The 54,869-nt window shown below is 59.7% G+C and carries 60 protein-coding genes (1 of these 60 only partly in view); 30 read left to right on the top strand and 30 right to left on the bottom strand.

Annotated elements, in window-relative coordinates:
- Window positions 1–97: 97 nt before the first annotated feature.
- Window positions 98–1,180, bottom strand: coding sequence for a flagellin FliC (locus AC2CGQ_RS04990; RefSeq protein WP_021504080.1), 1,083 nt, complete (start codon window positions 1,178–1,180; stop codon window positions 98–100).
- A 281-nt stretch (window positions 1,181–1,461) separates the two neighbouring features.
- Here AC2CGQ_RS04990 and fliD point away from each other — a divergent pair, with 281 nt between their 5' ends.
- The 4 genes from fliD to AC2CGQ_RS04970 all read left to right on the top strand — a co-directional run bounded on the left by fliD (window position 1,462) and on the right by AC2CGQ_RS04970 (window position 4,836).
- The gene (gene fliD / locus AC2CGQ_RS04985; protein WP_015378237.1) at window positions 1,462–2,862 is read left to right on the top strand and encodes a flagellar filament capping protein FliD; all 1,401 of its coding nucleotides are present in this window, start codon (window positions 1,462–1,464) and stop codon (window positions 2,860–2,862) included.
- A 26-nt stretch (window positions 2,863–2,888) separates the two neighbouring features.
- Window positions 2,889–3,299, top strand: coding sequence for a flagellar export chaperone FliS (fliS, locus tag AC2CGQ_RS04980; RefSeq protein WP_004934758.1), 411 nt, complete (start codon window positions 2,889–2,891; stop codon window positions 3,297–3,299).
- Entirely contained in the window at window positions 3,299–3,667 is a 369-nt protein-coding gene (gene fliT / locus AC2CGQ_RS04975) for a flagella biosynthesis regulatory protein FliT (RefSeq protein ID WP_004934765.1), read from the top strand. Before fliS ends, fliT begins: the two co-directional genes overlap by 1 nt.
- A gap of 308 nt (window positions 3,668–3,975) precedes the next feature.
- Window positions 3,976–4,836, top strand: coding sequence for a helix-turn-helix transcriptional regulator (locus tag AC2CGQ_RS04970; RefSeq protein WP_015378238.1), 861 nt, complete (start codon window positions 3,976–3,978; stop codon window positions 4,834–4,836).
- A 466-nt stretch (window positions 4,837–5,302) separates the two neighbouring features.
- On the opposite strand, the gene AC2CGQ_RS04965 is transcribed toward AC2CGQ_RS04970, so the two are convergent.
- Complete coding sequence (locus AC2CGQ_RS04965; RefSeq protein ID WP_484593505.1) at window positions 5,303–6,232, bottom strand: LysR family transcriptional regulator; 930 nt, start codon at window positions 6,230–6,232, stop codon at window positions 5,303–5,305.
- Between the two features lie 128 nt (window positions 6,233–6,360).
- Here AC2CGQ_RS04965 and AC2CGQ_RS04960 point away from each other — a divergent pair, with 128 nt between their 5' ends.
- Window positions 6,361–6,960: an FMN-dependent NADH-azoreductase gene (locus tag AC2CGQ_RS04960; RefSeq protein ID WP_021504082.1), complete on the top strand. Its 600-nt coding sequence runs from the start codon at window positions 6,361–6,363 to the stop codon at window positions 6,958–6,960.
- 244 nt (window positions 6,961–7,204) lie between these two features.
- Here AC2CGQ_RS04960 and fliE read toward each other — a convergent pair whose 3' ends face one another.
- The gene (fliE, locus tag AC2CGQ_RS04955) at window positions 7,205–7,519 is read right to left on the bottom strand and encodes a flagellar hook-basal body complex protein FliE (protein ID WP_004934773.1); all 315 of its coding nucleotides are present in this window, start codon (window positions 7,517–7,519) and stop codon (window positions 7,205–7,207) included.
- Window positions 7,520–7,834: 315 nt separating this feature from the next.
- Here fliE and fliF point away from each other — a divergent pair, with 315 nt between their 5' ends.
- The 15 genes from fliF (at window position 7,835) to AC2CGQ_RS04880 (ending at window position 19,672) form a co-directional block, all read left to right on the top strand.
- Entirely contained in the window at window positions 7,835–9,529 is a 1,695-nt protein-coding gene (fliF, locus tag AC2CGQ_RS04950) for a flagellar basal-body MS-ring/collar protein FliF (protein WP_484593504.1), read from the top strand.
- Window positions 9,526–10,518 (top strand): flagellar motor switch protein FliG, encoded by a 993-nt coding sequence (gene fliG, locus AC2CGQ_RS04945; RefSeq protein ID WP_004934775.1) that lies wholly within the window; start codon window positions 9,526–9,528, stop codon window positions 10,516–10,518. Before fliF ends, fliG begins: the two co-directional genes overlap by 4 nt.
- A complete protein-coding gene (gene fliH / locus AC2CGQ_RS04940) occupies window positions 10,511–11,215 on the top strand; it encodes a flagellar assembly protein FliH (protein ID WP_033632759.1) in 705 nt (234 codons plus the stop codon). The genes fliG and fliH overlap by 8 nt, the downstream gene beginning before the upstream one ends.
- Window positions 11,215–12,576, top strand: coding sequence for a flagellar protein export ATPase FliI (fliI, locus tag AC2CGQ_RS04935; RefSeq protein WP_004934781.1), 1,362 nt, complete (start codon window positions 11,215–11,217; stop codon window positions 12,574–12,576). Before fliH ends, fliI begins: the two co-directional genes overlap by 1 nt.
- A gap of 20 nt (window positions 12,577–12,596) precedes the next feature.
- Window positions 12,597–13,043, top strand: a complete 447-nt coding sequence (gene fliJ, locus AC2CGQ_RS04930) for a flagellar export protein FliJ (protein ID WP_004934783.1) — start codon at window positions 12,597–12,599, stop codon at window positions 13,041–13,043.
- Window positions 13,040–14,269, top strand: coding sequence for a flagellar hook-length control protein FliK (locus AC2CGQ_RS04925; RefSeq protein ID WP_172574782.1), 1,230 nt, complete (start codon window positions 13,040–13,042; stop codon window positions 14,267–14,269). Before fliJ ends, AC2CGQ_RS04925 begins: the two co-directional genes overlap by 4 nt.
- A 165-nt stretch (window positions 14,270–14,434) precedes the next feature.
- The gene (fliL, locus tag AC2CGQ_RS04920; RefSeq protein WP_015378245.1) at window positions 14,435–14,920 is read left to right on the top strand and encodes a flagellar basal body-associated protein FliL; all 486 of its coding nucleotides are present in this window, start codon (window positions 14,435–14,437) and stop codon (window positions 14,918–14,920) included.
- Window positions 14,921–14,925: 5 nt separating this feature from the next.
- The gene (gene fliM, locus AC2CGQ_RS04915; RefSeq protein ID WP_004934798.1) at window positions 14,926–15,930 is read left to right on the top strand and encodes a flagellar motor switch protein FliM; all 1,005 of its coding nucleotides are present in this window, start codon (window positions 14,926–14,928) and stop codon (window positions 15,928–15,930) included.
- Window positions 15,923–16,339 (top strand): flagellar motor switch protein FliN, encoded by a 417-nt coding sequence (fliN, locus tag AC2CGQ_RS04910; RefSeq protein ID WP_004934799.1) that lies wholly within the window; start codon window positions 15,923–15,925, stop codon window positions 16,337–16,339. The genes fliM and fliN overlap by 8 nt, the downstream gene beginning before the upstream one ends.
- The gene (fliO, locus tag AC2CGQ_RS04905; RefSeq protein WP_166445203.1) at window positions 16,339–16,743 is read left to right on the top strand and encodes a flagellar biosynthetic protein FliO; all 405 of its coding nucleotides are present in this window, start codon (window positions 16,339–16,341) and stop codon (window positions 16,741–16,743) included. The genes fliN and fliO overlap by 1 nt, the downstream gene beginning before the upstream one ends.
- Window positions 16,740–17,501: a flagellar type III secretion system pore protein FliP gene (fliP, locus tag AC2CGQ_RS04900; RefSeq protein ID WP_004934802.1), complete on the top strand. Its 762-nt coding sequence runs from the start codon at window positions 16,740–16,742 to the stop codon at window positions 17,499–17,501. Before fliO ends, fliP begins: the two co-directional genes overlap by 4 nt.
- A 21-nt stretch (window positions 17,502–17,522) precedes the next feature.
- Window positions 17,523–17,792, top strand: a complete 270-nt coding sequence (gene fliQ, locus AC2CGQ_RS04895; RefSeq protein ID WP_004934803.1) for a flagellar biosynthesis protein FliQ — start codon at window positions 17,523–17,525, stop codon at window positions 17,790–17,792.
- 2 nt (window positions 17,793–17,794) lie between these two features.
- The gene (gene fliR / locus AC2CGQ_RS04890; RefSeq protein ID WP_021504085.1) at window positions 17,795–18,577 is read left to right on the top strand and encodes a flagellar biosynthetic protein FliR; all 783 of its coding nucleotides are present in this window, start codon (window positions 17,795–17,797) and stop codon (window positions 18,575–18,577) included.
- Between the two features lie 354 nt (window positions 18,578–18,931).
- Window positions 18,932–19,066 (top strand): stationary-phase-induced ribosome-associated protein, encoded by a 135-nt coding sequence (gene sra, locus AC2CGQ_RS04885; RefSeq protein ID WP_013813483.1) that lies wholly within the window; start codon window positions 18,932–18,934, stop codon window positions 19,064–19,066.
- 339 nt (window positions 19,067–19,405) lie between these two features.
- A complete protein-coding gene (locus AC2CGQ_RS04880) occupies window positions 19,406–19,672 on the top strand; it encodes a hypothetical protein (RefSeq protein ID WP_015378248.1) in 267 nt (88 codons plus the stop codon).
- A gap of 299 nt (window positions 19,673–19,971) precedes the next feature.
- Here the strand turns inward: AC2CGQ_RS04880 and flgL are convergent, their stop codons facing one another.
- The 11 genes from flgL to flgB form a co-directional block, all read right to left on the bottom strand.
- Window positions 19,972–20,931 carry a flagellar hook-associated protein FlgL gene (gene flgL / locus AC2CGQ_RS04875; RefSeq protein WP_049240618.1) on the bottom strand — a complete coding sequence of 320 codons (960 nt, stop codon included), beginning with the start codon at window positions 20,929–20,931 and terminating at the stop codon, window positions 19,972–19,974.
- 59 nt (window positions 20,932–20,990) lie between these two features.
- Window positions 20,991–22,640 (bottom strand): flagellar hook-associated protein FlgK, encoded by a 1,650-nt coding sequence (gene flgK / locus AC2CGQ_RS04870; RefSeq protein ID WP_015378251.1) that lies wholly within the window; start codon window positions 22,638–22,640, stop codon window positions 20,991–20,993.
- 205 nt (window positions 22,641–22,845) lie between these two features.
- Complete coding sequence (flgJ, locus tag AC2CGQ_RS04865; protein WP_484593503.1) at window positions 22,846–23,790, bottom strand: flagellar assembly peptidoglycan hydrolase FlgJ; 945 nt, start codon at window positions 23,788–23,790, stop codon at window positions 22,846–22,848.
- On the bottom strand, window positions 23,790–24,890 hold the full coding sequence (locus AC2CGQ_RS04860) for a flagellar basal body P-ring protein FlgI (RefSeq protein WP_004934816.1): 1,101 nt from the start codon (window positions 24,888–24,890) through the stop codon (window positions 23,790–23,792). The genes flgJ and AC2CGQ_RS04860 overlap by 1 nt, the downstream gene beginning before the upstream one ends.
- 10 nt (window positions 24,891–24,900) lie before the next feature.
- On the bottom strand, window positions 24,901–25,602 hold the full coding sequence (gene flgH, locus AC2CGQ_RS04855) for a flagellar basal body L-ring protein FlgH (RefSeq protein ID WP_004934817.1): 702 nt from the start codon (window positions 25,600–25,602) through the stop codon (window positions 24,901–24,903).
- 83 nt (window positions 25,603–25,685) lie between these two features.
- Complete coding sequence (gene flgG / locus AC2CGQ_RS04850) at window positions 25,686–26,468, bottom strand: flagellar basal-body rod protein FlgG (RefSeq protein WP_004934819.1); 783 nt, start codon at window positions 26,466–26,468, stop codon at window positions 25,686–25,688.
- An 18-nt stretch (window positions 26,469–26,486) separates the two neighbouring features.
- Window positions 26,487–27,242: a flagellar basal body rod protein FlgF gene (locus tag AC2CGQ_RS04845; protein WP_015378254.1), complete on the bottom strand. Its 756-nt coding sequence runs from the start codon at window positions 27,240–27,242 to the stop codon at window positions 26,487–26,489.
- A 12-nt stretch (window positions 27,243–27,254) separates the two neighbouring features.
- The gene (gene flgE, locus AC2CGQ_RS04840; protein WP_015378255.1) at window positions 27,255–28,478 is read right to left on the bottom strand and encodes a flagellar hook protein FlgE; all 1,224 of its coding nucleotides are present in this window, start codon (window positions 28,476–28,478) and stop codon (window positions 27,255–27,257) included.
- A gap of 54 nt (window positions 28,479–28,532) precedes the next feature.
- The gene (gene flgD / locus AC2CGQ_RS04835; protein WP_004934824.1) at window positions 28,533–29,210 is read right to left on the bottom strand and encodes a flagellar hook assembly protein FlgD; all 678 of its coding nucleotides are present in this window, start codon (window positions 29,208–29,210) and stop codon (window positions 28,533–28,535) included.
- Between the two features lie 12 nt (window positions 29,211–29,222).
- Window positions 29,223–29,627 (bottom strand): flagellar basal body rod protein FlgC, encoded by a 405-nt coding sequence (gene flgC, locus AC2CGQ_RS04830; RefSeq protein WP_004934826.1) that lies wholly within the window; start codon window positions 29,625–29,627, stop codon window positions 29,223–29,225.
- Window positions 29,628–29,632: 5 nt separating this feature from the next.
- Window positions 29,633–30,046, bottom strand: a complete 414-nt coding sequence (gene flgB, locus AC2CGQ_RS04825; protein WP_015378256.1) for a flagellar basal body rod protein FlgB — start codon at window positions 30,044–30,046, stop codon at window positions 29,633–29,635.
- A gap of 160 nt (window positions 30,047–30,206) precedes the next feature.
- On the opposite strand from flgB, the gene flgA reads away from it, so the two are divergent.
- From flgA to AC2CGQ_RS04800, 5 genes are all read left to right on the top strand, one after another.
- Window positions 30,207–30,860: a flagellar basal body P-ring formation chaperone FlgA gene (flgA, locus tag AC2CGQ_RS04820; RefSeq protein WP_484593502.1), complete on the top strand. Its 654-nt coding sequence runs from the start codon at window positions 30,207–30,209 to the stop codon at window positions 30,858–30,860.
- A gap of 129 nt (window positions 30,861–30,989) precedes the next feature.
- Complete coding sequence (gene flgM, locus AC2CGQ_RS04815) at window positions 30,990–31,301, top strand: flagellar biosynthesis anti-sigma factor FlgM (protein ID WP_004934832.1); 312 nt, start codon at window positions 30,990–30,992, stop codon at window positions 31,299–31,301.
- Window positions 31,302–31,340: 39 nt separating this feature from the next.
- Complete coding sequence (locus AC2CGQ_RS04810) at window positions 31,341–31,775, top strand: flagella synthesis protein FlgN (protein ID WP_004934835.1); 435 nt, start codon at window positions 31,341–31,343, stop codon at window positions 31,773–31,775.
- A 229-nt stretch (window positions 31,776–32,004) separates the two neighbouring features.
- Window positions 32,005–32,379 (top strand): type II toxin-antitoxin system RelE/ParE family toxin, encoded by a 375-nt coding sequence (locus AC2CGQ_RS04805; RefSeq protein ID WP_004934837.1) that lies wholly within the window; start codon window positions 32,005–32,007, stop codon window positions 32,377–32,379.
- A complete protein-coding gene (locus AC2CGQ_RS04800; protein WP_015378258.1) occupies window positions 32,372–32,674 on the top strand; it encodes a helix-turn-helix domain-containing protein in 303 nt (100 codons plus the stop codon). The genes AC2CGQ_RS04805 and AC2CGQ_RS04800 overlap by 8 nt, the downstream gene beginning before the upstream one ends.
- 2 nt (window positions 32,675–32,676) lie before the next feature.
- Here AC2CGQ_RS04800 and AC2CGQ_RS04795 read toward each other — a convergent pair whose 3' ends face one another.
- The 15 genes from AC2CGQ_RS04795 to flhD form a co-directional block, all read right to left on the bottom strand.
- Complete coding sequence (locus tag AC2CGQ_RS04795; protein WP_015378259.1) at window positions 32,677–33,081, bottom strand: flagellar protein FlhE; 405 nt, start codon at window positions 33,079–33,081, stop codon at window positions 32,677–32,679.
- Window positions 33,081–35,159, bottom strand: coding sequence for a flagellar biosynthesis protein FlhA (gene flhA, locus AC2CGQ_RS04790; protein WP_021504090.1), 2,079 nt, complete (start codon window positions 35,157–35,159; stop codon window positions 33,081–33,083). Before flhA ends, AC2CGQ_RS04795 begins: the two co-directional genes overlap by 1 nt.
- The gene (flhB, locus tag AC2CGQ_RS04785; protein WP_015378261.1) at window positions 35,152–36,303 is read right to left on the bottom strand and encodes a flagellar biosynthesis protein FlhB; all 1,152 of its coding nucleotides are present in this window, start codon (window positions 36,301–36,303) and stop codon (window positions 35,152–35,154) included. The genes flhA and flhB overlap by 8 nt, the downstream gene beginning before the upstream one ends.
- Before the next feature lie 165 nt (window positions 36,304–36,468).
- Window positions 36,469–37,113 (bottom strand): protein phosphatase CheZ, encoded by a 645-nt coding sequence (cheZ, locus tag AC2CGQ_RS04780; protein WP_004934858.1) that lies wholly within the window; start codon window positions 37,111–37,113, stop codon window positions 36,469–36,471.
- Window positions 37,114–37,123: 10 nt separating this feature from the next.
- Window positions 37,124–37,513 (bottom strand): chemotaxis response regulator CheY, encoded by a 390-nt coding sequence (cheY, locus tag AC2CGQ_RS04775; protein ID WP_004934862.1) that lies wholly within the window; start codon window positions 37,511–37,513, stop codon window positions 37,124–37,126.
- 102 nt (window positions 37,514–37,615) lie between these two features.
- Entirely contained in the window at window positions 37,616–38,665 is a 1,050-nt protein-coding gene (locus tag AC2CGQ_RS04770; RefSeq protein WP_099982185.1) for a protein-glutamate methylesterase/protein-glutamine glutaminase, read from the bottom strand.
- Window positions 38,665–39,537 carry a protein-glutamate O-methyltransferase CheR gene (gene cheR / locus AC2CGQ_RS04765; protein ID WP_025159837.1) on the bottom strand — a complete coding sequence of 291 codons (873 nt, stop codon included), beginning with the start codon at window positions 39,535–39,537 and terminating at the stop codon, window positions 38,665–38,667. Before cheR ends, AC2CGQ_RS04770 begins: the two co-directional genes overlap by 1 nt.
- 28 nt (window positions 39,538–39,565) lie before the next feature.
- Complete coding sequence (locus AC2CGQ_RS04760; RefSeq protein WP_004934871.1) at window positions 39,566–41,191, bottom strand: methyl-accepting chemotaxis protein; 1,626 nt, start codon at window positions 41,189–41,191, stop codon at window positions 39,566–39,568.
- A 76-nt stretch (window positions 41,192–41,267) separates the two neighbouring features.
- Entirely contained in the window at window positions 41,268–42,938 is a 1,671-nt protein-coding gene (locus AC2CGQ_RS04755) for a methyl-accepting chemotaxis protein (RefSeq protein ID WP_031299749.1), read from the bottom strand.
- Between the two features lie 195 nt (window positions 42,939–43,133).
- Window positions 43,134–43,634: a chemotaxis protein CheW gene (gene cheW / locus AC2CGQ_RS04750; RefSeq protein ID WP_004934876.1), complete on the bottom strand. Its 501-nt coding sequence runs from the start codon at window positions 43,632–43,634 to the stop codon at window positions 43,134–43,136.
- Window positions 43,635–43,666: 32 nt separating this feature from the next.
- The gene (cheA, locus tag AC2CGQ_RS04745) at window positions 43,667–45,670 is read right to left on the bottom strand and encodes a chemotaxis protein CheA (protein WP_044031008.1); all 2,004 of its coding nucleotides are present in this window, start codon (window positions 45,668–45,670) and stop codon (window positions 43,667–43,669) included.
- Complete coding sequence (motB, locus tag AC2CGQ_RS04740; RefSeq protein WP_004934882.1) at window positions 45,667–46,731, bottom strand: flagellar motor protein MotB; 1,065 nt, start codon at window positions 46,729–46,731, stop codon at window positions 45,667–45,669. Before motB ends, cheA begins: the two co-directional genes overlap by 4 nt.
- Window positions 46,728–47,618, bottom strand: coding sequence for a flagellar motor stator protein MotA (gene motA, locus AC2CGQ_RS04735; RefSeq protein WP_015378266.1), 891 nt, complete (start codon window positions 47,616–47,618; stop codon window positions 46,728–46,730). The genes motB and motA overlap by 4 nt, the downstream gene beginning before the upstream one ends.
- A gap of 145 nt (window positions 47,619–47,763) precedes the next feature.
- Window positions 47,764–48,348 (bottom strand): flagellar transcriptional regulator FlhC, encoded by a 585-nt coding sequence (gene flhC, locus AC2CGQ_RS04730; protein WP_016927281.1) that lies wholly within the window; start codon window positions 48,346–48,348, stop codon window positions 47,764–47,766.
- On the bottom strand, window positions 48,348–48,698 hold the full coding sequence (flhD, locus tag AC2CGQ_RS04725) for a flagellar transcriptional regulator FlhD (RefSeq protein ID WP_004934891.1): 351 nt from the start codon (window positions 48,696–48,698) through the stop codon (window positions 48,348–48,350). The genes flhC and flhD overlap by 1 nt, the downstream gene beginning before the upstream one ends.
- A gap of 1,344 nt (window positions 48,699–50,042) precedes the next feature.
- On the opposite strand from flhD, the gene ydgT reads away from it, so the two are divergent.
- From ydgT to AC2CGQ_RS04710, 3 genes are all read left to right on the top strand, one after another.
- Window positions 50,043–50,258, top strand: coding sequence for a transcription modulator YdgT (gene ydgT, locus AC2CGQ_RS04720; RefSeq protein WP_004934895.1), 216 nt, complete (start codon window positions 50,043–50,045; stop codon window positions 50,256–50,258).
- Between the two features lie 197 nt (window positions 50,259–50,455).
- On the top strand, window positions 50,456–50,875 hold the full coding sequence (gene uspC, locus AC2CGQ_RS04715) for a universal stress protein UspC (RefSeq protein ID WP_484593501.1): 420 nt from the start codon (window positions 50,456–50,458) through the stop codon (window positions 50,873–50,875).
- 84 nt (window positions 50,876–50,959) lie between these two features.
- Entirely contained in the window at window positions 50,960–51,991 is a 1,032-nt protein-coding gene (locus AC2CGQ_RS04710; protein ID WP_484593500.1) for an NADP-dependent oxidoreductase, read from the top strand.
- Between the two features lie 34 nt (window positions 51,992–52,025).
- Here AC2CGQ_RS04710 and pcp read toward each other — a convergent pair whose 3' ends face one another.
- The gene (gene pcp / locus AC2CGQ_RS04705) at window positions 52,026–52,673 is read right to left on the bottom strand and encodes a pyroglutamyl-peptidase I (RefSeq protein WP_484593499.1); all 648 of its coding nucleotides are present in this window, start codon (window positions 52,671–52,673) and stop codon (window positions 52,026–52,028) included.
- Window positions 52,674–52,770: 97 nt separating this feature from the next.
- Here pcp and AC2CGQ_RS04700 point away from each other — a divergent pair, with 97 nt between their 5' ends.
- A complete protein-coding gene (locus AC2CGQ_RS04700; protein ID WP_015378270.1) occupies window positions 52,771–53,703 on the top strand; it encodes a LysR family transcriptional regulator in 933 nt (310 codons plus the stop codon).
- Window positions 53,704–54,216: 513 nt separating this feature from the next.
- Window positions 54,217–54,869: the 5' portion of a type VI secretion system Vgr family protein gene (locus tag AC2CGQ_RS04695; protein ID WP_015378271.1), read on the top strand. 1,687 nt of this gene lie beyond the right edge of the window; only the first 653 of its 2,340 coding nucleotides appear in the window; its start codon is at window positions 54,217–54,219; its stop codon lies off the right edge, out of view.

The following is a 54,869-nucleotide window of genomic DNA, read 5'->3' as shown; positions in this document are numbered from 1 at the left end:
GGCTTTATTTGCGCCATGTAATAACCGCGCGGTGCGCGAGCATAAAAAAACCCCGCCGAAGCGGGGTTTCTTTGCGACAGTTAATCGGGAGAGACGATTAACGCAGCAGGGACAGGACGTTCTGAGTAGACTGGTTAGCCTGTGCCAGAACAGAGGTGCCAGCCTGTTGCAGGATGTTGGCGCGGCTCATGTTGGACACTTCGGTCGCGTAGTCAGCATCCTGGATACGGGACTGAGAAGCGGACAGGTTGTTCACGGTGCTGTTCAGGTTGTTGATAACAGAATCGAAACGGTTCTGTACCGCACCCAGGGAAGAACGCAGACCGTCAACCTGAGACAGCGCTTTGTCCAGGGTAGCCAGCGGATCAGGAATGTCCACTGCAGTGGTGCTTGCAGCAAATTTCACGGTATCAGCTGCACCGCCAGTACCTGCAGTGAAGGTTGGAGTCGCTGAAACGTAAGATTTTTTACCGTCGGTGGCAGTGGTTTCGACCATGTAGATGGTTTTGCCATCTTTATCAGAACCTGATACCAGCTTCTCATTCGCCTTCAGACCAGATGCGTCAACTTTAGCATCGCCAACGGTACCTGCGTTGTCATACTTGATAGTTGCGCCATCAGCGATCTGAGAACCAACTTTGTTGCCTTTGGTCGTCACATTAAAGGTATCCAGACCCAGCTCTTTAGCGTCGATCTTTTTCAGATCGATATCGATGGTTTCACCGTCGTTAGCGCCAACCTGGATAGTCAGTTTCTGATCGCTGCTCAGCACTTTCACGCCGTTGAAGTCAGTCTGCTCGGAGATACGGTTGATTTCAGACAGACGCTGAGTGATTTCGTCCTGGATGGATTTCAGGTCGCTGGTGGAGTTGGAACCGTTCTGCGCCTGTACGGTCAGACGACGGATGTTCTGCAGGTTGTCGTTAACTTCGTTCAGTGCGCCTTCAGTGGTCTGCGCCAGAGAGATACCGTCGTTGGCGTTGCGGGAAGCCTGAGTCAGGCCTTTGATGTTCGCGGTGAAACGGTTGGAGATCGCCTGACCCGCAGCATCGTCTTTCGCGCTGTTGATACGCAGACCGGAAGACAGACGCTCAATCGCAGTGCCCAGAGAAGACTGAGATTTGTTCAGGTTGTTCTGCGCCATCAGAGACAGGCTGTTAGTGTTGATTACTTGTGCCATTGTTTGCTTTCCTTACGAGTCAGTTGCGTTCTTCGCAACACGGTTAAAAGGTTCGGGCTTGTTTGCCCACGGCGTCAACCACCGTCTCCTCAGGTATCGGCCCTCCCCTAACAACCTTTAGCAATTTTTTAAAATTTTTTGCGCCCGTTGCAATGGCGGAAATAACGCGCTTTTTCCCTCCTCTATTGCGCCATCGTTTTTTTGTTTTTTTCGGTAAACTTTTTCACCACTGGGCCGATAACGCGTAAAGCGAATAAAGTCATAATCAAGGAGAATTACTCATGGCAACGATCAGTTCATTAGGTCTCGGCTCAGGACTCGACCTCAATGGCTTGCTGGATAAGCTGACCAAAGCGGAACAACAGCGCCTGACCCCTTACACCACCAAGCAATCCAGCTACAACGCCCAGCTGACCGGTTACGGCACGTTGAAAGGCGCGCTGGAAAAATTCGACAATCTCAGCAAAGAGATGGCGAAAGAAGATTTCTTCAAGGCCACCACCGCCACCGAACACGACGCCTTCAAGATCACCACCAACGCCAAGGCGGTGCCGGGCAACTATGTGGTGGAAGTGAACAAACTGGCGCAGGCGCAAACCCTGACCACCCAGGCGAAAGTCAGCGACCAGGGCGCTAAGTTGGGCGCTGAAGGCGTGACAGACCGCTCCCTGACCATCACCGCCGGCAACCCGCCGAAAGAAACCAAGATCCCGCTGAGCGACGATCAAACCTCGCTGGTTGAGCTGCGCGACGCCATCAACGGCGCCAAAGCCGGCGTCACCGCCAGCATCATGCGCGTCGGCGACAACGACTATCAGTTGGCGGTCAGCTCCTCCACCACCGGCGAAAACAACAAGATTTCTCTGCAGGTCGATAACGACGACCAACTGGGCGATATCCTGAACTACAACGCCACCCGCGGCACCGGCACCGCCATGAAGCAGACGGTCGCGCCGCAGGATGCTGAGCTGACGGTGAACGGCACCGCTATCAAGCGCAGCACCAACTCGATCAGCGATGCCCTGCAAGGCGTCACCATCGATCTGAAAACCAAAACCAAAACCGATGAACCGCAACACCTGGTGATCAGCACCAACACCGCCGGCACCACCGACAAGATCAAAGAGTGGGTCGACAGCTATAACTCGCTGCTGGACACCTTCAACGCGTTGTCCAAGTTCACCCCGGTGAAAACCGGCGAAGCGCCAAACCCAACCAACGGCCCGCTGCTGGGCGACAACACCCTGCGCGGCATTCAGTCGTCGATCAAAAGCGCGCTGAGCGCAGCCCAGGACAACCCGGAGTTAAAAGGCCTGGGCAACCTCGGCATTTCCACCAACACCAAAACCGGCAAGCTGGAAATCGACAGCGCCAAGCTGAAGAAAGCGATGGATGAGAAGCCGGATCAAGTCAGCAACTTCTTCGTCGGTAACGGCAAAGACACCGGCATGGCCACCGAGATCCACAACGAGATCCAGAGCTACATCAAATCCGGCGGCATCATCGAGAACTCGACCAAAAGCATCAACACCAACCTCGATCGCCTGAACAGCCAGATCACAACGGTCACCGCCAGCATTCAGAACACCATCGATCGTTATAAACAACAGTTCGTTCAGCTGGATACCATGATGTCGAAAATGAACGGCACCAGTAACTATTTGGCTCAACAGTTCAAGTAACCCTTTAACAAGGTAAAGAAAACAGCATGTATAACCGTAGCGGCACTCAGGCCTATGCACAGGTCAGTCTGGAAAGCGGCGCCATGAGCGCCAGCCCGCACCAGTTAATCGTGATGTTGTTCGACGGGGCGCTCAGCGCCCTGCTTCGCGCACGCATCCTGATGAACCAGGGCGATATCGCCGGCAAAGGCATGGCGCTGTCCAAAGCCATCAATATCATCGACAACGGCCTGAAAAGTGGCCTCGACCCTCAGCAGGGCGGCGAGATCGCCGAAAATCTGGCAGCATTGTACGACTACATGAAGCGTCGACTGATGCAGGCCAACCTGCACAACGACGAAGCGGCGATCGCCGAAGTGGTTAAACTGCTGGAAAACATCGCCGACGCCTGGCGCCAGATCGGCCCTAACTACCAACCTTCGCAGGACGCCGTGTAATGGAACGTCAACAGCAGCTGTTAGCCGCTTATCAACAAATTTATAGCCTGAGCAGCCAGATGATCGCGCTGGCGCAAACCGGGCGCTGGGAGGAGCTCGTCGAGCTCGAATTCGCTTACGTGACGGCGGTGGAAAAAACCGCCGCCTTTACCGGGCAAGCCGGCCCGTCCATGGCGCTGCAGGAGATGTTGCGCAATAAGTTGCAACAGATCCTCGACAACGAAACCGAGCTCAAGCGTCTGTTACAGCAGCGAATGGATGAGCTGAAGATGCTGATCGAACAGTCCACGCGCCAGAACGTGGTCAACAATACCTACGGCCAGTTTCATGATCGTGCGCTGTTGCTGGGGGAACCACAGGTCCGATAAGATCGACAATACTGACGAAAATGGATTAAATAGCACTATGCGCTATTACCCTCGGGTTACGTTAGGATATTAATCTATGGCATTTGAATTATTCAGTTTATGGGTAATTGGTAAAATGCGCGCTTCGAGCCTGGCTCTCACTTTAATGGATAAACATCATCCCGACACGGACGTTTTCTGTTCAGCAGGAAATTGATTTTTGATAGATAAAACACGCCGCTGTGTTTCACGGCCCATGGAAAAATGTTGCTCCAACGCTGATCAAAGCGTAAAGATATTCTCAGATAATGGCTGCGAAATGAATATCGATGGAACGTACAATTAATCTCTGTCCTGGAATTGGCGCCTCAGCGCACATCATTCAGCATACTGAATTATTATTCCCTTCAGTCTATTTTGAGCAACCACATCTGTATCTGATACAACAAGGCCATAAGCGCGTACGCTGGCAACAACACGAAGTGGTCGCTCATCCCGGCGAGCTGTTGATTATCGACGGCGGGCAAACGGTGGACATTATTAACGGCCCGTCCGAAGACGGCGTATTCAGCTGCCAGTTGCTGACCTGCGATCCCCTGTTGCTCACCGTCCAACCTCCGGCGGAGGAAACGCCGGCGCCGATGCCGTTCGAGGCCGTCCTGGCGCTGCGCAACCTGCCCTGCGCCCTCAAGCACAGTTTTGAAACCACCGGTCTGGCGCTGACGCTGCGGCAACGCTTTCCCACCATCATCGTGCGGCACAAAATGCTGGAAATTCTGCTGTGGCTGGCCCAATTCGGCATTCGCTTTATTCACAACGAAGCCAAGGATCTGACGCAACGCGTGCGCCGCTGCCTGGCGACCGACCCGCACAGCATTTGGACGGCGGCCAAAGTCGCGGAAAGCCTGTCGATGAGTGAAGTGATGTTGCGCCGCAAACTGTCGATGGAAAATACCGCATTGCGCAATCTGATGATCGACGTGCGCATGAGTAGCGCGCTGGCCCTGCTGCAGTCGACCGACTGGCCGATCTCCGCCATCGCGCAACATGTGGGTTATGAAAGCGCATCGCGTTTCGCCGAACGTTTTCGCAAACGCTTCGGTTTCGCGCCTACCGCCATTCGCGGCCATCAAAGGATTATGGAACCCGGTTCTCAGGGCGTTGAGGCGATGGTCGCCGGAGAAACATAAATAGACGCGCAACAAAATGGCTTTATTTAACACAAGTCCCTAACGGTTGTAACACCACTGAGATACGCTAAGCAACGCCCATCCGCCGAACAGCGAATTAAATGATGCGTAATGAAAAGCGATTATTTTCTCTGGCAATAATTTTGTTGGGGTTGTGGCTGTTAGCCTTACTGAATGAAGAAGAGATGATGCGTTTACTGGCCGCACAATAAAACGGCCAGGCTTTTTATCGTCTGGTCAGACTTCAGTCCAGTTTAACCAGAACGCCAATTAATACCGCCAGCAGCGCCAACATTAAAATACTGATCAGACGCCATCTGGATTCGCTTTTCGTGCTCATTGACCGGCCTCGAATAATAACCCTACTAATCACGTCATAATAAACGGTCACCTGCGCATTCAATAAACCTGACAGCACCATTTTCTGCCCTCTATTCGGTACATTAGTCGGTTGTGGCACCGGCCATTAGCGATGCGATACCCACGGTGTCGCAAGCGCCAATTTTCCCGGCAGCTCCGCCACCAGCTTGTCTACCGCCAGCCGCACCTTGAGCGGCTGATAAGGCATATAGGGCCACACGACGTTCACCGGGAAACTGAGGCTGGACTCACCGCGCATGATCTCCACCAACGTTCCCGCCATCAAGCGCTCGCGCACCAGCCACTCCGGCAGCCAGGCAATACCGGCGCCGGCGGACACCGCATCGACGATCCCCTGCATGTCATCCATCATCATCTTGGCCGGTGGCCTGAACGGCCGCAGCTCGCCGTTTTCACCGCGAAGCTGCCAGGGCAACACGGCGCCGGCGTGCAGATACCCCACCGCCTGATGTCGGCTTAACGCCTCTACCGTTCTCGGTTCACCGCAGCGCTGCAGATAATCGGGCGAGGCGGACAGCAGCATGCCGTGTTCGCCCAAGCGCCGGGCAACCAGGCTGCCGCTGTCCGCCAGCTCGCCAATGCGCACCGCCAGATCGAACCCCTCATCGACGAGATCGATCCTGCGGTCGCTGAATGAAATCTCCAGCGTCAGTAAGGGATGCTCATTCGCCAGCGCCGTCAACACGGGCGCAATGCACAAATGGCCGAACAGCACCGGCACCGAGACTCTGAGCCGGCCGCTGACCTGCATCTTGCCGCTGTCGAGCTGGTTTTCCGCCGCCTGAATGTTTGCCAACGCCTGCCGGCAGTGCTCATAGTACAGCGCCCCTTCATCCGTCAGGCTCAGGCTGCGCGTGGTGCGCATAAACAACATCACGCCAAGCCGAGCCTCGAGACGCGACACGATTTTGCTGACCGCAGAGCGCGTCAGATGCAGTTTCTCTGCGGCGGCGGCGAAACTGCCGCCTTCCGCTACGGCAACAAAGGCCGGCAGCGCACTCAGATCGCTTTTCATCTTAATGTTGCCAATATGGAATCAATTTAGTGAAAAACTATCACCACTGGTGAACCTCAAGCAATGATAACCTGCAGTCATTCCGAATCCCCGGTGAAAACCACAGATGACCGTCAGAGGACAGCAGCATGAAAAAAATACTGGTACTCAAATCCAGCATTATGGGAAATGACTCGCAGACCAATAACCTGATTGACCGCTATCTGGCGGCGCGTAAGGCGAAAGGACACGAAGATCGGATCGTCGAACACGATCTGACTGCATTGGATCTGCCGGTATTGGACGGCGAGCTGTTCGGTGCGTTGCGCGGCGCGGAAAACATCAGCCCACGCGCCAAAGCGGCGGTGGCGCTCTCCAACCAGCTGATTGCCGAACTGAAAGAGAGCGATCTGCTGCTGCTCGGCGCGCCGATGTACAACCTCAACGTCCCGACCCAGTTGAAAAACTGGTTCGATTTGGTGGCTCGCGCCCGGATGACCTTCAACTATACCGCCACCTACCCGGTGGGGTTGGTGGAAGGCGTCAATGCGCTGGTATTCAGTTCACGCGGCGGCATGCACGCCGGGCATCCGACGGATGCCGTAACGCCCTACCTGCGTTCGGTGCTGGGGCTGATGGGGATCGGCGACGTGCAATTTATCTATGCCGAAGGGCTGGACATGAAACCGCACGGCCGCGATCAGGGGCTGGCGAACGCCCACCAGCGGATCGCGGAATTGGCGGGCTGAAGCAAATGCACGGCAGCATTGATTTGTTATAATATAACAAATATGATAATCGCGTTGACGCCACCTCGAGCGGCTGTCGACGCTCCTACATGACATAAATGTTTTATCGCACCTTCAGCCAGCTATTTCGATAGCTGGTTTTTTTTCCTCGGTTGGCGCTGCGGCTTCAGCATTGTCGGACTGGCCGTCACTCTAAGGTAACAGCGCCGAGCCAAATTTCACCGAAAAATAGTCGGCACGTTCATCACACCGGCATATTCATGATGTCCTGGTAGGCCGCCACCAGCTTGTTGCGCACCTGCACGCCCAGTTGCAAAGAGACCGACGATTTCTGCAGATCGACCATCACATCGTTCAGGCTGATGCCTGGCGCGCCCAGCTCGAAGTCCTGCGCCTGTTTGCGCGCCGTTTGCTGGGTCTCGCTGATCTTGCCGAGCGCCGCGGTCAGTTCGCTGGCGAAGCTGACGCCCTGCGGCGCCGCATTCTGCCCCATCTTGCCGGCCTGAACCGCCATGGTCTGCATCTGCTGCAGTACCCCTTCAATGCCCTGAATCGCCATCTGGTCCTCAATCCTCTCGTCTCGCCGGGTGACGTTTTCACCCTGCACTTCTCCAATGATGCACACCCTAGCACAGCGTTTTCGGACCTAAAGCGGTTAATTAACTGCAAAAAACCCGGCTTATCGGGCAATCGGAATTGTCTGATAAGGCGAATAATGGCCTGCCCAGAAATGGGAGCGCCGCTATTTAGAAGATATGTGTATCAGGGAGTCTGTTTTGTCACACAACGCTAACCATACCGTTCATCAGCCTGGCAGGGAGCTGCTCAGCGGCCCGTACGGGATCGTGAGCGCCATTGAAGGACGAGACCTAAAATGAGTGCTTCGATAACCGCCGGCGAAAGCCGCGACAACGGCCTGCAGGCCATCTGGAACCGTCTGCGCGCCAACCCGAAAATTCCGTTGCTGGTCGCCGCTTCCGCCGCGATCGCGATCGTCGTCGCGCTGCTGTTGTGGGTGAAAAGCCCCGACTACCGCGTGCTGTACAGCAATCTGAACGACCGCGACGGCGGCGCCATCGTCACCCAGTTGACGCAGATGAATATCCCTTACCGCTTTGCCGAGAATGGCGCGGCGCTGCTGATCCCGGCGGAAAAGGTGCATGAAACCCGTCTGCGCCTGGCGCAGCAAGGGCTGCCGAAAGGCGGCGCCGTCGGCTTCGAACTGCTGGATCAGGAAAAATTCGGCATCAGCCAGTTCAGCGAGCAGATTAACTATCAGCGCGCCCTCGAGGGCGAGCTGTCGCGCACCATCGAATCGCTGGGGCCGGTGCAAAACGCCCGCGTTCACCTGGCGCTGCCTAAACCTTCGCTGTTCGTGCGCGAACAGAAATCCCCTTCCGCCTCGGTAACGCTCACCCTGCAACCCGGCCGTGCGCTGGACGACGGCCAGATCAACGCCATCGTTTATATGGTGTCGAGCAGCGTCGCCGGCCTGCCGCCGGGCAACGTGACCGTGGTCGATCAGGCCGGCCGCCTGCTGACCCAGTCCGACGGCACCGGGCGCGATCTCAACGCTTCGCAGCTGAAATACGCCAACGAAGTGGAAAACGGCTTCCAGCGCCGCATCGAAGCGATCCTCGCCCCGGTGGTCGGCAGCGCCAACGTGCGTGCGCAGGTCACGGCGCAGATCGACTTCGCCACGCGCGAACAAACCGATGAACAGTACCAACCTAACCAGCAGCCGAATAAAGCCGCCATCCGCTCACAGCAAACCAGCCTGAGCGAGCAGATCGGCGGGCCGCAGGTCGGCGGCGTGCCGGGCGCGCTGTCCAACCAACCGAGCGCTCCGCCTACGGCGCCGATTGAAACCGCCAAGCCGGCGGCGGGCAATAACGCCAACGCCACCGCGCAAAACGCCGCGACCACCCGCAGCGCGGCGGCCAGCGGCGTGCCGCAAAATACCCGTCGCGACGCGACCACCAACTACGAGCTCGATCGCACCATCCGTCATACCCAGCAAAAAGCCGGCACCGTGCAGCGTCTGTCGGTCGCCGTGGTGGTCAACTACCTCGGCGCGGATAAAGACGGCAAACCGCAGCCGATGAGCAAAGAACAGCTGGCGCAGATCGAAGCGCTGGTGCGTGAAGCGATGGGCTACTCCAGCAGCCGCGGCGATACCCTGAACGTGGTCAATACGCCGTTTACCGACAGCCAGGTGACCGGTGGCGAACTGCCGTTCTGGCAAAGCCAGTCGTTTATCGATCGCCTGATCGACGCGGGCCGCTATCTGCTGGTGCTGCTGGTGGCCTGGCTGCTGTGGCGCAAACTGGTGCGGCCGCAGCTGCAACAGCGCCAGGCCGCGCAACAGGCCGCCCTCGCCGCCGCCAACGCCCCTGCCGCCAAAGCGGTCGACAGCAACAAACCGAGCAACGAGGAGCTGGCGCAGCGTCGCAAATCGCAGCAGCGCGTCAGCGCAGAAGTCCAGAGCCAGCGGATCCGCGATCTGGCTGACAAAGACCCGCGCGTGGTCGCTCTGGTAATCCGCCAATGGATGAGTAACGAGATATGAGCCTGACCGGAACCGACAAAAGCGCCATCTTGCTGATGACGCTGGGTGAAGATCGCGCGGCGGAGGTGTTCAAACACCTCTCCTCGCGCGAAGTACAGCTGCTGAGCGGCACCATGGCCGGCATGAGCCAGGTTTCACACAAACAGCTCGGCGAGATACTGACCGAGTTTGAAGACGACGCCGAGCAATACGCGGCGCTGAGCGTCAACGCCAGCGACTACCTGCGCTCGGTGCTGGTCAAGGCGCTGGGCGAAGAGCGCGCCGCCAGCCTGCTGGAAGACATTCTCGAATCGCGCGAGACCACCACCGGCATGGAAACGCTCAACTTTATGGAGCCGCAGAGCGCCGCCGATCTGATCCGCGACGAACACCCGCAGATCATCGCCACCATTCTGGTGCACCTCAAACGCGGCCAGGCGGCAGACATCCTGGCCCTGTTCGACGAACGCCTGCGCAACGACGTGATGCTGCGTATCGCCACCTTCGGCGGCGTGCAGCCGGCGGCGTTGGCGGAGCTGACCGAAGTGCTGAACAACCTGCTCGACGGCCAGAACCTCAAGCGCAGCAAAATGGGCGGGGTGCGCACCGCCGCCGAGATCATCAACCTGATGAAAACCCAGCAGGAAGAAGCGGTCATCGACGCGATGCGCGAATACGACGGCGAGCTGGCGCAGAAGATCATCGACGAGATGTTCCTGTTCGAAAACCTGGTGGAAGTCGACGATCGCAGCATCCAACGCCTGCTGCAGGAAGTGGAAGGCGAGTCGCTGCTGATCGCGTTGAAAGGCGCCGAACAGCCGCTGCGCGAGAAGTTCCTCAAGAACATGTCGCAACGCGCCGCCGACATCCTGCGCGACGACCTGGCCAACCGTGGGCCGGTGCGCATGTCGCAGGTGGAGAACGAGCAGAAAGCCATCCTGCTGGTGGTAAGACGCCTGGCGGAAACCGGCGAAATGATCATCGGCGGCGGCGAGGACACCTATGTCTGATCGCATTAACACCCTGCCCTGGCAGCCCTGGTCGCTCAACGATTTGGGCGAACAGAAACCGGTTCTCGACCTGCCGCCATTGCCGGAGCTCGAACTTGACGATCCGTCGCCGGACGCGCAGGCCGAATTGCAGCAGCAGCTGGCGACGCTGCGCCTGCAGGCGGAGCAACAGGGCCAGCAACTGGGCTATGCCGACGGCCAGCAGAAAGGTTACGAGGCCGGTTTTCAGTCCGGTCTGGAGGAAGGCCGCCAGCAGGGGCTGCTGGAAGCGCAGCAGCAGCAACAGCCGCTGACCGCTCACTGGCAGCAGTTGGTCACCGAATTCCAGCACACGCTGGACGCGCTCGACAGCGTGATCGCGTCACGGTTGATGCAGTTGGCGTTGACCGCCGCCAAACAGGTGCTGGGCCAGCCGCCGGTGTGCGACGGCACCGCCCTGCTCGCGCAGATCCAACAGCTGATTCAGCAGGAGCCGATGTTCAACGGCAAGCCGCAGCTGCGGGTCCACCCGGACGACTACCCACGCGTCGAGCAGCAGTTGGGGGTTACCCTCAGCCTGCACGGCTGGCGCCTGCTGGCGGACGGCGAACTGCATCCGGGCGGCTGCAAGGTCAGCGCCGAGGAAGGCGATCTCGACGCCAGCCTGGCGACGCGCTGGCATGAACTGTGCCGCCTGGCGGCACCGGGAGAAGTCTGATGACCGCGCGTCTCGGCCGCTGGCTGAGTTCTCTGGATACGCTGGAAAAACGCATCGCCCGCGCGCCGACGGTGCGCCGCTACGGTCGCCTGACCCGCGCCACCGGGCTGGTGCTGGAGGCCACCGGCCTGCAGCTGCCGCTCGGGGCGACCTGCCTCATCGAACGGCACGACGCCGGTGAAGTGCAGGAAGTGGAAAGCGAAGTGGTGGGCTTCAACGGCCAGCGGCTGTTCCTGATGCCGCTGGAAGAAGTGGAAGGCATCGTGCCGGGCGCGCGGGTTTACGCCCGCATCGCGCCGGAAGGCCAAAGCGCCGGCAAACAGCTGCCGCTCGGCCCGGCCCTGCTGGGGCGCGTGTTGGACGGCAGCGCCAAACCGCTCGACGGCCTGCCTTCACCGGAAACCGGTTACCGCGCGCCGCTGATCACCGCGCCGTTCAACCCCTTGCAGCGCACGCCAATTGAGCAGGTGCTGGACGTGGGGGTGCGCACCATCAACGGCCTGCTGACCGTCGGGCGCGGTCAGCGCATGGGCCTGTTCGCCGGCTCCGGCGTTGGTAAGAGCGTGTTGCTCGGCATGATGGCCCGTTATACCCAGGCGGATGTGATCGTCGTTGGCCTGATCGGCGAGCGCGGCCGCGAGGTCAAAGACTTTATCGAGAACATTCTCGGTGCCGAAGGCCGCGCGCGCTCGGTAGTGATCGCCGCGCCGGCGGACGTGTCGCCGCTGCTGCGCATGCAGGGGGCGGCTTACGCCACCCGCATCGCCGAAGATTTCCGCGACCGCGGGCAGCACGTGCTGCTGATCATGGACTCCCTTACCCGCTACGCCATGGCGCAGCGTGAGATCGCCCTGGCCATCGGCGAGCCGCCGGCGACCAAAGGCTATCCGCCTTCGGTCTTCGCCAAGCTGCCTGCGCTGGTGGAACGCGCGGGCAACGGCATCAGCGGCGGCGGCTCCATCACCGCTTTCTACACCGTGTTGACCGAAGGGGACGATCAGCAAGACCCGATCGCCGACTCGGCGCGCGCCATCCTCGATGGCCACGTGGTGCTGTCGCGGCGGCTGGCGGAGGCCGGCCACTACCCGGCTATCGACATCGAAGCGTCAATCAGCCGCGCCATGACGTCGCTGATCGACGAAGAGCATTATCGCCGGGTTCGCACCTTCAAACAGATGCTGGCCAGCTATCAACGCAACCGCGATCTGATCAGCGTCGGCGCCTACGCGGCGGGCAGCGATCCATTGCTGGACAAAGCGATGACGCTGTATCCGCAGATGGAAGCCTACCTGCAGCAGGGTATCTTCGAACGCAGCGGCTATGATGAAGCCTGTCAACAGCTGCAGCAGTTGATTGTTTAACGTCACAGAGGCGCAGAGCGATGAAATCACAATCCCCCCTGATTACCCTGCGCGATCTGGCGCAGGATGCGGTGGAGCAAGCCGCGCAACAGCTTGGCCAGGTGCGGCAGGCGCAGCAGGCGGCGGAGCAGCAGCTGTCGATGCTGCTCAACTATCAGGACGAATACCGCCAGAAGCTGAATCATACGCTCTGCGACGGCATGGATAGCTCACGCTGGCAAAACTACCAGCAGTTTATCGGCACGCTGGAGCAGGCCATCGACCAGCACCGCCAGCAGCTGCTGCAGTGGGGGCAGAAAGTGGATCACGCGGTGAAGCAATGGCAAGACAAACAACAGCGGCTGAACGCTTTCGAAACCCTGCATACCCGCGCAATGAACGCGGAGCAGCAGCAGGAGAACAAACGGGATCAAAAATTGATGGATGAATTCGCTCAACGCAGCGCACAAAGGAATATCAACCCATGAATCTGAACGCCCTGCCCGGCCTGGCCTTACCCGGCGACGCCGGCGGTCTGACCGAACTGACCTCGGCGCTGGACGAAAGCCAGCTGTCGTCCGCTTTTGCCCAGCTGCTCGGCGCGCGTTTCGCGCCCGCCGCCGATGGCAAACCTCAGCCGGCCACGCTGAGCGCGGACGAGGAGCGCGCCCCGGCCCTGAGCCGCAACCAGCTCAATCAGCTGCTGGCCACCTTCGGCGAGCGCGGCGGCCTGTTGCCGAACCTGTCAGCCTCAGCCGACGCGCCTTCTTCTGAAGCCGTTGAAGGCGATGCGCCCGCCGCCGGCGATAAACCGGCGCAGCCGCCGATCGTCGCCGCCAAAGAGCTGGATGCCGCGACGCTGCAGGCGCTGTACGCCATGCTGCCGGCCGCGATCGTCGCTCAGGCGCAACCGGCCGAAGGCCAACGGTCGCTGCCGATGGAAAACGCTGACGAGGCGACTGCGCTGCAGCCCGGCAACGGCCTGCTGAACATCGCGGCGGCCGGTGATAACACCGCCGCGCGCTCGTCGGCGGCCCCCGCCCCGGCGGTGACGGGCGCGAAAACGCCGGCTACCGATGGCGACAACGCTGCCGCGGCGACAACGCAGCCGACCAGCGGTGAACGCGCAAACGCCGCACAGCCGCTGCCGGTGAGCGATGCGCAGCAGCAACCGACGCTCAATCACGCTGTCGCCCTGGCCGCCGCCAGCCCGACGCAAACGACCGCCCCGGCCAGCGCGCTGGTGACGGCACCGCCGGCTCCGCAGCTCAACGCGCAGCTGGGCAGCCCGGAGTGGCAGCAGGCGTTGAACCAACAGGTGCTGATGTTCCACCGCAACGGCCAGCAGAGCGCCGAGCTGCGCCTGCACCCGCAGGAACTGGGCGCCTTGCAGATCACGCTGAAACTGGACGACCAGCAGGCGCAGCTGCACATCGCCTCCGCGCACGGCCAGGTGCGTGCGGCGGTGGAAGCGGCGATGCCGCAGCTGCGGCACGCGCTGGCGGAGAGCGGTATCAACCTGGGGCAGAGCAGCGTGGGCGGCGAGTCCACCCCGCACTGGCAGCAGGCGCAACAGCAGGCTTCCAACAGCCAGGGCCGTTCCAGTTATGCTGAACATCATGGCGCTGACGGCGCAGCCGCCGAGGGCGTCAGCGCACCGGCGGCGCTGCAGCGTATGGCCAGCGCGGTCAACGGCGTCGATATTTTCGCCTGAGCCGCCGCAAACGCCCAAGCTGGCACCCATTTGCGCGTCTATTCAGGCTATTGCACGCCACAATAGACGCGATAATACCTTTACATGTCATGCGTGCGGCTTTGCCGCGCGCGATGCCCGCCGCCTCACAGGCCGCGGGTGGAACAACAGGAATTAGATTTCGCTATGTCTCAGAACTCCCTTCCGGCAGCACCGAAACGCCCCCTTCTGGTCATCCTGCTGGTGTTGATCAGCGTCGTCGCCTGTGGCGCCGCGGGCTACAGCTGGTGGCTGCTGCAACAGCATAAAAACGGCGCCGAACCGGCCGCCGTCAAAGAACAACCGCCGGCGGCGCCGGTGTTCATGCCGCTCGACACCTTTACCGTCAACCTGGTGACGCCGGACAACAACCCGGATCGCGTGCTGTACATCGGCCTCACGCTGCGTCTGCCGGACGAAAGTACCCGCCGCCAGCTGAACGATTTTCTGCCGGAAGTGCGCAGCCGTCTGCTGATGCTGCTTTCCCGCCAGGAAGCGAGCCAGTTGGCCAATGAACAAGGGAAGCAACAGTTGGTGGCGCAGATTAAGGATGTGCTCAGCCCGCCGCTGGTTAAGGGACAACCGAAGCAGGTGGTCAGCGACGTGCTGTTCACCGCCTTCATACTGCGGTAATCACTATGGGCGATAGCATTCTTTCACAGGCAGAGATCGACGCCTTGCTCAACGGCGACAGCGCGGGTGATGAACCCGAGGCGGTGGTCGGCAAAGAGAGCGAGGTCAAGCCTTACGATCCGAACACCCAGCGCCGCGTGGTGCGCGAGCGCCTGCACGCGCTGGAAATTATCAACGAACGTTTTGCCCGGCAGTTCCGCATGGGATTGTTCAACCTGCTGCGCCGCAGCCCGGACATTACCGTCGGCCCGATCAAAATCCAGCCGTATCACGAGTTCGCCCGCAACCTGCCGGTGCCGACCAACCTGAACCTGGTGCATCTGAATCCGCTGCGCGGCACCGCCCTGTTCGTGTTCGCGCCGAGCCTGGTGTTCATCGCCGTCGATAACCTGTTCGGCGGCGACGGCCGCTTCCCGACCAAGGTCGAAGGCCGCGAATTCACCCCGACCGAACAACGGGTGATCAAGCGCATGCTGCGTCTGGCGCTGGACGCCTACGGCGACGCCTGGAGCGCCATCTACAAGATCGACGTAGAGTACGTGCGCGCCGAAATGCAGGTGAAGTTCACCAACATCACCACCTCGCCGAACGACATCGTGGTCACCACGCCGTTCCAGGTGGAGATCGGCGCGCTGACCGGCGAGTTCAACATCTGCATTCCCTTCGCGATGATCGAACCGCTGCGCGAGCTGTTGACCAACCCGCCGCTGGAAAATTCGCGGCAGGAAGACAGCCACTGGCGCGAAACGCTGGTGAAGCAGGTGCAGCACTCCGAACTGGAGCTGATCGCCAACTTCGTCGATATCCCGATGCGGCTGTCGAAAGTCCTGAAGCTGCAACCGGGCGATGTATTACCGATAGACAAGCCGGAACGCCTGATCGCCCATGTGGACGGCGTACCGGTTCTGACCAGCCAATACGGCACGTTGAACGGGCAATACGCCCTGCGTGTTGAACATTTGATTAACCCTATTTTGAATGCTCTGAGTGAGGAACAGCCCAATGAGTGATCCTAAGCAACCGTCTGGCGAAGGAAAGGAATCCGTAGACGATCTGTGGGCTGATGCGTTTAACGAGCAGCAGTCTTCAGAGAAATCCGGCGCGAGCACCGAAGGGGTGTTCAAGTCGCTGGAAGCTCAGGATGCGCTCGGCAGCCTGCAGGATATCGACCTGATTCTGGATATTCCGGTCAAGCTGACCGTGGAACTGGGGCGCACCAAGATGACCATCAAAGAGTTGCTGCGCCTGTCGCAGGGCTCGGTGGTGGCGCTGGACGGCCTGGCCGGCGAACCGCTGGATATCCTGATCAACGGTTACCTGATCGCACAAGGTGAAGTGGTGGTGGTGGCCGACAAGTTCGGCGTGCGCATCACCGACATCATCACCCCGTCCGAACGCATGCGTCGACTGAGCCGCTGATGACCGTCGCCGCGCCCGTTACCGTGCAAAGCACCCAACAACCCGCCGCGCCGGCCCTGCCGGCCGGTTCGGTGTTGATGCAGGTCAGCAGCGCGCTCGGCGGCATTCTGCTGCTGATCCTGCTGGCCGGTTGGCTGTTCCGTCGGCTGGGGTTCGCCCCGCAGGCGCGCAACAACAAACTGCTCAACCTGCGCGCCAGTTGCCAGGTCGGGCAGCGTGAGCGCGTGGTGGTGGTGGAAATCGACGACACCCTGCTGGTCTTGGGCGTCACCGCCCAGCAGATCACCCCGCTGCACACCCTGCCCGCCCCGCCGAAAGACGAAGGCGAGACCAACGCGGCGACACCGGCGGACTTCCGCCAACTGATGCAAAAAGTTCTGAAACGCCCGGAAAAATCGGCATGACCTCGACTCTTCATACCCTCGTCCGCCGTCCGGCGGTTTGGCTCCCTGCCGCCCTGCTGCTGATCAGCCCGGCGGCTTTTGCACAACTGCCGGGGCTGATCAGCCAGCCGCTGGCCAACGGCGGCCAAAGCTGGTCGCTGCCGGTGCAGACGCTGGTGCTGTTGACCTCGCTGACCTTCCTGCCCGCCATGCTGCTGATGATGACCAGCTTCACCCGCATCATCATCGTGCTCGGGCTGCTGCGCAATGCGCTGGGCACGCCGTCGGCGCCGCCGAACCAGGTGATGCTGGGGCTGGCGCTGTTCCTGACCTTCTTCATCATGTCGCCGGTGTTCGACAAGGTCTATCAGGACGCCTACCTGCCGTTCAGCCAGGACAAGATCGGACTGGAGGTCGCGCTGGATAAAGGCGCGCAGCCGCTGCGCGAGTTCATGCTGCGGCAAACGCGCGAAACCGATCTCGCGCTGTACGCCAGACTGGCCAATCAGCCGCCGCTGGCCGGCCCGGAAGCGGTGCCGATGCGCATCCTGCTGCCCGCCTACGTCACCAGCGAACTGAAAACCGCCTTCCAGATCGGCTTTACGGTGTTCATTCCGTTCCTGATTATCGACCTGGTGGTTGCCAGCGTATTGATGGCGCTGGGGATGATGATGGTGCCGCCGGCCACCATCTCGCTGCCGTTCAAGCTAATGCTGTTCGTGCTGGTCGATGGCTGGCAGCTGCTGCTCGGCTCGCTGGCGCAGAGCTTCTATTCGTAACCCCTGACCGGAGAAAGCGAGATGACACCTGAATCGGTTATGGCGCTCGGCACCGAGGCGATGAAAGTGGCGCTGGCGCTGGCCGCCCCGCTGCTGCTGGCGGCGCTCATCAGCGGCCTGGTGGTCAGCCTGCTGCAGGCCGCCACCCAGATCAACGAAATGACGCTGTCGTTCATCCCCAAAATTCTGGCGGTAGTGGCCACCATCATCATCGCCGGCCCCTGGATGCTGAACCTGTTGCTGGACTACATGCGCACCCTGTTCAGCAACCTGCCTACCCTGATCGGCTGACCGTGCTCACTTTCGACAGCGCCCAGCTCACCGTCTGGCTAAGCCACTATTTTTGGCCGCTGCTGCGCATTCTGGCGCTGATCAGCACCGCGCCGATATTCAGCGAAAAGCAAATCAGCAAAAAGGTCAAAATCGGCCTTGGCGGGCTGATCGTCATCCTGATTGCGCCGACGCTGCCCGCCAGCAATATCCCCATCTTCTCCGCCGCCGGCCTGTGGCTGGCGATTCAGCAGATTCTGATCGGCGTGGCGCTGGGGTTAACCATGCAGTTCGCCTTCGCGGCGGTGCGCCTGGCGGGGGAAGTGATCGGCATGCAGATGGGCCTGTCGTTCGCCACCTTCTTCGATCCCAGCGGCGGCCCGAACATGCCGGTGCTGGCGCGCCTGCTCAACCTGCTGGCGATGTTGCTGTTCCTCAGCTTCGACGGCCATCTGTGGCTGATTTCGCTGCTGGCGGACAGCTTCCACACCCTGCCTGTCCAAACGCAGCCGCTGAACGGCAACGGTTTCCTGGTGCTGACTCAGGTCGGCTCGCTGATCTTCATCAACGGCATGATGCTGGCGCTGCCGCTGATCTGCCTGCTGTTGACGCTCAACATGGCGCTCGGCCTGCTCAACCGCATGACGCCGCAGCTGTCGGTGTTCGTGATCGGCTTCCCGGTCACCATGACCTTCGGCATCATGACGCTGGGCATGATGATGCCGATGCTGGCGCCGTTCTGCGAACACCTGTTCGGCGAAGTGTTCGATCGATTGGCGGCGGTGATCGGCGGCATGACCTTCTGATCCCCTGTGCGGCCCCTTCCTTCCCCCCTCTTCCGCCTGAGACAAAATGGCAATAAAAACGTTTTCTTGGGACAAAAGCCTGAGAAACGGCTTTTATCCGGATTAAGGTTCAAATGTCTCCGGCGGCTTGAATAAATAAAACCCCGACCTAGAATAGACCCGGTAACAAAAATATCGCCACAGCGCGTGAGTCTCCGCAGCGATAATATACAACCATTGATTAGAGAAAAATAAAATAACGCAGCCACGCAGAGTTAAATGCGCGGCAGATTCCTTGCATCTTAAATAAATGCGTCCGGCGCCCGCCGGCTGCAGGGAGCAGCATCGATCTTTGCTAACCATAGGAGCGACATCATGATTAAAGCGAAAAGCAACCGCAAAGCACGCCGGTTATTCGGTTTGACCCACTGGAAAAGCAACAAGTTTAGAGTTTCCTTCACCGAGACCAGCGATGGCGGAAAATGGAAAGTGGTGAAGAAAAAGAAATAATCACGCAAGACCTGTAGCAAAATTCCGGGTTGCGCCCCTATCCGGCTTCTGCAACGTCATTCGACGCGGCGCCGCATCGGCAGCCCGGGACCCACACTCATCACTCGCCGGCAAACCGTGCCGGTGTACTTTATTCTTAGGAAGGGAATAACGCGCCACATCACCCTGGCTGCTGCGTTAAATTTAAAAATAATGTATTAATGATTTAATTTACTCACACCCCTTATTTATTCACTGACAAGAAAAATCGATTTCCCACCTTATTTCCCCAGCGTTATATTGAAAACAACCTTGCTACCAGTACGCAGCAAGCCTCACTAAAATATAAATGGTGTAAATATGAAGATAAAGTTTCAGCTGAGTGATTTATTCATCAGCGGCATCGCCCTTTTGATCATGAGCACTATTTTAAACACACTGGGTTTTTCCTGGGGTTTATTTGCTCTGCCGCCTGGCGTCGATAGTTTTGTCATCATCCCGTTTACCTTATTTGGCTCATTGAAGTTGGCCGAGTGCCTCTATAAGCCAATACGCTGGCTGCTAAATGAGAGCCGCAAATCTCAAATCGAAAATAACAACCCTAAAAATAACGCTAAGTCGCGTTAACAGGAGATCGACCTATGCTGAGAGAACTGACCAGAGAAGAAATGCAACGGATTGGCGGCGCCGGTGACGGCAATAACGGCGGCGATAGGGATCGCGGCGTGCCTTTCCGCTAAGGCTTAAGGTGAATGGGAACACGCAGACAAAAAAAGGCGCGTCGCTCAGTCAGTAGTGGGAGAACGAACGACGCGCCAAACGAGTGCGCCCGGTTTCAAGAAGCCTCCCTCCCCGCGGGGCGGAGAGGGCATTTTCTAAGCGCACTAAAGGGAAACCCGTCGCGGTCAGGCAACGGGGTATTGCTCTTAACGATTCATCTGGAACAACGACATGCCCTGCATATCGCTGAAGGTTTTATACGACGCCTGCAGCGCCGCCTGCTGCATGAAATAAGACGAGATAGACTCGGCCAGGTCGGCATCCGTCAGCGCGCTCATCTGGATCTGGTTGGTCATATCGCGCTCTTTGCCGATGCTGTCCAGTTGATCCATCTCCTGCAGCTGGCTGCCCAGCTCGGCGCGCACGCTCAGCACGTTGTTGTAGGAGTTGTCCAGGCCGCGGTTGGCTTTCGCCAACGCATCGTTCACCTGCTGCTTGGTAGCCTCGTCGGCGCCCTGCAGCGGCGTTTTCAGCGCATTCAACGCGATGTCGATGCTCTCGAAAATGTTGCTGACCGGCGCGCTGCCGTCCGGCTCTGGCTTCGGGTTGCTGGTCAATGACATGAACACCGCGTTGCCGGTATGGCCGATGGTCATGGTGCGGTTGGCGTCCACTTTCTGCTCTACCGTCTTGTCGCCCCCCTGATAGCTGACGGTGCCGCCGTTGTCGACAAACGGCGCCTTGTCGTTCACGTATCCGCCGAACATATAGCGACCGTTGCCGTCGGTGCTGTTGGCCTGGTTCAGCAGCTGATCTTTCAGCCCCTGCAGCTGGGTGGCCAACGACTGGCGGTCGTTATCGCTTTCGGTGCCGCCGGCATTGACGATCAGCGCCTTCATGTCCGCGATGGTGGAGGTCGCGCCGGCCAAGACCGTTTCTTCCATCGACACGTTCTGACGAGCGAAGGTGCGCGCCAGCGTGTACTGGCTGTTTTCCGCCTGCGATTGCGACAACATCACCGCGCGCGACGCCGCCAGCGGATCGTCGGACGGGTTGATCACCCGCTTGCCCGAGGAAAGCTGCTCGGCCGCCTTCATGAACAGCGACTGGTTGCCCGTGATGCCGTTCATGTTCTGTTGGTACATCATGCTGGTGCTCATGCGCATGCTGTGGGTTCCTTACTCTGAGCGACCGGCGCCGTTATCGGCGCCGATTAACAATGAAATCAACGAATATTCAGCAGCGCGTCGAACAGCGAGCTGGCGGTCTGAATCACCTGCGCGTTGGCCATGTAGTACTGCTGAAAACGCAGCAGCTCGCCATACTCTTCGTCAAGGTTGACGCCGGACATCGACTGCTGTTGCGCGCCCAGCTGCGTGACGATCTTGGCCTGCGAGGTGGCGATAGCCTTGGCGGCAGCGGTCTGGTTGCCGACGCCGCTGACGATGCCGGCGTAAGCGCCGCTCAGGGTCGCCTTGCCGTCCACCAGGTTTTTGGTTTGCAGATCCAGCAGCTTCTTGGCGTTTTCGTTATCGCCGCGGCCGCTGTCGTCTTTACCGGCGGCGGCGATCTTGGACGAATCGGTGATGGCCACTTTCAGATTGCCCGCCACGTCGCTGACCGGCTTCACGGTGAAGCTGTCTTTGGCCTGCGCATTGCCGTCGATGCTCACTTCCAACCCGTCGAAGTTCAGCGTCGGCTTGCCGTCGGCGCTGGTGCCCGGCGTCGCGTTGACTTTCACGTTGTCCGGCAGGCGGCTCACCTGCCAGCTGCTGCCGTCGAACTCGACGCGATAATCGTTGGCCTTCACCTTGCCGGTATCGGTGTAAGAGACTGACAGCGACGCGTCGCCGGTGTTGCGGGTGTTATCCACCACCCGGCCGCCGCTGAAGCTGAAGAAGTCGCCGCCCGCGTCGCCGTTCAGATCGAAGCCGGCGCGATGCTGTTGGTTAAAGCTGTCCGCCATCGCCAGCGCCAACTGGCCCAGCTGATTGCGCACGCCGTCCAGCGTTTCGCTGCGGAATTTCAGCACGCCGCTCAGCGTGCCGCTGGTGATCTGGCCTTCCGGCACTTCGCTGGCGCCGTTGCCGCGGTTATAGCCGATGGTCAGACGGGAAGGATCGCTGCTGGATGGCACGGCTTCCACCTGATAGGTGTTGCTGCCCTGCACCAGGGTCAAGCCGTTGGCGAAGGAGACGGTATAGGCGTCGCCGTCCTGTTGCGTGACCTGTACGCCCACCAGCTGGTTCAATTCGGTGACCAGCTGATCGCGCTGATCCAGCAACGCATTCGGCTCGCCGGCGGCGCTGCCGCGCAAACGGGTGATCTCGTCGTTCAGTTTGGCGATCTGTTGGCCGTAGCTGTTGATTTGCTGCGCCGTATCGCTGATCTGCTGATTAACGCCGTTATCCATGTCGCGCAGGAATTTGTCGGTGTTGTTGAACTGATTCACCAGGCCGTTGGCCTTGCCCAGCACCGTCTGGCGCGCGGCGTCGTCACCGGCGTTGCTCACCAGGTTCTGCAGGTTGGTAAAGAAATCCTGCATGTTGGTCGACAGCGGGTTGGTCTTGCTCGCCAACAGGTTGTCGATCTGTGAAATCTTCTCGTAATAGGCGTTTTGCGCCCCGAACGCGCTTTGCGCGCCGCGCAGCTGGTTGGTGATGAACTGGTTGTACTCGCGATTAACGCTGGTGACGGTCACGCCGTTGCCGATAAAGCCGCTCATGGTGGCCATGCCGCCGTTCTGCGCCAGGATCGCGGTCTGACGGTTGTAGCCCGCCACGTTGTAGTTGGAGATGTTGTTGCTGACGGTACTGAGCGCCACCTGAGCCGCATTCAGCCCGCTCATCGCGGTATTGATTAAGCTATTGGACATCGGAATTCCTTATGCTGCGGCGCCGGCGGCCCACAGGGTTCTTAATTGAGCTGCTGAGCCTGTTCGCTCAGCCTGTTTCGGTTATCGGCAAAAATGAGAAGAACTTGAGGAAAAAAAGCGGCAATGTAGTCAGCATCCAGCGAGCCTCCATTGCCGCCTACCCCTAAATAATTGGCGCCGCTGCGGCGTCAAGAATGACGGGGATTTAGAACAAATCTTTCAGATCGTGGGTGTAAGCTTTCACCGCCTGCTCCCCCGCGCTCTTCATCTGCTGAATCACGCTGACCAGCTTGCTGGCGTACTGCGGGTCGGTGGCATAGCCGGCGCGCTGCAGCGCATGCGCCGCCTGTTCCGGGCTGCGCGCGGCGGCCACGTCGGCGTAGCGCGGGTTGTTGGTCAGCAGTTTGACGTAATCGGCGATCGCCTCGACGTACGAGCCGTAGACGCGGAACTTCGCCTTCACCTTCTTCGCCGCGCCCTGTTCGAACTCGGTGGTGGTGATCTCCGTTACCGGCCCGTTCCAGCTGCCGCCGGCCTTGATGCCGAACAGGTTGTAGCTCGGCGTGCCGTCTGAGGTCGGGATCTCGCGCTGCCCCCAGCCGGACTCCAGCGCCGCCTGCGCGACGATCAGCTGATGCGGAATGCCGCTCTGCTGGCTGGCGACCTTCGCCGGTATCGACAGGCGGGCGACGAAGTTGCCGTTGTTGAGCGACAGCGGCGCGGCGGCCGGCGGGGCTTTCGGCATCGCCCGGCGCACCATCTGCTCCAGCGCCTGGTTCGGCAGCGTTTGCAGCACCTCGTTGTCCAGCGCCATCGGCGACAGGCCCGCGGTTTCACTCGGCACCGCGTTGGCGTTGCTCATCTGCTTGACCATCATGTCGGCCAGCCCCAGCCCTTTTTGCGACATCTGCTGGGCGATTTGCTGATCGTACATCGAGGTATAGAGCCGCGTTTGATCGCTGCTCAATACCCCGTCCTGCGGCAAGGCGGATCGCATGCTTTTCAGCATCATCTGCACGAACATGCCTTCCACCTGCTGGGCCACCTGCTTGAGGTTGCCCTGCGGGTCGGCCGCCGCGTCGCGCTTCAGGCCGTTCAGCGCCAGGGCGTCATAGGCCGCGCCCGACATCGCCATCAGATCGCCGGCCATCAGATGATTTCCAGCTTGGCGCGCAGGCAGCCGGCGCTCTGCATCGCCTGCAGGATCGACATCAGATCGATCGGCGTGGCGCCCAGCGCATTCAGCGCGCGGATCACATTGTTCAGGTTGGCGCTGGCATTCACCTTCTGCAGCGACCCACCCTGCTGTTGCACCGAGATCTGGGTGTTAGGCGTCACCACCGTCTGGCCGCCGCCGAACGGGGTCGTTGGCTGGCTGACAGTGTTCTGCCGATCGACCACCACCGACAGGTTGCCCTGGGCCACGGCGCAAGAATCGAGGATCACATCGCGGTTCATCACCACCGAACCGGTGCGCGAGTTGATGATCACCTTGGCGTCCATCGCGCCGACGTTGACGGTGATGTTTTGAATCTCCGCCAGGAAGCGCACCTGAGAGCTGTTGCCCTGTGGCACCAGCACCTGAATGGTGCGGGCGTCGAGCGGCGTCGCGGTGCCGCCGCCGCGTTGGCGGTTGATGGCGTCGCTGATCTGCTGCGCCAGCGTGAAATCCTCGTCGTTCAGCTGCAGGTTGAGCACCCCGCCGCTGCCGAAGGTGGTCGGCAACTCGCGTTCGATGGTGGCGCCGTTGCTGATGCGCCCGCCCGCCAACTGGTTGACCTGCACGCTGCTGCCGCCGGCCGCCGCGCCCGCGCCGCCCACCAGCACGTTGCCCTGCGCCAGCGCATAAACCTGGTTATCCACGCCTTTGAGCGGCGTCATCAGCAGGGTGCCGCCACGCAGGCTCTTGGCGTTGCCCATCGAAGAAACCACCACGTCGATATTCTGCCCGGCGCGCGAGAACGGCGGCAGTTTGGCGGTCACCATCACCGCCGCCACGTTTTTCAGCTGCATATTGGTGCCCGGTGGCACGGTGATACCCAGCTGCGACAGCATATTGCTGAGGCTTTGGGTGGTGAACGGCGTCTGCATGGTCTGGTCGCCGGAGCCGTCCAACCCCACCACCAGGCCGTAGCCGATCAGGGCGTTGTCTCGCACGCCCTGCACCGTCACCAGATCGCGGATGCGCTCCGCCGCCGCCGGCAAGCACACCAGCCCGACGCACAGCGCGATAAACCATTTTTTCAGCATCAGTCAATCCTTAGAACGGTGAAACATTTAAGAAGAAGCGCTGCAGCCAGCCCATGGTCTGCGCCTCGTTGATATAGCCATTGCCGACGTATTCGATCCGCGCGTCCGCCACCTGCGTCGAGGTGACCGAGTTGTTGCCGCTGATGGTGCGCGGGTTGACGACGCCGGAGAAACGAATGAATTCGGTGCCCTGGTTGATGGCGATCTGCTTTTCCCCCACCACGTGCAGGTTGCCGTTGGCCAGTACCTGGTTGACCGTCACCGTAATGGTGCCGTTGAAGGTGTTGTTGGCGTTGGCGCCGCCCTTGCCGCCGAAGGTGCTGTCGCCGGAAATGTCCATATCGGCGCGCGCATTGCCCAACAGGCCGTCGAGGTAACGCGGCGAGGTGGCGACGCCGAACTTGCTGGCGCCGTTGCGGCTGGCGTTGGCGGAGGAGCTTTTGCTGGCGCTGACGTTTTCCTGCAGCACGATGGTCAGGGTGTCGCCGACGTTGCGCGGCCGGCGGTCTTCGAACAGCGGCTGATAGCCGTAGTTCATCGGCTGCACCGTCTGGAAGATTGAGCCGTTCGGCATCGGCGCGCTGGCCGGCGCGGGCTGCGCCGTGGTCGCGCCGTCCACCAGCGGTTTATGCGGAATATAAGCGCAGCCGCTCAGCGTCAGCATCACCATTCCCGCCAGCCAGCGTTGTCCCTGCCGCGGCAGGATTGCCATCGAATATGTGGTTACCACGGGTATCGCCTTTGTTTCACGAAAGAGAATGACGGGCGCGGCATGCCGGGCCCGTCAAGGACAGATTACAGTTGCGTCAGCTTTTGCAGCATCTGATCGGAGGTCGATACCGCTTTGCTGTTGATCTCATAAGCGCGCTGAGTCTGGATCATGTTGACCAGCTCTTCCGCCACGTTGACGTTGGAGGTCTCCACGTAGCCCTGATACAGCAGACCGGCGCCGTTCAGCCCCGGCGTGCTCTCGTTCGGCGCGCCCGAGCTTTCGGTTTCCTGATACAGGTTCTCGCCCACGCTCTCCAGACCGCTGTCGTTGACAAAGGTCGTCAGCGTCAGTTGGCCCACCTGCTGAGCGGCGGTCTGCCCTTGCTGGGTAACGCTGACGATGCCGTCGCGGCCGACGGTGATGGACAGCGCGTTCGCCGGAATGGTGATCGCCGGCTGCACCTGGAAACCGCTGGAGGTGACCAGCTGGCCGTTCTGATCGATCTGGAACGACCCGTCACGGGTGTAAGCCTGGGTGCCGTCCGGCAACATCACCTGGAAGAAACCCTGCCCCTTGATGGCGACGTCTTTGCTGTTGTTAGTCTGCGACAGGTTGCCCTGGCTGTGCAGGCGCTCGGTCGCCACCGGGCGCACGCCGGTGCCGATCTGCAGACCGGAAGGCAGCGTAGTCTGCTCGGAGGACTGCGCGCCCGGCTGACGCATGGTCTGGTACAGCAGATCTTCAAATACCGCACGCTGGCGCTTGAAGCCGTTGGTGCTGACGTTCGCCAGGTTGTTGGCGATCACGTCCATGTTGGTCTGCTGCGCGTCCAGACCGGTTTTGGCAATCCATAAGGATGGAATCATCGGTTATTTCCTTGCTGCTTAGCTCACTGAGAGCAGTGAGTTGGCACGCTGTTCGTTTTCATCCACGCTGTGGATGACCTTCATTTGCATTTCAAAACGGCGGGCGTTGGCGATCATGTCAACCATGGTCTCCATCGGCTTGACGTTGCTGCCCTCCAGCACGCCGGGCATCACCCGCACCTGCGGATCGTTTTGCAACTGATTGCCGCGCAGCTGTTGGGTTTCCGGCGTCAGGCGGAACAGCCCGTCGTCACCGCGCATCACTTCGCGCGCATCGGCCTTCACCAGCTTCAGGCGGCCAATCTGCGCGATGGTGTTCGGCGGATCGCCGGCGTTCAGCGCCGAAATGGTGCCGTCGGCCGCGATGGTGATCTCCGCCGACGGCGGCACCTCGATCGGCCCGCCGTCGCCCATCAGCGGCATCCCCTGCACCGTCAACTGCCCGGTGGAGGAAATCTGAATGTTGCCGTTGCGGGTGTAAGCTTCACCGCCGCCCGGCAGGCTCACCGCCAAAAAACCATCCTGCTGCAGCGCCACGTCCAGCGGGCGCGCCGTGTAGTTCAGCGCGCCCTGGCTCATGTCGGCGCCCGGCGTCGAGGCAGTCACCAAGGTGCGTGTCGCCAGGCTCGGACCGTCGACCGGCACCGCGCGCAGCGCGGCGAGCTGGGCGCGAAAGCCCGGCGTCGACGCATTGGCCAGGTTGTTGGCGGTAATGGATTGCTGCTCCAGCGTTTGGCGAGCCGCGCCCATCGCGGTATAAATCGCGTGATCCATAACTCGGCCCTATTAGCGCAGGCTAACCAGCGTCTGCAGGATGGAGTCCTGCGTCTTGATGGTCTGGGCGTTGGACTGGTAGTTACGCTGTGCGACGATCATGTTCACCAGCTCCTGGCTCAGATCGACGTTGGAAGACTCCAGCGCGCCGCTGGTCAGCTTACCGAAGCCGCCGCCGCCCGACAGACCAACGCGTGGCTGGCCGGACGCGCCGGTTTCCTGCCAAACGTTATCGCCCTGCGACGCCAGCCCTTCCGGGTTGGAGAAGTTGGCCATGACGATCTGACCCAGCACCTGGGTCTGCTGGTTGGAGTAGATGCCCACCACTGTGCCGTCGTTGTTGATCTGGAAGTTGGTGTATTCACCGGCGGCATAGCCGTCCTGCGCCACCTTGCTCACCGAGTCGCTGCCTACGTTCTGCTGCATGCTGCCGGCGAAGCTCAGGGTGAAGTTTTGCGCCGGCGCGCCGTCTTTGGCGGTCATCGGGATCACCATGCTGAACTCGCCCGGCGCGCCGTTGGTGCTGGTGGTTTTCACCAGATTACCGCTGGTGCTGAACTCCATGGTGCCGGCGTTCACTGGCGCCGCGCTGCCGTCCTGGGTGTAGACCTGCCACTTGTTGTCTTCGGTCTTCACAAAGTAAGCGTTGATGTTGTGCGCATTACCCAGCGAGTCGTAAGCGGTGATGGTGTTGACGTAGTTGTAGCTGTCCTGCTTGGTCGGATCGAAGGTCTTGTTTTCCGGCACTTTATGGGTGGACTTCAGGTTGGCCACCATCTCGCCGGAGGTGGACGCCTTGGCGTTCATCATGCCTTCGGGAATGCTCAGCGGCACCGGGTTGGCGCCCTGCTGGATGGTCGGTGGGGAACCGGCCGCCGGGTAACCGGTCAGCTGCAGGCCCTGCATGTTGGTCAGGTTGCGGTTCTCGTCCAGTTTGAACTGGCCGTTGCGGGTATAGAAGATGCCACCGTCTTTATCCTGCATGCGGAAAAAGCCGTTGCCGTTGATGGCCACATCCAGCGCGCGGCTGGTGCCGGTGGTGGTGCCGCCCTTGAAGTTCTGGGTGATGCCGGACACTTTGACGCCCAGCCCGACCTGCGAACCGGCGAACATGTCGGCAAAGGAGACGCTGCCGGATTTGAAGCCCGCGGTTGCGGAGTTGGCGATGTTGTTACCGATCACGTCCAGGTTGGTTGCTGCCGCGTTCAAGCCGCTGACTGCCTGAGAAAAGGCCATGTTATTCTCCGAATAGTGGTCAGGCTATCGTCCGATTGAGCCTGATGCTTAGGGTTATAAGATCTGTCGCACGTCTTCCAGGGTGGCGTTGCCCGCCAGGCCGAGATCCAGCTTGGCGCCGTTGCCGTCGCGGATCACGCCATTCACCAGCCCGAAGTGCAGGCTGCGCGCCACCAGCTGCTCGCCGTTGCCTTTGGCGTTAATCGCCACTTTGTAGGCGCCGTCGGGCGCGGTGGAGCCGTCATCCAGCGAGCCGTCCCAGGTGAAGGCGTGCACGCCGGCGGTCAGGCCGCCAATTTCAATGGTGCGCACCACCTGCCCGCTGGCGTTGGTGATGGTGGCGGTCACCTGATCGGCGGCGCGCTCCAGTTCCACGCCGAACGGCGTGGTGCTGACCTTGCCGTCCTTGCTGCCGACCAGAATATTGTTGCCCGGCACCATCACGCCGTGACCGATCAGCGCAGTGGCCTGCAGCGACTGGTTGCTGTTGATCTGGCCGGAGATCGACCCCAGCGTGGTGTTAAGCTTTTCGATACCCTGAACGGTGTTGATCTGCGCCAGCTGCGACGTCAGCTCGTTGTTCTGCATCGGATTGGTCGGATCCTGGTTTTTCAACTGCGCGACCAGCAGCGTCAGGAAGCTGTTGTGCAGATCCTGGCTGTTGGTGGTCTTGCTGTTGTTACCGATGACGGTGTTGTCCAACGACTCGTTGGTGGTTGCGGCGATAGCCATGGAAATCTCCGGTTACTGACCCAGCGTCAGGGTTTTCATCATCATCGACTTGGTGGTGTTGAGCACCTCGACGTTGGCCTGGTAGCTGCGGGAAGCGGAGATGGTGTTGACCATTTCCCCCACCACGTCGACGTTCGGCATGCGCACATACCCCTTGGCGTCCGCCAGCGGGTTGCCCGGCTGATACACTAGGCGCTCGGGCGCCGGATCGTCCACCACCTGGGCGACGCGCACGCCGCCGGTCGGCTGCCCTGGCGCCGCCGCGACCTGGAACACCACCTGCTTGGCGCGGTAAGGTTCACCGTCCGGGCCGGTCACGCTGTCGGCGTTGGCCATGTTGCTGGCGCTGACGTTCATGCGCTGGGATTGCGCCGATAACGCCGAGCCGGAGATATCAAAAATATTCAGTAAAGACATGCGCCTTATCCTTGTTGCAGCACGGACATCATCCCTTTGATCTGCCCGTTGAGCAGCGTCAGGTCGGTCTGATATTTCAGGCTGTTATCGGCAAAGTTGGTGCGTTCGCGATCCATGTCCACCGTATTGCCGTCCATCGACGGCTGGTCCGGCACTCGGAACAGCAGATCAAGCTGTGGCGGCTGCAGGGTCTGCGCCGGGATGTGGCGCGCCGCCGTCAGGTTCAGCGCCATGCCGTTGCCGCTGACGCGCCCCTGCTCCAGTACTTTGTTCAATTGGCTGGCGAAATCGATATCTCGCGCCTGATAACCCGGTGTGTCTGCGTTGGCGATGTTGGCGGCCAGAATTTCCTGCCGCTGGGCGCGCAAGTTCAGCGCCTCTTGGCCAAAGCGCAGAGCCGCGTCCAGTTTGTCGAGCATGCTCCCTCCGCGAGGTTAGAATTTGGAGTCGACAGCATAAACGCCCCCTGCGCCACCCTATCGCGGGAATAAACGCAAAATGGGGCGCTATTTATCTGCTTAGCCTGCGCGCGCTGCGGGTACACTTACGCGTATCCCGATGAAGCTTGAGAAGATGACGATGAAAGGTAAAATGCTGCTGCTTATCGGCCTGCTGTGCAGTCTGAACGCGCGCGCCGACGATCTGGCGACGCAAATCGAAAGCTACATCCAAGGCAAGTTCAGCGGCGAACCGGTACAGGTAAAAGTGCGGGTGCGCACGCCGCCGAACCAATGGCCCGCTTGCGAACTGCCGCAGCTGTCGCTGTCGCCCAACGCGCGGATCGGCGGCAACGTCAGCATTTCGGCGCGCTGTGGCCAGGAGCGGCGTTTTATCCAGACGCAGGTGCAGGTGTTCGGCCGCTATCTCGTTTCGGCGCGCGGCATCAGCGCCGGCAGCCGGTTGACGGCGGCGGATCTGGCGTTGAAACAGGGCCGGCTCGATACCCTGCCGCCGCGCGCGCTGACCGAAGCGGGCAAAGCGTTAGGCGCCGTCAGCCTGCGCAACATCAGCCCCGGTCAGCCGCTGACCCTCGCCATGCTGCGCCGCGCCTGGATTATCAAGGCTGGGCAACCGGTGCAGGTCAACGCACAGGGCGAAGGATTCAGCATCAGCGGTGCGGGTAAGGCGATGAACAACGCCGCCGCCGAAGACAGCGTGCGGGTACGCATGGCCTCCGGACAGATCGTCAGCGGCGTGGTCGGGGACGACGGCGCGATCCGCATTACGTTATAAAAAAGTAAAGGTTCCGCCAACCTTGCCGATAAGACAAATCAAGCAGCATTTTATTGGCCACCAGGGCCGCAACACTTTCATTGCAGCGTCGTCGCCCGCGAGCGGCGACGGCGTAAACGGAGATGGACCATGAGTATCGATCGCACCCAGCGGTTACAGCCGGTTTCCACTGTGCAACCGCGTGAAACCCCGGCCGACAACCCGCTCCAGCCGCGCAAGGCCGCCGTGGCCGAAACCGCCGTCAGCGGCACGCAGGTCAAACTGAGCGAGGCGCAGGCGCGCCTGATGCAGCCGGGCACCCAGGATATCGATATGGGTCGGGTCGAGGCCATCAAACAGGCGATCCGCAACGGTGAACTGAAGATGGACGCCGGCAAAATCGCCGATGCGCTGCTGCAAGACGCGCAGAGCGATGTTCAATGGATCGCCGGACGCGACTGACAGCACGCGGCGAATAGCGGTAAAGGATAAGTCATTACTATGGAAAAGCTGGCACAACTGCTGGATAAACTGTTGGAAACGTTGCAGGCGCTCAATGGTGTGCTGGAGGAAGAGCACGACTTGCTGTGCTCCGGCCAGTTGCCGGGCGTGGCCTTGCAGCGCGTCACCGATGCCAAAAGCCAACTGCTGGCGACGGTCGCTTATCTCGAGCAACAGCGCCTGGGGCAGGAAAAAACCTGCGGGCAACGCGCCCCCTATGCCAGCCAAGCGCCCCTGGCCGATCGTTGGCAGCGCGTTCAATTGCTGAGCCAAACGCTGCGCGAAAAGAACCAGCACAACGGTCTGCTGCTCAATCAGCAGATCGACCATAACGCTCAGGCGCTGGCCATCCTCAGTAAAAACAACAAATCGCTGTATGGCCCGGACGGCCAGTCGCACGCCGGCAGCCTGCTCGGCAGAAAAATCGGCGTTTGACCTGACTCATTTGCCCGGTGAGCCTATCACCGGGCATGCGTTCACCGGCTTCTGCGCATCCCGTCGCATTTTCTCCCTATCACTCTTTGAATTCACTTAAGGCTTTGCGTCAGGCTGCGCATGGCGTGAATTTGGCTGTTTCTTTCTCTTTGGCCTCTTGTCACCCTGTGGTTATTTTTAAACCACTTGAAATATACCCTTAGAGGGTATAGATTCGCAGGGAGAGCGAATGGCCGACATTTATCTCACCAAAACCTTTCAGGGTTTTGCCGCACGCGAGCGCATTAGCGACGCCACGATAGTGAAAGCGGCGCGAGAGATGCAACATCAGCTGTACGATGCCAATCTTGGCGGTTGCGTATACAAAAAGCGCATCGCTCGGGCTGGTGCGGGCAAACGTGGCGGCTATCGGGTACTGATCGTTTTTCGCGATGAAGACCGCCTGTTTTTTATGCGCGGCTTTGCCAAAAGTGAGAGAGAAAACATCAGTGCGGATGAGTTACAAGGATTGAAACATCTGGCTGCGCTGTATCTGGATTATTCGCCATTCAGACTCTACCAGCTGGTCAACAACAAGGAATTACGGAGGCTAAGCGATGAGTAAAATTCTTGCCGAGATCCACCAGGAAGTTCAGGGCCTGCATCGCGCCGGTTTCGTCGATGACGTGACCATGCGCACCTTCGACATGCTGTGTCTGCGGCCGGTGAAACAGTTCGGGCCGGCCGAGATCCGCGCGCTGCGCGAACGGGAAAACGTCAGTCAGCCGGTGTTTGCGCTGTATCTCAACGTCAGCAAAAAAGCGGTGCAGAAATGGGAGCGCGGCGAAGCGCAACCGAACTCCGCCGCGATGAAACTGCTGACGCTGGTGGAACGCAACGGCCTGCAAATTCTGGCCTGATGTTACTGATAATTGACGATCACCTGATTGCCAATCACCCGCAGCGGCGGATTCAGCCCGCCTTGCGACTGCACGTAATAGACAAAGCGCAATTCCGCATTGGCCGGTTCGCCCTGCAGACCGTTGCTGCTGCCGCTGCCGCCGCCCAGCGGAATACAGCGGTTTACCGTGCAGAGCTGGGCCTGCAGCCCCACCGGTTCCGGCCCCAGCAAACGGTAGCGCCAGCTGACGCTGGTGATGCGCGCATGGGCATCCGGCAGCGCGTTCGGCGGCCGCAAAGCGGCGGATTCATCGCGCATCCCGCCCTGTTCCAGCGTGACCCCCGCCCCTTCAGCCACCCAGGAGCCGGACACCGCGCCGGCGGCGAGCGGAGCCAGCAAACAAAATACGAACAGACAGCGTTTCATCAGGCCGCTCCGATGGTCGAGGTCATGCGAATCTGGCGATCGTCGTTGATCTCCAGATTGGACAACACCACGATCTGCGGCAGGCTGCGACGCAGGAAGCGCGCCAGCAAGGCCCGCAGCGCATGGTTGACCAGCAGCACCGGCGGCGCGCTGAGCATTTCTTGCCGCTGCAACGCCTGGCGTGCCTGATCCAACAGACGATCGGCCAGCCCCGGCTCCAGGCCGCCGCCGCCCTGCAACGCCTGCAGCAACAGACGCTCTAACTGGGTATCCAGGCCGATAACCTGAATCTCGCCGTTGCCCGGGAACCACTGCTGCGTGATCGCCCTGCCTAGCGCCACTCGCACCACGGTGGTCAATTCATAAGGATCGCTCTGCGCCGGGGCGTGTTCCGCCAGCGTTTCGACGATGGTGCGCATATCGCGAATGGAAACGCGCTCGGCGAGCAGATTTTGCAGCACTTTGTGCAGCGTCGTCAGCGACACCACGCCCGGCACGAAGTCTTCGGTCAGCTTCGGCATCTCCTGCGACACGCGATCCAGCAGCTGTTGGGTCTCCTGGCGGCCAAACAGCTCGCTGGCGAACTGGCCGATCAGGTGATTGAGGTGTGTCGCCACCACGGTGCTGGCCTCCACCACGGTAAAGCCCTGGATCTGCGCCTGCTCGCGCAAGGCGCTGTCGATCCATACCGCCTCGAGCCCAAAGGCCGGATCGACGGTTTTGTCTCCCGCCAGCTCGCCTACGGCATTGCCGGGGTTGATCGCCAGCCAACGGCCCGGCTGCGCTTCACCGCTGCCGATCTCGACGCCTTTCATCAGGATACGGTAGCTGGCAGGCGGCAGTTCCAGGTTGTCGCGAATGTGCACCACCGGCGGCAGATAGCCCATGTCCTGGGCGAATTTCTTGCGGATGCCGCGGATACGGCCCAGCAGTTCGCCGTTCTGCTGAAAATCGACCATCGGAATCAGCCGGTAGCCCACCTCCATCCCCAGCGGATCTTCCAACTGCACGTCGGCCCAGCTGGCTTCGGCGGCCTGCGGATTCTCCGGCATCACCGGATCTTCCACCGTTTTCGGCGCCTGTTGTTCACGGCCGCGCAGCCACCAGGCGAGGCCCAACAGAGCCGCGGTAAACAGCAGGAACACCAGGTTCGGCATGCCCGGCACCAGGCCCAGCAGCCCCAGCACCCCGGCGCTCAGCAGCATCACGCGCGGATTGTTGAACAGCTGGCCCACCATCTGCTCGCCGACGTCCTGATCGGTCGCGACGCGGGTGACGATGACGCCGGCGGCGGTGGAGATCACCAATGCCGGGATCTGCGCCACCAGGCCGTCACCGATGGTCAGCAGCGTATAGCTTTCCGCCGCCGCCCCCAGCTCCATGCCGTGTTGCACCACGCCGACCAACAGGCCGCCGACTACGTTCAGCACCATGATCATCAGGCCGGCGATGGCGTCGCCGCGCACGAATTTACTGGCGCCGTCCATCGAGCCGTAAAAGTCGGCCTCCTGGGTCACTTCGGCGCGGCGTTTCTTCGCTTCGTCTTCACCGATCAGGCCGGCGTTCAGATCGGCGTCAATCGCCATCTGTTTGCCCGGCATGCCGTCCAGCACGAAACGCGCGCCCACTTCGGCGATACGCCCCGCACCTTTGGTGATGACCATAAAGTTAATCAGCACCAGGATGATGAACACCACGATGCCGATGGCGAAGTTGCCCCCCACCAGGAAGTGGCCGAAGGCTTCCACCACGCGGCCGGCGGCGGCGGAGCCGGTGTGCCCCTCCAGCAAGATGATGCGTGTCGACGCGACGTTGAGCGACAAACGCAGCAATGTGGAGAACAGCAGGATGGTCGGGAAGGCGGCGAATTCGAGCGTGCGCTGGGTGAACATCGCCACCAGCAGCACCATGATCGACAGCGCGATGTTGAAGGTAAACAGCAGGTCGAGGATAAACGCCGGCAACGGCAACACCATCATCGACAGGATCAGCAGGATCAGCACCGGGCCGGCCAACACCTGCCACTGCGTATCTTTAAAATTGCCCGGCAAACGAAGCAGGGAGGCCAAATTAGCCATCAGAGTCACTCTCTTTTGCAAAATCCAGTGCTTCCGGCACCGGTAAACGTTCAGGTTTTTTCGGGATCAGGCCGCCCTCGCGCCGCCAGCGGCGCAGCTGGTACACCCAGGCCAGCACCTCGGCGACCGCGGCATACAGGGTGGCCGGAATATGCTGGCCGATCTCGCTGTGCCGATACAGCGCGCGCGCCAGCGGCGGCGCCTCCAGCATCGGGATGCGGTGTTCCGCACCGAGTTCGCGAATGCGCAAGGCGATTTCGCCGGCCCCTTTGGCCAGCACTTTCGGCGCACTCATTTTTTTGTCGTTGTACTGCAACGCGACGGCGTAGTGCGTCGGGTTGGTGACGATCACGTCCGCCTTGGGCACGTCGGCCATCATGCGGCGCCGGGCGATCGCCCGCTGCTGCTGACGAATGCGTCCCTTGACGTGCGGGTCCCCTTCCTGGTCTTTGAACTCGTCGCGAATATCCTGCTTGGTCATCTTCAGCTTCTTGAAGTGACTCCACAGCTGATAGAACACGTCGAACGCCACCATCGGCGTCAATCCCAGCACGACCAGAAAGCCACAGAACAGAATCATCTGCAGCGCGTTGCCCAGCGCATCGAGCGGCTGCTGAGTCATCAGATGCAGCATCGCCGCCCAGTTGTGCCACAGATAGAGGCCGGTCACCCAACCGACCAGCGTCGCTTTCAGGATCCCTTTCAGCAGCTCGGCCAGCACCTGGCTGGAAAAGATGCGCTTCAACCCGGATAGCGGGTTCAGCCGCTTCAAATCGAACTTGATCGACTTGCCGCTGAACAAGATGCCCCCCAGCAACATCGGCGCGGCGAGCGCCACCAGCACCAGCCCCGCCATGATCGGCAGCAGCGCCAGCACCGCCTGGCGCAGCAGCATGCCCAATTGGCGCAGCATCTGTTTATCGTTGCTGACCATGCCGTGATCGAAGTTCAGACCTTGCGTGAGCATCGCCGCCAGCTGTTGCGCCATGTTGCTGCCGGACATCAGGATAATCGCCAGGCCCGAGAGCAGCATCAGTACCGAGGTCAGCTCGCGCGAGCGCGGGATCTGGCCGTCTTCACGCGCCTTTTCCAGCCTGTGGGGCGTGGGGGCCTCGCTTTTTTCCAGATCGCTGTCTTCAGCCACGAAACGCCGTTCCTGTGTCGGGAGGGTAAAGAATGGCGGTCAGCATGCCAAAAAATTGGCGATGTCATTGGGGGAACAACGGGGAAAAAGGCGGGTTATTTAGGGGATGAGACCAAAACGACGTGGCTTGTTGTCGGGGCGCGCCGTCGCGCGCCCCGAAAGGCCTCAGAAACCGAGGCTGTCGAGCAGATCGTCGACCTGCGCCTGATTGGCGATCACGCCGACGCCGTTCTGGTCGAGCTGCGGGCCGTTCAGCAGGCTGTCGTTCGGCCGTTTTTCCTTCACCGGCTGCTCCGGCATGTTTTCCATCAGCACCATCAGCAGCTGCTTTTCGATCTCCTGTACCACGTCCATCATGCGCTTGATCACCTGACCGGTCAGATCCTGGAAGTCCTGCGCCATCATGATCTCCAGCAGCTGGGCGTTGGTGAAAGCCGTATGGCCCGGCACCTGATCCAGATACTGGCGCGTGTCGTTGACCAGAGAACGCGCGTCGTCCAGTTCGATGGGATTGGCGAACCACTCGTCCCAGCGCCCTTTCAACGCGTTGGCGCCGGATTCCAGCTCCGCCTGGCGCGGTTGCGCCGCCTCTACGCAGTTCAACGCCCGTTCCGCCGCCTGCGCCGTCATGGTTACGACATAGTCAAGACGGTCGCGCGCATCCGGGATCGCCTCTGCCGCCTGGGCGATCGCCTGATCGAGCCCCAGTTCGCGCATGCTGTCGCGCAGCATTCGGGTCAGTTGGCCGATGCGGGAGATGATCTCTCCCGCGGTCGCTGCATCGCTGGCAGGCATTGGAATGTCTCTCATCGCCCTCTCCTTACATGCCCAATTTTTCAAAAATCTTGTTGAGCTTTTCTTCCAGCGTCGCCGCCGTAAATGGTTTTACTACATAACCGCTGGCGCCGGCCTGCGCCGCCGCGATGATATTTTCTTTCTTGGCTTCCGCGGTCACCATCAGTACCGGCATCGCGGCCAGCGCGCTGTCGGCGCGGATGGTTTGCAACAGCTCAAGCCCGTCCATGTTCGGCATGTTCCAGTCGGACACCACGAAGTCGAAACCGCCGGCGCGCAGCTTGTTCAGCGCATCCGCGCCGTCTTCAGCTTCTTCGACGTTGTTGAAGCCCAGCTCTTTGAGCAAATTTCTGACGATGCGGCGCATGGTGGAAAAATCGTCCACAACCAGAAATCTGAGGTTCTTGTCTGCCATTGTTACTCCTGAAATAGTTAACCGTTTAATGATGCAACACCGCAGGCCGCCGCACGGCGAACCTGGGTCATATCGCCGCCGGGAAGACCCTGCGGACTGAAATCAAATGCGCAATGCCTGGCCGCCGGCGATCTGCGCCAGCATGCGCTGGCTCATTCTGTCCAGCTCGACCACTTCGCTGACGCCGCCGCTGGCGATCGCCTCGCGCGGCATGCCGAACACCACGCAGCTCGCCTCGTTCTGCGCCAGGGTATAGGCCCCGGCGCGGTGCATCTCCAGCATCCCCGCCGCACCGTCGTTGCCCATGCCGGTGAGGATCACCCCCACCGCATTGCGGCCGGCGTATTGCGCCACCGAGCGGAACAGCACGTCGACCGAGGGGCGATGGCGGTTGACCGCCGGGCCGTCATGCAGCTTCACCTGATAGTTGGCGCCGCTGCGCGTCAGCTCCAGATGGCGGTCCCCCGGCGCGATATAGGCGTGGCCCGGCAGCACGCGCTCGCCGTCCTCCGCTTCTTTCACCGTGATCTGGCACAGCTTGTTCAGCCGCTCGGCGAACGAACGGGTGAAACCCGGCGGCATGTGCTGGGTGATCAGCAGCGCCGGGCTGGTAGCCGGCAGCGGCTGCAGCACCTGGCGGATCGCTTCGGTGCCGCCGGTGGAGGCGCCGATGGCGATCAGTTTTTCACTGCTCAGCAGCGGCGCATGGCTGAGGATCGCCGGCGCCGGGCTGCTGGAGCGCTGAGGCAGGCGCGCTCTGGCCGCGGTGCGGATCTTCTCGGCAATCAGCTCGCTGTAGGCCAACATGCCCTCGCGAATGCCGAGTTGCGGTTTGGTGACGAAATCCACCGCGCCCAGTTCCAGCGCGCGCAGCGTGATTTCCGAGCCTTTGCCGGTCAGCGAAGAGACCATCACCACCGGCATCGGCCGCAGGCGCATCAGCTTCTCGAGGAAATCCAGCCCGTCCATGCGCGGCATCTCGACGTCCAGCGTCAGCACCTGAGGATTAAATTTTTTGATCAGATCGCGCGCCACCAGCGGATCCGGCGCGGTCGCCACCATTTCCATGTCGGGATGGCCGTTCACGATTTCCGTCATCAGCTGGCGCATCAGTGCTGAATCGTCTACGCATAACACTCTGATTTTACCCATTACCTCTCCTTGGTCAGCCCATACACGGTCTGCCCACGCAAGTAGAAATCCCGGCTGATCTGGCTGAAATTCTCGGAGTGGCCGGCGAACATCAGCCCCCCCGGCTTAAGCAAGGGAACGAAGCGGCGCAGGATGCGCTCCTGCGTCGCCTTATCGAAATAGATCATGACGTTGCGGCAAAAAATGGCGTCGAATTGCCCCGGCAGCGCCCACTCCGGCGCCAGCAGATTCAGCGGCTGAAAGTTCACTCGCGCCGCCAACTCCGGCCGCACGCGCACCAGCCCCTGATGCGGACCGGTGCCGCGCAGAAAATAGCGCTGCATTTGGGTCGGCGTCAGGGTGCGCAGATCTTCCTGGCGGTAAACGCCCGCCTCCGCTTTTTCCAGCACCTGCGTATCGATGTCGCTGGCCCAGACCTGGCAACTGCCGGCCCGCTGCCCCAGGGCATCGCTCAGCGTGATGGCGATCGAATACGGCTCTTCGCCGGTCGAGGCCGCGGTGCTCCAGACGCTGTAGCCGTTCGGCCGCGAGCGCGCATGCTCCGCCAGGATCGGGAAGTGATGCGCCTCGCGGAAAAATGCCGTCAGGTTGGTGGTCAGCGCGTTGATGAACGCCTGCCACTCCGCGCTGTTCGGATCGCTTTCCAGCAGCGCCAGATAATCGCCGAAATCGTGCAATCCCAGCAGCCGCAACCGGCGCACCAGGCGGTTGTAAACCATCTCGCGCTTATGCTCCGCCAGCACGATGCCGGCGCGTTGATAAATCAACTGGCTGATACGGCGAAAATGCACGTCCGACAGCGGCAGGCGCTGCACCATTTGCGTCAACATCGACGCAGTATCCCGGTTAGAAGTTGACGGCGCCTGTTTCATGCCGCCTCACCGGAGTAAAACGTGCTGCTTATGCGGTTTGACAATCTTGGGCTTCCTTTACCACGGGTGAAACTGCGTTGTTGCTGTTACCTGGCGCGACGAAGTTATCGTCCGCCAGACGGAATACCGCGACCGCGTCGGCCAGGGTAATGGCCTGCTCTTCCAGCGCGGTGGCGGCAGAAGCGGATTCTTCCACCAGCGCGGCGTTCTGCTGGGTAACCTGATCCATCTGGGTCACCGCCTGCGTCACCTGCTCGATGCCGCGGCTCTGTTCATCCGAAGCCGACGCGATCTCGCCCATGATGTCGGTGACGCGCGTCACCGAACGCACGATGTCCTGCATGGTGGCGCCGGAATTTTCCACCAGCACCGAGCCGTGTTTGACGCGGCTGACCGATTCGTCGATCAGCACCTTGATCTCTTTCGCCGCCTGCGCGCTGCGGCTCGCCAGGTTGCGCACTTCGCCGGCGACCACGGCGAAACCGCGCCCCTGTTCACCGGCGCGCGCCGCTTCCACCGCCGCATTGAGCGCCAGAATGTTGGTCTGGAAGGCGATGCCGTCGATTACGCTGGTGATGGCGCCGATTTTCTGCGAGCTGTTGGCGATATCGTGCATGGTGGTGACCACGTCCCCGGCCAGTTCGCCGCCCTTGGCCGCGGTGGCCGAAGCGTCGCGCGCCAGCTGAGAGGCCTGCCGCGCATTGTCGGCGTTCTGTTTCACCGTCGCGGTCAGCTGTTCCATGCTGGCGGCGGTTTCTTCCAGCGAAGCGGCCTGCTGCTCGGTGCGGGAAGAGAGATCGTTATTGCCTTCGGCGATCTCCTGCAGGCCGATCAGAATCGACTCCGCACCGTCGCGCACCGCGCCGACGGTACCGATCAGTGACTGCTGCGTGCGTTGCAGGCTGGCGAACAACATGCTGATTTCATTGCGGCCATACACCTGAATCGGCGTCGCCAAATCGCCGGCGGCGATGCGCTCAAAGTGGCTGCGGATTTGGTTCAGCGGCTGTACCAACATGGTGCGCAACCACCACATGGCGCTGCCGGTCACCACGATCAGCATCAAGACCGCCCCCGCCAGCATCAGGCCCGCCAGCGTGAAGGAGAATTGGTTGGCGTCTCGAGCCTCGCTGATGTCACCGTTGACCAACTGCAGGTACTGCACGAAGTCAGCCTCAAACAGGTCCTGGGTTTTCTGCGTCGGCTGATCCATAAACGCCTGCAGCTCGCCCTTTTCCAGGAAACCGATCAGTTCACGCAGTGCGCCGCGCAGCCGCTCGTAGCTGGCCTTGGTGGTGGCCGTCTGCTGGTTCTGCTGTTCACTGCTGCGTTCAACCGCCATAAACTGATTGAAATAGAGATCGGCCTTCTGCAGCGAACTGCGGGCGCTGCTCATCAATTCGTTCACCTGCTCCTGCGGCAGTTTCAGCGCCGCGCGGGTGCCGGCGCGGTTCAGCGTATTGCGCGCCTGCAACAGCGACACCCAGCTCAGGCTGAGCGAATCGCGCTGCTGGCTGCCGAGGGTGATGATGTCGAGGTTGTGGTTATCGGAACGAAACGCGGAATACGACAGGCCGCTGCTGGCCAACTGCAGAACGCAGAAGGTCATCAACAACAGGAACAAGCTGGTAGAGATACGGATTCGGTTAAACACTGTGAACCTCCTTGCAGCCGGCCGGCGACCGGCCTACGTAGGGAAAAGGGCCTCTGCGAGAGAGGCCCGATACCGGTCAGAACGTTTCCCAGTTATCCTGCAGATCGCTGGCGTTCATTTTCTTATGATTGATTACCGGTGTTACCTGCGCCTTGCTGGTGACAGGCGCTTTAAACTCTTCCTGGCCTTCCGACCTCAGGCGGAATACCGCTACCGACTGGGTCAGCATGCTGGCCTGTTCTTCCAGCGCCGCCGCCGCCGAGGCGGATTCTTCCACCAACGAGGCGTTCTGCTGGGTCACGCGGTCCATTTCCGCCACCGCCTGGCCAACCTGATCGATGCCGCGGCTCTGCTCGTCGGAAGCCGAAGCGATTTCGCCCATGATGTCGGTCACGCGGGTGACGGCGTTGACGATGTCGCCCATGGTTTCCCCGGCGCTTTCCACCAGCACGGAGCCCATATCGACGCGGCTGACCGAGTCTTCGATCAGGCCTTTGATCTCTTTCGCCGCCTGCGCGCTGCGTTGCGCCAGGTTGCGCACTTCACCGGCCACCACCGCGAAGCCGCGGCCCTGTTCGCCGGCGCGCGCCGCTTCCACTGCGGCGTTCAACGCCAGGATGTTGGTCTGGAAGGCGATACCGTCGATCACGCCGGTAATATCGGCGATCTTCTGCGAGCTGCCGGCGATGTCGTGCATGGTCTGCACCACGTTGGCCACCACCTTGCCGCCTTTCTGCGCGGTTTCGGAGGCGCTCAGCGCCAGCTGTGAAGCCTGACGGGCGTTTTCGGCGTTCTGTTTCACCGTCGCGGTCAATTGCTCCATGCTAGCGGCGGTCTCTTCCAGCGAAGCGGCCTGCTGCTCGGTGCGGGAGGAGAGATCGTTGTTGCCCGCGGCGATTTCAGACGCGCCGCTGTAGATGGCGTCCGCACCCTGGCGCACGCCGCTGACGGTTTCGATCAGTTCGCTTTGCATGTGTTTCAGGCTGGCCGCCAGCACGCCCATTTCGTTGCGGCTGTTGACGACGATCTGCTGAGTCAGGTCGCCGGCGGCGATCTGTTTGATGTGGTCGATCATGCGGTTCAGCGGGCGCACCAGGATGTGATGGATACCGGTCCAGACCAGTACGATCACCGCCAGCACCACCACCAGCACCACGATCAGCGTCCAAATAGCCGAGTTGTAGGAGCTGTTACTGCCGTCAACCGCGATTTGGTACAGCTTGCCGTTTTGCTCCAGATAAACGTTGTAGCTCTGCTCAAAGTTGTCCTGGTAACTCTGCGTAGGCTGATCGAAGAAGGCGTTGATTTTGCCTTCGCCCAGCAGTTGGATCAGCTCGGAGAGCGCGCCGTACAGCACATCGTACTGCTGCTTGAGGCGTTCCGCCGACTGAGGATCCTGGCGCGGGTCCTGAGGAATTTTCTCGTACGCGGCGTAGTGTCTTTCCGCTTCACCCAGCTCTTCCTTCGCCTTGGCCAGCAGTTCATCAATGGTGGCGCCGCTGCCGATCTTGTTGGTATCCATCATGTAGCGAATACCGGCGCGGTTCAGGGAGTTGCGTGCCTGCAGCAGGTCAACGCGGCTTTCGCTCAGCTGCAGCTGCTGCTGGCGGATCGTTTGCAGGACGGTAAAGTTTTCCTTATCGCTTTTCAGCGAGGAGAAAAAGAGTCCGCCCGAAATCAACTGCAAGGCGCCAAACAGCACCAACACCAGCAACAGGCTGGTGACCACCTTCATACGATTTAACATGATTTCCCTTGTTGAAGCCCGCGCAGACAGGCTCTGATGACGTTGAATGTGAGAGTTATCGGCGCCGTGCGGCAAAACTTTATGCGGGAAAGTAACTATTTTTAGTGGGGGTTCCGGGCGCGGCTGAGGCCATCGCGACAGGTCAGGGAACGTGAAGGTTGAAGGGGGCAGCGCCCTGCCCCCTTGAGTCTTGGATCAGACGCTTTTCGCCACGCTGTCGACCAGCGACATCTCTTCGCTGCTCAGCAGCTTTTCGATATCCACCAGGATCAGCATGCGCTCGCCCAGCGAACCGAGGCCGGTGAGATATTCGGTCGCCAGCGTCACCGCGAACTCCGGCGCCGGACGGATCTGATCGGCGGTGAGCGACAGCACGTCGGAGACGCCGTCGACCACGATGCCCACCACGCGCTGACCAAAGTTCAACACGATCACCACGGTGTTTTCATCGTAGGAAACGCTCTGCTGCGAAAATTTCACCCGCAGATCGATGATGGGAACAATCACGCCGCGCAGGTTGGTGACGCCCTTGATGAACGCCGGGGTGTTGGCGATGCGGGTCACCTGATCGTAGCCGCGAATTTCCTGCACCTTGAGGATGTCGATGCCGTACTCCTCGTTGCCCAGGGTAAAAATCAGAAACTCTTGCCCTACCGTTTCGCCAGCCAATTTGCTGACGGCTGCCAATCCTGCCATATCATTCACCTTTTAAATCAATAAACTCATTATTATGCGGCGGCGTCCGTCAGACGCTTTTCACGGTTCAAGGTTTGCAACGCCGAGACATCGACGATCAAGGCCACGCTGCCGTCGCCCAGAATGGTCGCGGCGGAGATGCCCGGCACTTTGCGGTAGTTGCTTTCCAGATTCTTCACCACCACCTGATGCTGGCCAATCAGCTGATCTACCAGCAACGCATAGCGGCGGCCGGCGCTTTGCAGGATAACGACGATGCCCTGCGTGGCGTCGGTTTTGGCGCCGTCCACTTCGAATACCCGATACAGCTCCACCAGCGGCAGGTATTCGCCGCGCACCTGCAGCACGCGTTCGCCGCCGGCCAGCGGATGCAGATCTTCCGCCTGCGGTTGCAGCGATTCCATCACCGCGTTCAGCGGCAGGATAAAGACTTCGTCGTTCACCTTGACCGACATGCCGTCGAGGATCGCCAGCGTCAGCGGCAACAGGATACGGATGGTGGTGCCTTTACCGGCCTGCGAACGGATCTCGACGTGGCCCCCCATCTCCTGAATATTCCGTTTCACCACGTCCATGCCGACGCCGCGGCCGGAAACGTCGGTCACCTGCTCGGCGGTGGAGAAGCCCGGCGCAAAGATCAGCATGCCGACCTCTTCGTCGCTCATGCTGTCGCTGACCGCCAGCCCTTGCGAAGCCGCCTTGGCGAGAATTTTTTCGCGGTTCAGCCCGGCGCCGTCGTCGATGACTTCAATACAAATGTTGCCGCCCTGGTGTTCGGCCGACAGCACCAGATTGCCCACCGCCGACTTGCCGGCGGCGATACGGGTAGCCGGCTCTTCGATACCGTGATCGAGGCTGTTGCGCACCAGGTGCGTCAACGGATCGATAATGCGTTCGATCAGGCTCTTGTCCAGTTCGGTCGAGCTGCCCTGCAGCGTCAGCTCCACCTGTTTATTCAGCTTGCCGGCCAGATCGCGCACCAGCCGCGGGTAGCGGCTGAAGACGTACTCCATCGGCATCATGCGGATCGACATCACCGATTCCTGCAGATCGCGCGCGTTACGCTCCAGCTGGCTCATGCTGTTCAGCAGATCGCCGTGGTTCACCGGATCGAGCGTGCCGGAGCGTTGCGCCAGCATCGATTGGGTGATCACCAGCTCGCCCACCAGGTTAATCAGCTGATCCACCTTTTCCACCGCCACGCGGATGCTGGTGGATTCGCTCGCCTTGGCGCGCGCTTTTGGCGCTTCGGCCGGTTTCGCGGCAGGCGGCGCGGCGTTCGCGACCGGCGCAGGCTCCGGTAAGGCGGCCACTTCCGGTAAGCTCGCTTCTGCGATGGCCGGTTCGCTCTGGGTCGGCGTCGAGAAGCTGATTTGTTCCGGTTCCAGCACGAAGCACAACACGGCGCTGATGTCGTCTTCACTGGCGGAGGTGAGCAACGTCACGTCCAGACTGTGTTCCGTCTGATGCGGATCTTTAACCTCGCCGAGGTTGCCCAGCTCTTCCAACATCAAGGGGATTTCACTGGCTTTCAGCCCGTTCAGGCTGATGCGCATGCCGCCCTCGATCGCCGCCGGCGCGGCCGATGGCTTAACGACAGGCTGCTGAACGGCCGGTTGAGCCGCAGGCGCCTCTTGCTGCTGTTGCGCTTCCAACGCCAGCTGGCGCAGCGCCTGACAAATGTATTCAAAGCTTTCAGCGTCAGGCTGTTGCGAGGTTTTATAGGCGTCCAGTTGCTCCTGCATAATGTCTTTGGTTTCCAGAAACAGGTTGATAATCTCGGTGCTCAGGCTCATTTCCTGGCGTCTTGCACCGTCCAGCAGGTTCTCCAGCAGGTGGGTGGTTTCCTGCAGCACCGAAAAACCAAAGGTCGCCGCGCCGCCCTTGATCGAATGCGCCGCGCGGAAGATGGCGTTCAACGGCTCGATATCGGGGGCCAGCGGATCCAGCTCCAGCAGGTGTTGCTCCATGTCGGCCAGCAACTCGTCTGCCTCATCAAAGAAGGTCTGATAAAAATCGCTAATGTCCATGCTCACGGGGTCACCTCTGGCTGTGAGTCGCGGTTAGTCGGTGCGGGTGCGGACGCCGGTGGTTCCGGCGCCTGATCGGCCGGTGCTATCGCCGGGGATGCCTGCGGTGGAGCGCCTGGCGTTGTCGCCACCGGTTCCGGGGCCGTCGCCGAGGGTTCCGGCGTTTGGCTGGCCGGTGCGGTCGCCGACGGCGCCAGCTGCTTCAGGCTGTCCGGCTGGGCGATATCCATCGCGTTGCTTTCGGCATTTTCGTGCTCGATGCCCTCTTGCGTTTGCTTGTTCAGCACCAACACGGTGATGCGACGGTTAATCGCGTCATCGGCGCCATGCTGTTTCAGGCTCATGGTGGCCGCCATGCCCACCACCCGCAGCACCTTGCCTTCCGCCAGGCCGCCGGCGATCAGCTCACGCCGGGAGGCGTTGGCGCGATCGGCCGACAGTTCCCAGTTGCTGTAGCCGCGCTCGCCGGTGGCGTAAGGGATGTCATCGGTGTGGCCGGACAGGCTTATTTTGTTCGGCAGGTCGTTAAGGATCGGCGCTATCGCCCGCAGAATATCGCGCATGTAGCTCTCGACCTGCGCGCTGCCGGTTTTGAACATCGGCCGGTTTTGGCTATCGATAATCTGGATGCGCAGCCCTTCGTCCATCATGTTGATCAGCAGATGCGGACGCAGCGCCTTCAGGCGCGGATCGGACTCAATCAACTCATCCAGCTTTTCGCGCAGCTTGTTCAGGCGCAGCTCTTCGGCGCGCGAGTCCGGCGAATCGACCTGTTTTTTCACCAGGCCATGCTGCTGCGTGGGATCGTCGCCGCCGCCAGGAATGGGGCTGCTCTCGGAACTGCTCTTGTCGCCGCTGGTCAGGGCAACCTTGAGCGGCGTACGGAAATATTCGGCGATTTGCGTCAGCTCCTGCGGGCTGGCGATCGCCAGCAGCCACATCACCAGGAAGAACGCCATCATCGCCGTCATAAAGTCGGCATAAGCGATCTTCCAGGAGCCGCCGTGATGGGCGGCATGATGCGACTTGCGCTTTCTGACCAGAACGACCGGATGATTCTGTTTCATGCTTCTTCTTCTTCCGTCGCCTGCTGCGCCGGCGCTTTCACGCGGCGCACGTGTTCTTCCAGCTCAACGAAAGAAGGACGTTCGGTGGTATACAGCGTTTTGCGGCCAAACTCGACTGCGATCTGCGGCGCGTAACCGTTCAGACTCGACAACAGCGTGACCTTGATGCACTGCATCATCTTGACGTTTTCGGCGCTCTTCTGGCGCAGCAACGTCGCCAGCGGCGAGATGAAGCCGTAGGCCAACAAAATGCCGAGGAAAGTACCGACCATGGCGTTAGCGATCAGCGCGCCCAGCTCAGCGGCCGGACGGTCAGCCGAAGCCAGGGCGTGCACCACCCCCATCACCGCCGCGACGATGCCGAACGCCGGCAAGGAGTCGCCCACCATCGCCAGACTGCCGGCGGGCACTTCGCTTTCCTGCTCGTAGGTTTCGATCTCTTCGTCCATCAGCGCTTCGATCTCGAACGCATTCATATTGCCGCTCACCATCAGCCGTAAATAGTCGGTAATGAACTCCACCAGAGTGTTATCGGCAAGGATGCGCGGATAATTAGAGAAAATTTCACTTTCTTGCGGATTATCGATATCGAACTCGAGCGACAGCATGCCCTGCTGGCGCGATTTGGCCAGCAGACGGAACAGCAACGCCATCAAATCCATATACAGATCTTTGTTGTATTTGGAACGGCGCATCAGCCGCGGCAGCGCGCGCAGCGTGGCTTTGATCGCTTTGCCGTTGTTGCCGACGATAAAGGCGCCGACGCCCGCCCCGCCGATAATCAGAAACTCCGCCGGCTGATACAACGCCCCGAGATGACCGCCCACGATCAGGTAGCCGCCAAACACCGCACCCAATACCACGAGATAACCCAAAATAACTAGCACACGCATTCCTTAAATTAACAATGTGGATGGAAGGTGGGGCAAACGCGCCCTGGCGCGACAGACCAGGCTGCATGTCTGGGGGCGGCATGCCGCCCCTGCGTATCACACGTCGGTATTCATTGCCGAGAGCCGGCAACGTGGCGGCTCAAATGGCGCGTTTGACCTGCTCGTCCAGCAGTTGAGGAATAATATCGGCCAGTTGCGGCGAAAGTTTACGTCTTTTTACGGCGCGGGATGGGGGTTGGCATAAACTGCAGATGAAACCATTCAGCGGCTGGTGCGCGTGGGTGATAAATGCGCCGCCGCAGCAGCTGCAGGCGGAAAGCTGCAACATGCCGCTATCGACGAAGCGCACCAGCGTCCAGGCACGGGTCAGCGCCAGCAACGGCGCCTCGCCGGCCTGCTGCGGACACTGCTCGAGATAGAGGCGATAGGCTTTGATCACCGCCTCCACGCCGCTGCACTGCCCGCTTTTCATCAGAAACAGGTAAGCGTTGTAAAACATCGACGAGTGAATATTTTGTTCCCAGGTCATAAACCAGTCGGTTGAGAACGGTAACATTCCTTTTGGCGGCGGGCTGCCGCGTAACTCCTTGTAAAGTTTAATCAAGCGCCCGCGGCTAAGCTGGGTTTCACTCTCCAGCATCTGCAATCGGGCTCCCAGCGAAATCAGCTCCATGGCGAGCTGAATGTCCTTGGCTTCTTGAACGATACTTTTCTCAACCATCATCAGGCTCTTTTCTTCGTCGGGCTAGCGTCTTTACTCGATAGCTCTTGCAGTAAATGGCTTGATAGCAAAATGCCGGTATGGATTTGTTGCAGATCGTCGACGCGCGACTCTTTGGTCAGGCGTTCGATGGTCTGGCTTTCGTTAAAGCGGAAGTGGCAAACCAGCTGGTTGGTCTCGGCCAGTTTAACCATTTGCGGCAAAGTCAGCTGCGCCAGCGCATCGGCCATGGTTTCATCAATACCCAGGCGAAACATTGCGGACGCTTTTTCATCGTTGATCAAACGCTGTGCTAAAAGTAAATATGACAGATTGATGTCATAAATATGCTTAAGTAATTCAGACGTACCCATATTCCCCATCCCGACAGACTATGTTTAAAAACATACGCTGGGTGATAAATTTTATCGCCCGTGACTTGGGTTGTTTCCCAAAGTTGGCAAATTAATCTCTCAAAAACGACTGCTATAATTTTCGACAATCGCTAAATTCGACCACTGTTCAGTATTTGCTACGAGCGTAAACCAACGTGTATGGATGTACAGCATTCTGCTTCGATAGTGTTTAGTCACCATGAAACTATTTTTACAAATTTAATAAGATTATTCCTAAAGCAGCGCAACTCTACCCCCGAACCATTAGCACACACAATGTAAGTGAGAGGCAATTTTAAATACAATGTGATATAGATCACAAAAATAAAAAATAATTAAGCCAAATACCCCCAAATACGCTCACTTATTGACCGCCATTTTGCTCATAAAATAGCCACAGGTAAAAAAACGTCTTAAAAACAATGTTTATCCGCCAAAAAATTATCTTTTTTAGATCAATTCGAACAAAAGCATCACCAAACCAAAATAACAGAACAAAAATCTGCATATAGGCAACAAACTCAGTATAAATAACCATTTGAGTTACTAAAAAATATCCAAGCTGAAAAATAACCAATGTAAACTATGAGGTTATTAGCTATCGGATTTGACTTAAGCCTTCAGCCTGAGGCTGTTCTAATTTTCAACATCAGGTGATTATGGCTTATCAATGATTCGCAGGCGTAGTGAACAAGCCAACAGACGTAACGATATGTTTCCGTATTAGCACGATGCAAGAGTGCTTTTTTTGAGTTAAATTCCCCCAAAACGTTATATCGGCAGCAATTCATAAAACTTTAATGCTTTTTATTTCTTTTTCTGACGCCGAGATAATTCCCCCTCCCTCCAGAGATTATTTACATGGCTTTGGCTTTCATTGCTTCATTGTCATAAAATAAAACGCAGTTTTGTTTTACTGTTCATATTTCTTCATCGAACAAAACGGCTTTTCAACGCAAGCAGCGGCGACAAACATCGCCCAATGCCGCGGCGGCGCCACGGCCGGGTGAAAAAATCACCCAAAAGAGGCCCGGCACGGCACCTTGTGCTTGCCCACAGCACGAACGACGACGCGTCGACCGTCAACCGCCCTGAGACTTTCCCTATTTCTCCATTAATCAGCAGGCTGAGATTGCTGACGGCGCACTGGCATATTATGATTTACCAAAGCGCCGCTACGGGCGGCGCGACATCATTACCCAGTGCAATTTATTTAATTGAAATGATTTTTGTCAGGTCGTACATCGCTGCCTCGACGGCGTCGCCGTGAGTCGCTATGTGTTATTCACCCGGCTTTAACTATTAACAGGCTATATTTTAATCATGACCGATACGCTCGAATATCTGCTGACATTTCGTAAATGCTCCTCTTTGGACAGCCTGGAGAAGGTGTACGACAAACTGAACTACTCCATTGAAAACGATACGGAAATGAGCAATATGTACCGTGCCGCCGACCACCGTCGCGCCGAGCTGGTTGCCGGTAAATTGTTCGATCTGGGCAAGGTGCCGAAAACGCTGTGGGCACAGGTGCTTTAATTCAGTGAAATTACGTGCGGCAACGGTTTTATCTTTTATTGCTATATAACCGGGGCACATTCAGCTTTTATTGCCGCGCGTGATATGAAACACATTTATTCCCCCCGCCAGGTTCTACCCTTTATCCGACGCAGTACTTCCACCAAGGCCGCCGCTGCAGCAGCCTGAAACACGATGGATACAACAAGGAGTCGGATATGGGGTATCAAAACGTTCTGGTTACCGTCGCCGTTGCCCCTGACAGCCACCGCCTGGTGGAAAAGGCCGTCTCCATCGTTCGCCCCTACGGCGGCAGCATCACCCTGTTAAGCACCCTCGCCAATCCGGAAATGTACAATAATTTCGCCGGGCCGATGCTGGGCGATTTGCGCTCGCTGATGGAAGAGGAAACCCGGCTGTTTATGGAGGAACTGCGCCAACGCGCCAGCTACCCTATCGCCGATACGCTGATCGTGCATGGCGAGCTGGGTGACAGCCTGGCATTCGCCAGCCGCCGTCAGCCGTTTGACCTGCTGCTCTGCGGCAATCACCGAGACAGCATGATGAACAAAGTCTCCTGTTCCGCCGCCCGCTTTATCAATATCAGTCATATCGACGTGTTGATCGTTCCGCTCTGAGCTAAGCACATTCGGTCACGTCGCCTCAGCGCTCCTGCACTAGGCTTAACGGACCTTGTTTGCCGCACCACAAAGGAGCTTTCGATGTCCCCTTCTCAACAGAACCGCCGCTTCCTGCTGGCCTCGCGTCCGAACGGCGAACCGACAGCGGCGAACTTCCGTCTCGATACCGTCCCCGCACCGCAACCCGGCGCCGGCCAACTGCTGCTGCGCACCGTATATCTGTCGTTGGATCCTTATATGCGCGGACGCATGAGCGATGCCCCCTCCTATGCGCCGCCGGTGGAGATCGGTCAGGTGATGGTGGGCGGTACGGTATCGCGCGTGGCGGCCTCACAGCATCCCGATTTCAACGTCGGCGATTGGGTATTGGGGTATGACGGCTGGCAGGAATATGCGCTGTCCGACGGCAGCGGCCTGCGCAACCTCGGCCCGCATTTGCCGCACCCTTCCCGCCTACTGGGCGTGCTCGGCATGCCCGGTTTTACCGCTTACATGGGGCTGCTCGACATCGGCCAACCACAGGCGGGTGAAACGCTGGTGGTGGCCGCCGCCAGCGGTGCGGTTGGTTCGGTGGTCGGCCAAATCGGCAAACTGAAAGGTTGCCGCGTCGTCGGCGTCGCCGGCGGTGCGGAAAAATGCCGCTATGTGGTGGAAGAGTTGGGTTTCGACGCCTGTATCGATCACCGCGCCCCAGACTTTGCCGAACGGTTGGCCGCCGCCTGCCCACAGGGTATCGACATCTATTACGAGAATGTCGGCGGGGCGGTGTTCGACGCCGTACTGCCGCTGTTGAACACCAAAGCGCGTATTCCGGTATGCGGCATCATCGCCCATTACAATGCCACCGGGTTACCTGCGGGGCCGGACCGCTTGCCGCTGCTGGAGGGGCTGATCCTGCGCAAACGCATCCGTATGCAGGGCTTTATCATCTTCGACGACTACGGCTCACGCTTTGACGAGTTCTTGCAACAAATGAGCAGTTGGGTCGAACAGGGGAAAATCAAGTTCCGCGAAGACATCGTCGACGGGCTGGAGCAAGCGCCACAGGCGCTTATCGGCCTGCTGCAGGGCAAAAACTTCGGCAAATTGGTGATCCGCGTCGCCGACGAATAATCCGTAGCAGGGCGTGGTACGCCGCGCCCTGCTTTTAATGTACGGCGCCGTCGCCGAATCGCACATCTTCCTCTACCGTCAGCGTCACCTGAACGACAGTGCGCACCGCTTCCACCATCGTCGCCAGTGCCATGCTCGGCTTGCCCGGGTGCGCTGCCGCCAGTTCATGGCTGTACGGAATATGCACGAACCCGCCTCTGGCCCGCGAATGCTGCATCTCCAGATAGTGACGCAGACCATAAAAAATGTGGTTGCAGTTGTAGGTGCCCGCCGTATAAGAGACCGCCGCGGGGATCCCCTGCCGGCGCAGTTGCTGCACCGCGGCCTTGACGGGCAGCGTACTGAAATAGCCCACCGGCCCGCCGGCAACCACCGGCACGTCAATCGGCTGTTTACCGGCATTGTCGGGAATGCGGGCATCGATCAGATTGATGGCCACCCGTTCCAGGGATATCTCGGCCCGGCCGCCGGCCAGCCCCAGACAAATCACCGCCAGCGGCTGCAATGCCTCAATCGCCGCGATCAACCGCTGATTGGCTACGCCCAATACGCAAGGTAGCTCGAGCACCACAATCTCCGCGCCGGCGATACGCTCTCCGGCCAATGCCTGCGCGACCTGCCAGGAAGGGTTCACCGCGTCACCCTCGAACGGCTCAATGCCGGTGATTAACACTTTGTTCATCATTTCCCCTGATTGAAGGCTACATTCGTGTGCTACCAGCCTAGGGAACGCTGTAAGATTCTGGAAATGGATTATCTGTATATAGAGTATTCATAAAATGAATTTAGCCAACGTCGATCTCAATTTACTGGTGGTGTTTGAAGCGCTGTATCAGACGCGCAACGTCACCGCCGCAGGCCGGCGTCTTAACCGCGCGCAACCTTCCGTCAGCAATGCATTGGCGCGGCTGCGCATTCTGCTCAACGATCCGCTGTTTGTCCGCAGCGGCGGCGGCATGGCGCCCACGCCGCGCGCCCACCAACTTATGCCACAGATACAGCGGGTGCTTGAGCAAATCCATTTGGCGTTGGCCCCGCCGGCCCGTTTCGATCCGGCCACCGCCGGGCAGCGGCGTTTTACGCTGGCCGCCGGCGACTATGCGGATATCTTGCTGCTGCCCGCCATCATCAGCCGTTTGCGTCAGGCGGCACCCGGCATCGATATTCGCGTTTCGCGCCTGGATCGCCACAATATTTACCGGCAACTGGATCGCGGCGAGGTGGATATCGCGCTGGGAGGGCACCTTTCCGGTGCGGAAAGCCACTATGTGCGCACGTTGTTTGAAGAACATCTGGTGTGTATCGCCAGCCGTTCACACCCACAGCTGGCGGATGGCCGCTGGGATCTGGCGCGCTACCTCAGCCTGCCGCATGGGCTGTACGCACCGGCAGACGACGGCTCTGCCAGAGGGTTGGTCGACCGGCGTCTGGCGGAAATTGGCGGTCAACGGCGCGTTGCCGTGACCTTTTCGCACATCGTCGCCCTGCCGGCGGTGGTCGCCGACAGCGATCTGATCGCCACCCTGGCCGCCAGCGTGGCCCGGCGTTTTTCCGATCCGCAACGCGTACGCATTCTCCCGCTGCCTAAGGAGTTGGCCATCGCGCCTTTCCCCATTGAGCTGATCGCCGGCCGACAGGCGCAACGCGACCCGGCCTTAATCTGGCTCTGTGACCTGATAAGCCGACTTTCCCTCGATCCCCTTCCGCGCTAACCGCATCAATTGCTGCTTTATCAACCATTCAGACTCACCGTCGGAGGCCCGCACCGCGGGCTTTTCACGCCGGCCAAATAGGAATCATCCGAATTAACATTCGGTAAATTTATATATTTGATCATCTTTAACTAACGAATGGTAAGGATAAAAAATACTCAGTGACTTTTTTCACGGAAAAAAAGAGTTGTTTTATAAACACGTTGACTTAAGTGTTACAGATTTATTATTTGGTATTACCATTTGACCAATAATTTGGGATAAAAAAAGATCTGCGCGTATCTATATGTTTTAGATAATAAAAAACCAGATCGTGAGCGAGTTAACGAATTGAGCATTGATCCACAAGGCTATTTTGCAAATGCAGAGCTCTATTGTAGACTGCACAAATCGTGCCTTTGTGTAAACTTTGTTAAATCTTTCGTCAGCCCCTGTCTCAATTCGTGACAGATACGCCATCGGGATCGCGCGTCAAATCTCGTGCGGTAGCTATGCCTAAACCGGGGATATAGTATGGATCGCCTTATCATTGCGCACACGCCTTTGCCCGCCAATCAGCTGTTGTTCAGAAGCCTTTCCGGTGAGGAAAAACTGGCCGGCCTGTTCGAATTCGACGTCGAGCTGCTCAGCCCCGACAATCGGCTCGATCTGAAAGCGCTGCTGGGACAAAAAATCACGCTGGAACTGCGGGGCAATCCGTTGGCGCCGCGTTATCTCAACGGCAATATCACGCGCATGACCCTCTCCGGACGAGAAGCCGGCGGCAACCGTTACTATATCTACCGCGCCGTGCTGCGCCCCACGCTGTGGTATCTGACGCAAAACCGCGATTTTCGCATCTACCAGGAACAGACCGTTCCCGACATCCTGACTCAGGTGCTGGGGCAGTATCAGGTGAAGATCGATAACCGCCTGAGTTACGACTACCGCATCTGGGGGTACTGCGTGCAGTACCAGGAGAGCGATTTCGATTTCATCAGCCGCCTGATGGAACACGAAGGCATCTATTATTATTTCACGCACCAGCAAGACGGCCATACGCTGGTGCTGGCTGACGCGCCGGCGGCCCATCAGGAACTCGCCGGCTACGCCAGCATTCCCTATCAGCTCGCGGAAGGCGGCCTGGTGGAAAACAAAGACAGCATCAACAGCTGGAGCGTTTCTGA

It is taken from the genome of Serratia sp. DFXYC6, assembly GCF_057196085.1.
The sequence above is the reverse complement of the archived record's forward strand: the minus strand, read 5'-3'. Positions and strand labels throughout refer to the sequence as shown.

What these genes read in the sequence shown, in the direction of transcription:
- cheR (WP_025159837.1), bottom strand. Translation starts at nt 39,537, where the DNA reads ATGAAACAGGCGCCGTCAACTTCTAACCGGGATACTGCGTCGATGTTG.
- fliH (WP_033632759.1), top strand. Translation starts at nt 10,511, where the DNA reads ATGTCTGATCGCATTAACACCCTGCCCTGGCAGCCCTGGTCGCTCAAC.
- fliS (WP_004934758.1), top strand. Translation starts at nt 2,889, where the DNA reads ATGTATAACCGTAGCGGCACTCAGGCCTATGCACAGGTCAGTCTGGAA.
- flhD (WP_004934891.1), bottom strand. Translation starts at nt 48,698, where the DNA reads ATGGGTACGTCTGAATTACTTAAGCATATTTATGACATCAATCTGTCA.
- fliI (WP_004934781.1), top strand. Translation starts at nt 11,215, where the DNA reads ATGACCGCGCGTCTCGGCCGCTGGCTGAGTTCTCTGGATACGCTGGAA.
- cheW (WP_004934876.1), bottom strand. Translation starts at nt 43,634, where the DNA reads ATGGCAGGATTGGCAGCCGTCAGCAAATTGGCTGGCGAAACGGTAGGG.
- flgM (WP_004934832.1), top strand. Translation starts at nt 30,990, where the DNA reads ATGAGTATCGATCGCACCCAGCGGTTACAGCCGGTTTCCACTGTGCAA.
- sra (WP_013813483.1), top strand. Translation starts at nt 18,932, where the DNA reads ATGATTAAAGCGAAAAGCAACCGCAAAGCACGCCGGTTATTCGGTTTG.
- fliD (WP_015378237.1), top strand. Translation starts at nt 1,462, where the DNA reads ATGGCAACGATCAGTTCATTAGGTCTCGGCTCAGGACTCGACCTCAAT.
- cheZ (WP_004934858.1), bottom strand. Translation starts at nt 37,113, where the DNA reads ATGAGAGACATTCCAATGCCTGCCAGCGATGCAGCGACCGCGGGAGAG.
- fliE (WP_004934773.1), bottom strand. Translation starts at nt 7,519, where the DNA reads ATGGCGATTCAGGGCATTGAAGGGGTACTGCAGCAGATGCAGACCATG.
- flgL (WP_049240618.1), bottom strand. Translation starts at nt 20,931, where the DNA reads ATGCGCATGAGCACCAGCATGATGTACCAACAGAACATGAACGGCATC.
- AC2CGQ_RS04795 (WP_015378259.1), bottom strand. Translation starts at nt 33,081, where the DNA reads ATGAAACGCTGTCTGTTCGTATTTTGTTTGCTGGCTCCGCTCGCCGCC.
- fliP (WP_004934802.1), top strand. Translation starts at nt 16,740, where the DNA reads ATGACCTCGACTCTTCATACCCTCGTCCGCCGTCCGGCGGTTTGGCTC.
- AC2CGQ_RS04845 (WP_015378254.1), bottom strand. Translation starts at nt 27,242, where the DNA reads ATGGATCACGCGATTTATACCGCGATGGGCGCGGCTCGCCAAACGCTG.
- motB (WP_004934882.1), bottom strand. Translation starts at nt 46,731, where the DNA reads ATGAAACAGAATCATCCGGTCGTTCTGGTCAGAAAGCGCAAGTCGCAT.
- AC2CGQ_RS04965 (WP_484593505.1), bottom strand. Translation starts at nt 6,232, where the DNA reads ATGAAAAGCGATCTGAGTGCGCTGCCGGCCTTTGTTGCCGTAGCGGAA.
- AC2CGQ_RS04800 (WP_015378258.1), top strand. Translation starts at nt 32,372, where the DNA reads ATGAGTAAAATTCTTGCCGAGATCCACCAGGAAGTTCAGGGCCTGCAT.
- ydgT (WP_004934895.1), top strand. Translation starts at nt 50,043, where the DNA reads ATGACCGATACGCTCGAATATCTGCTGACATTTCGTAAATGCTCCTCT.
- fliG (WP_004934775.1), top strand. Translation starts at nt 9,526, where the DNA reads ATGAGCCTGACCGGAACCGACAAAAGCGCCATCTTGCTGATGACGCTG.
- AC2CGQ_RS04970 (WP_015378238.1), top strand. Translation starts at nt 3,976, where the DNA reads ATGGAACGTACAATTAATCTCTGTCCTGGAATTGGCGCCTCAGCGCAC.
- flgC (WP_004934826.1), bottom strand. Translation starts at nt 29,627, where the DNA reads ATGTCTTTACTGAATATTTTTGATATCTCCGGCTCGGCGTTATCGGCG.
- fliQ (WP_004934803.1), top strand. Translation starts at nt 17,523, where the DNA reads ATGACACCTGAATCGGTTATGGCGCTCGGCACCGAGGCGATGAAAGTG.
- AC2CGQ_RS04960 (WP_021504082.1), top strand. Translation starts at nt 6,361, where the DNA reads ATGAAAAAAATACTGGTACTCAAATCCAGCATTATGGGAAATGACTCG.
- flgK (WP_015378251.1), bottom strand. Translation starts at nt 22,640, where the DNA reads ATGTCCAATAGCTTAATCAATACCGCGATGAGCGGGCTGAATGCGGCT.
- flgG (WP_004934819.1), bottom strand. Translation starts at nt 26,468, where the DNA reads ATGATTCCATCCTTATGGATTGCCAAAACCGGTCTGGACGCGCAGCAG.
- AC2CGQ_RS04755 (WP_031299749.1), bottom strand. Translation starts at nt 42,938, where the DNA reads ATGTTAAATCGTATGAAGGTGGTCACCAGCCTGTTGCTGGTGTTGGTG.
- uspC (WP_484593501.1), top strand. Translation starts at nt 50,456, where the DNA reads ATGGGGTATCAAAACGTTCTGGTTACCGTCGCCGTTGCCCCTGACAGC.
- flgB (WP_015378256.1), bottom strand. Translation starts at nt 30,046, where the DNA reads ATGCTCGACAAACTGGACGCGGCTCTGCGCTTTGGCCAAGAGGCGCTG.
- AC2CGQ_RS04925 (WP_172574782.1), top strand. Translation starts at nt 13,040, where the DNA reads ATGAATCTGAACGCCCTGCCCGGCCTGGCCTTACCCGGCGACGCCGGC.
- fliM (WP_004934798.1), top strand. Translation starts at nt 14,926, where the DNA reads ATGGGCGATAGCATTCTTTCACAGGCAGAGATCGACGCCTTGCTCAAC.
- fliJ (WP_004934783.1), top strand. Translation starts at nt 12,597, where the DNA reads ATGAAATCACAATCCCCCCTGATTACCCTGCGCGATCTGGCGCAGGAT.
- flhC (WP_016927281.1), bottom strand. Translation starts at nt 48,348, where the DNA reads ATGATGGTTGAGAAAAGTATCGTTCAAGAAGCCAAGGACATTCAGCTC.
- pcp (WP_484593499.1), bottom strand. Translation starts at nt 52,673, where the DNA reads ATGAACAAAGTGTTAATCACCGGCATTGAGCCGTTCGAGGGTGACGCG.
- flgD (WP_004934824.1), bottom strand. Translation starts at nt 29,210, where the DNA reads ATGGCTATCGCCGCAACCACCAACGAGTCGTTGGACAACACCGTCATC.
- flgA (WP_484593502.1), top strand. Translation starts at nt 30,207, where the DNA reads ATGAAAGGTAAAATGCTGCTGCTTATCGGCCTGCTGTGCAGTCTGAAC.
- fliF (WP_484593504.1), top strand. Translation starts at nt 7,835, where the DNA reads ATGAGTGCTTCGATAACCGCCGGCGAAAGCCGCGACAACGGCCTGCAG.
- AC2CGQ_RS04770 (WP_099982185.1), bottom strand. Translation starts at nt 38,665, where the DNA reads ATGGGTAAAATCAGAGTGTTATGCGTAGACGATTCAGCACTGATGCGC.
- AC2CGQ_RS04990 (WP_021504080.1), bottom strand. Translation starts at nt 1,180, where the DNA reads ATGGCACAAGTAATCAACACTAACAGCCTGTCTCTGATGGCGCAGAAC.
- cheY (WP_004934862.1), bottom strand. Translation starts at nt 37,513, where the DNA reads ATGGCAGACAAGAACCTCAGATTTCTGGTTGTGGACGATTTTTCCACC.
- fliL (WP_015378245.1), top strand. Translation starts at nt 14,435, where the DNA reads ATGTCTCAGAACTCCCTTCCGGCAGCACCGAAACGCCCCCTTCTGGTC.
- flgE (WP_015378255.1), bottom strand. Translation starts at nt 28,478, where the DNA reads ATGGCCTTTTCTCAGGCAGTCAGCGGCTTGAACGCGGCAGCAACCAAC.
- AC2CGQ_RS04700 (WP_015378270.1), top strand. Translation starts at nt 52,771, where the DNA reads ATGAATTTAGCCAACGTCGATCTCAATTTACTGGTGGTGTTTGAAGCG.
- AC2CGQ_RS04860 (WP_004934816.1), bottom strand. Translation starts at nt 24,890, where the DNA reads ATGCTGAAAAAATGGTTTATCGCGCTGTGCGTCGGGCTGGTGTGCTTG.
- AC2CGQ_RS04880 (WP_015378248.1), top strand. Translation starts at nt 19,406, where the DNA reads ATGAAGATAAAGTTTCAGCTGAGTGATTTATTCATCAGCGGCATCGCC.
- AC2CGQ_RS04805 (WP_004934837.1), top strand. Translation starts at nt 32,005, where the DNA reads ATGGCCGACATTTATCTCACCAAAACCTTTCAGGGTTTTGCCGCACGC.
- AC2CGQ_RS04710 (WP_484593500.1), top strand. Translation starts at nt 50,960, where the DNA reads ATGTCCCCTTCTCAACAGAACCGCCGCTTCCTGCTGGCCTCGCGTCCG.
- AC2CGQ_RS04810 (WP_004934835.1), top strand. Translation starts at nt 31,341, where the DNA reads ATGGAAAAGCTGGCACAACTGCTGGATAAACTGTTGGAAACGTTGCAG.
- fliO (WP_166445203.1), top strand. Translation starts at nt 16,339, where the DNA reads ATGACCGTCGCCGCGCCCGTTACCGTGCAAAGCACCCAACAACCCGCC.
- flgH (WP_004934817.1), bottom strand. Translation starts at nt 25,602, where the DNA reads ATGGCAATCCTGCCGCGGCAGGGACAACGCTGGCTGGCGGGAATGGTG.
- flhA (WP_021504090.1), bottom strand. Translation starts at nt 35,159, where the DNA reads ATGGCTAATTTGGCCTCCCTGCTTCGTTTGCCGGGCAATTTTAAAGAT.
- fliT (WP_004934765.1), top strand. Translation starts at nt 3,299, where the DNA reads ATGGAACGTCAACAGCAGCTGTTAGCCGCTTATCAACAAATTTATAGC.
- fliN (WP_004934799.1), top strand. Translation starts at nt 15,923, where the DNA reads ATGAGTGATCCTAAGCAACCGTCTGGCGAAGGAAAGGAATCCGTAGAC.
- flgJ (WP_484593503.1), bottom strand. Translation starts at nt 23,790, where the DNA reads ATGGCCGGCGATCTGATGGCGATGTCGGGCGCGGCCTATGACGCCCTG.